We start from the raw sequence: 45,891 nt of genomic DNA, 5'->3' as shown, positions 1-45,891 counted from the left end.
CCGGCCCCAGAACCGCCGGCGGAGCGCCCGACGGGAGGCTCCCGAGCCAGGCCGCCGAGCGCTCGAGGTCGAGAAGGAACGGCGGATCACCTACCGCTTTCAGGACCGCCTCCATCAACAGGAAGGCACTCCCGAGGACGACGGCGGCGCCGGTGAGCACGGCCGGAACGGCACGCGAGGAGTGCAGTTCCCGCCGCAGGATACGCGGCAGCACAGCAGATACCCGATCGTTCACCTGACCCGCCGTTCACGCGCGACGGAAAGACCCGTGACCCGCAGGTCCACCCTGCTGAGCCGGGCGCCGGTCAGTTGCTGGATCCGCTCGAGGATCAGTGCCTGCGCAGATTGGGCCCTGTGAGCCAACGAGCCGCCGAAAGCTTCAACGAGCGAGGGATCGGCCGCCACGGAGGCCAGTGGCGGGATGGAAAGCGGCAGCCCCAGGTGGAGGGCCAGCAGACCTGCTTCATCGGAGAAGGAAGCACGGACGTCCGCGGCAGGTACCCTCAGGGTTTCAGCGGCCACGGCCCGTGCCGTGCTGGTCAGCGCCTGGGTGGTGATGCGGGTGTGACCGGCACTCATGAGGATGAGCGGCGGCCGGCAAGGGCATCACGGACACTCCGCAGATCAAGCTTGCCGTCCAGCACCCGCCCGCCGATCGCTCCACTCGCCATCAGCAGTGCGGTCAGGAGGAAACCCCAAAAACCGAAGGAGAGGGCGGCGAAGGCGAGCACTGCCCCCACTGCCATTCCAGCCTGTGTCGGTGTCATGGACGTGTCCTTACTCGATGGGCGTGCGTACGGAAGCGCCGGTGGAGCGGCCCTTGTCCGGGCTGCGGGTTTCATTGAGGCCGGGAATGTGGACATCGGCGATTTCCACGTTGACCTCGATCACTTCAAGACCGACCAACTCCACGACGGCCTCGTACACGGCGGTGCGTACCGAATCGGCCAGCCGGTTCAGCGGGTAGCCGTAGTCCGCAACCAGGCTGATGTCCACTGCTACCTGGGTCTGGCCGACTTCAACGCGAACGCCCTGGATCAGATCGCTGCCACCGACTGCGTCCCGGATGGCTCCAAGTGCCCGGCCCGTTCCGGTGCCGAGCGCATAGACCCCCGGCACAGCCCGCGCCGCGATTGCTGCGATCTTGACGGCAGCCGGGTCGCCGATGACCGTCCGTCCGGTCACTCCACCCTCCGACGGTCGGACCAGGTTCGCACCGCTGCGTTCGTCCATTCACCGCACCCCTTTCTCGTGTCCCCAGCGTAAGCCCCGAAACATCGACTTACCGACATTCGGGAACGGAAGTTCACAGGAGGATCGAACGGAGGATCAGGGGCTGGACGAAAGCGCTAACCGGACGGCCGCCCCGCGCAGTGGGCGCCCAGCCAGTCCTCCACGGGTTCCATTGTTTTCCGGAAACCCGGCTCGTCGAACTCCCCCGAGCCCCGGGGCGGAGCCTCCACTGCCGCTGCGAGCGCCGTGAAACTCCCGTGCAGCTCCCCTGGAACCTTGTCCCGCAGCCCGAGGATCTGGCCGCGCAACGCTTCGAGGGCGGAGGGATCGGAGTGTGAGCGGAGGCTCATGGGCGCGAGCAGGAGGGAGGACACCCCTCCGGCCACGACCACACACGAGTCGGCGGGATCGGGGACCGGCACTCCGCCCCCACTTGAAGGACCCCCACCGTCTCCCTGGTCACCCGCCGCCTCCGGTGTCACAACGCCGGTGCTACCACTGTTCCCGGGCTCCGGAGAGTTCCGGGCGGAAGGAGGCGGCGGCATGTCGATCGCCGGGGCGGAATCGCCGGCCGTGCTACCGCTGCATGCTGTGGCAAGCAGCACCACGGCTGCGGCGCAGACAGCAGTGACAGGCAGTCTCAAAGCAGGCCTTTCCCTAGTGTGCTCCCGGGGTTCCAACGCACGGGCCGTGCAGTACTCTCCCGACGCCGTTCTTCGGCGGGCAGAACCGGGGCGGGAGAGGACTGCACCGAACACTCGTCATTAAACAAAGAAACCCCGCGCTCCCTAAGGAAATCAGCGGGGTGTTCAGTGGTGGCTCCGACCGGCGTCGATCCGGTGACCTTTCGATTTTCAGTCGAACGCTCTACCAACTGAGCTACAGAGCCTTGCGGCCATCTTGACGATGACCGCCTCCAGCCGGGCTTATTCGCACGTCGAACAATACTACCTAAGCCGCCTGAGCGACCCTGACGGGACTTGAACCCGCGACCTCCGCCGTGACAGGGCGGCGCGCTAACCAACTGCGCTACAGGGCCTAGATTTTCTTGCACTTGCGTTTTGCAAGATCTTTATCCTACCAGCATCTCTGCGGCGGATTGACCGCGGAAACGGCCTGTCCTGCGTACCCCCAACGGGATTCGAACCCGTGCCGCCGCCGTGAAAGGGCGGTGTCCTAGGCCGCTAGACGATGGGGGCCTGGATCACACCGGGGTTCGAGCCATCCCCGGAAAGTACTGGATTTCCGGGGAATTCTTCCCTGCTGTGGACCTCTAAAACTATAGGGCCTCGATCTCGAATACACAAAATAGTTGCTCGAAACGGCGGGCGCCACCCGGCGCACTAGAATCCGAGGATGCCGATAGACATCAGCCTGGCGGAGTTCGAGGCCGCCGTCGATGACGCCATCGACGAGATTCCCGACGATCTCGCCCGGGCCATGAACAACGTGGCGATTTTCGTGGTGGAGGAGTACGAGCCGGAACCCGGCGAGGAGGCGGGCACCGAACTGCTGGGACTGTATGAAGGTACTCCGCTGACGGAACGGGACTCCTGGTGGGATGCAGGCTCCGTTCCCGACCGGATCAGTATTTTCCGGCAGCCCCTCCAGCGGGCGTGCTCAACGCGGGAGGAACTGGTGGAGGAGATCCTGGTGACCGTGATCCACGAGGTGGCGCACCACTTCGGGATCGACGACGACCGCCTCCATGAACTGGGGTGGAGCTGAGACGAGCCCCGGATCCCGCCCTCCTATTCGACAGCGGGGATCATCGGCCCGAAGGATTCCCTGTTGTGCAGGCGGGGATCGTCGCGGTCGGGAACCACCATGATCGGGCCCTTGGCATGATGCAGCACCGCCTGGCTGGTCGACCCCATGAGCATTCCCGTGAAGCCACCTCGCCCCCGTGTGCCGAGGACCAGCAGTTCGGCGGTCGCCGACGCCTTGATCAGAACCTCGGCAGGCGGTCCGTCCCGCAACTCCACACTGATCGGCAACTCCGGGAAGTGGCTCTGGAGCCAGTTCCTGCCGGCGTTGAGCTGGACGGCGATGTCGGAGTGCAGCGCTTCACGGTCGAGCGGCGCAGGCACCCAGGCCAGCGACCCGTTGAACGGGGCCAGCGCGCAGATCACGCGAAGCGCTAACCCACGCGACTGCGCCTCCTCGGCGGCGGCAAGCGACGCCGTGCGCGCATGCTCGGAACCGTCGACTCCGACCACGACGACGGGTTCCACCTCTTCCGTCGAGGGCGGCGTCCCGCCCTTGCGGTGTTTCTCGGCAAGCTCCGGCTGTCCGAGGCGGGGTGCGCTGCAGAGCGGCACGATGACCGTGGGACATTTCGCGTGGGCCGGCAGCGCACTGCTGACTGATCCCAGGAGCCGGCCGACGAAGCCTCCGCGCCCCCGCGAACCGACCACCACCAGCTCCGCATCCTCGGAGAGGTCCAGCAGAACCCCCGCCGCATCCCCCGTCTCGATCCGCGGAACCACCTCGACGCGCGAACCCTCGAGGTAGGTCAGCGACTCGTCGAGCACGCTGCGTGCGCCTTCGCGGATAACGGCGTCGTCGACCGTCGCGTACCCGGCGTCCATGCTGGACGCCGCAAAAATCGGAATGGTGTACGCGGTGACCACATAAAGCGGCGCGCTGCGCCGTTCGGCCTCGCGCGCAGCCCACAACAGCGCGCAAACGCTCTGGTCGGAACCGTCAACCCCTATCACGACGCCGTTCCGCACCGCCGGTTCCGGATTTCCTACGTGCGAACTGCCCACGGCAGACCTCCTCTGGTTCCACTCCCTGACCGGGTCGCGGTCACGGGTGTTCTAGTTGTAGCCTACTCATGATCCGCGGTCTATCCACGGTACAGAAAGTTATATAGGCTTCGAGCAATTGTCGTGGGGAGGGCCACCCGAAGGGGCGGCTCTCCCAGCACGCAGTGCTCCTGGTTGACCCGTTCGCAGCCAGGAGTCCGTACGGCCCGGAAGAGGCGCCGGGCCGTACGGACCTATCCTTCTTCCGGAGGTATCAACAGTGACTTCTTTGCCGCTTGAATCGGCGCGCGCAGCGTCCAGTGCGTGCGAGCGTGCGGAACTCACCACCACCGTGGTGATCGGCGCAGGGCTATCCGGCCTCGCGGTAGCCAGCGAACTGAGCCGCCGGGGGATCGACGCCATCGTGGTCGAGAGTCTCGAGTGCCTCGACTCCGGCGCCTGCCGGACGGTGATGACGGATTCCGTCTCGCTCTCGGAACGCTCCGAACTCATGCGCCTGCTTCGCGGCTACGCCTCAAGCCACGGGCTCGACGTCCGGCACTCCACGATCGCGGAACACCTGAGCATCATCGGCCATTCGAAGCTCCTTCCGGACCCGGTGCCCGTCTCCAAGAAGTGGGCGGTACAGACGGCCAACGGCGTGCTGCTCGCCGACCACGTGGTGCTCACCAAATATCCCCAGAACCAGCTGAGGCGTTTCCTTCGATCCATGGGCATCGCCATCGGCAGTGACTTCCGGGACGCGCTCCGGGCGATCGGGCTGCATCTGGTCGGGGTGGGGGAACTGCTGACCCCCACGACGCGCGAGATCGTCCGGCAGGCGAAACTCGTCAGCGACACCATCGTGGCGCAGGGCTCCCTGGCACTGACGCAGTTTCCGGCGCCGCTTCCCGCCGTCGCACCCCTGCCGGCCTGAACGCGCCGGCTTTCTTCAGCGCAGGCACGAATTCAGCTGCGCAGGCGCTTCCGCGCAGTGATACCCAGCCCGACGGCGAGTGCCACCAGCACCGCAATCATGACGAGGATGCTCCAGGGGAAATCGCTGACCCCTGCGGCCTCGGTGTCGGGCGCCTGCGCCTCCGGCGTCTCGATAGGCCCGGCAGTGGTCGCGGCGTCGGGCACCGATGCTGCTCCTGACGCTGCGGTAAAGCTGAAGGTTCCCTCGATGGGGTGCGAATCCGAGGACACGACGCGCCAGTTGACCGTGTAGTCGCCCGCCGGCGCGCCCGAACGCACGGCCTGCTGCGCCGAAGCGTCCACAATCTGCGGTGCGCCTTCCGCCCAGTCCGTGCCGGCGGCGTCGAGCACCTGCACTTCCGCGCCCAGTCCCGACGGCACCTGGGAGAAGAGCAGCTCCACCGTGGCGGGCATGGCATCCACCTCGCCGCCCGCGGGCGGGTTGCTGCTCGAAAGCTCGTCGTGGGCCGAAGCGGGTGCGGCGGCCGTCAGCAGGAGCATCAGGGCCGCGACCAGCGCAGCGAGGACGAGGGCGGCATGCCGCAGGGCGGTTGGAGTACTGGAGCGCGCAACGGGCGCAGGGAACTGGGCAGGCATGGCCCCAGACTATCGCCCTCGGCTGGGACGGGGCCGGGTAACAGGCCGGCGACCGCGCCGCGATAGGCTTTCACGCAAGCGCCCCACTTTCGAAGGACCACCATGCTCAAACAAGGCTCCGTGCTGGACCGCTACTTCGAAATCACCCAGCGGGGGTCAACCTCTTCACGGGAAATCCGCGGAGGCGTGGCCACGTTCTTCGCCATGAGCTACATCGTGGTGCTCAACCCGCTGATCCTTGCGGGAGCGGATTCCTCCGGGGCGGAGCTCGGGTTCGAGCGGGTCGCCGCGGTCACGGCCCTTGTGGCGGGCATCCTGACGATTGCCATGGGAGCGTGGGCCAAGTACCCGTTCGCCCTGGCCACCGGCCTCGGGGTGAACGCGTTCGTGGCCATCACCGTCGCCACGAACCCCGGGCTCACCTGGCCCGACATCATGGGCCTGGTGATGCTCGCGGGCCTGACCATGCTGGTGCTGGTGCTGACCGGATTCCGGACCGCGGTCTTCAATGCCGTCCCTGAGAGCCTGAAGACGGCGATCGTCGTGGGCATCGGGCTCTTCATCGCCCTGATCGGCCTCGTCAACGCCGGATTCGTGCGCCGCATCCCTGACGTCGCTCAAACCACCGTCCCGGTGGGCCTCGGCTTCGAAGGCGTCCTGATCGGGTGGCCCACCCTCGTCTTCGTCGTCGGCCTGATCCTCACCATCGCACTCGTGGTGCGGCGCGTCCGCGGCGCCATCCTCATCGGCGTCCTCGTGGCGACCGTTCTCGCCGTCGTCATCGAGGCACTGGCGGACGTGGGTCCCAGCTTCGTCCCCGGGGGAGATCCGAACCCCCAGGGGTGGTCACTCGTGGTGCCGGAGCTGCCCACCGGGTCGTGGGTGGGCCTGCCCGACCTCAGCCTGGTCGGCGACGTGAGCCTTTTCGGCGCCTTCGGTGCCCTGGGCGCCACCGCCGCCATGCTGCTGACCTTCACCATCCTGCTCAGCATCTTCTTCGACGCGATGGGCACGATGGTGGGCCTTGCCAACGAGGCGAAGCTCGTGGACGAGAAGGGCAACATACCGGGCGTGGACCGCGTGCTGATCGTCGACGCGCTGGGAGCCGTCGCCGGTGGTGCGGGTTCCGTGTCGTCCAACCAGATCTATGTGGAATCGGGCGCGGGGATCGGCGAAGGCGCGCGCACCGGCCTTGCGAACGTGGTGACCGGCGTCCTGTTCCTGCTCGCGATGTTCTTCACGCCGCTGATCAGCCTGGTGCCGTTCGAAGCGGTGGCACCCGCGCTCGTCGTCGTCGGGTTCATGATGGTGGCACAGGTGGGACGCATCGATTTCGACGACTGGGGGATCGCCATCCCGGCCTTCCTGACATTCACGCTGATGCCGTTCACCTACTCGATCGCCAACGGCCTGGGGGCCGGCTTCATCGGCTTCGTGCTGATCCGCGCCATCCAGGGGCGTGGCCGTGAGGTGCACCCGCTGATGTGGGTGGTCGCGGGCGCGTTCGTGGTGTTCTTCGGCATCGGTCCGATCGAGCAGCTGCTCGGACTCTAGCCGGCAGGCTTACCTCGCGGACCAGCCGCCGTCCATGACGTAGGAGGATCCGGTGACCATGCCCGCGTCGTCGTCGGCCAGCCAGGCCACGAGGGAAGCCACTTCGGACGGCTCGACGAGCCGCTTGATGGCCGACTCGGTGAGCATGATCTTCGACAGCACCTCGTCCTCGGTGATGCCGTGCAGCCGGGCCTGATCGGCGAGCTGGTTCTCGACGAGCGGAGTGCGGACGTAGCCCGGGTTCACGCAGTTGCTGGTGACACGGTGGGCGCCGCCCTCCAGGGCCGTGACCTTCGACAGGCCCTCGAGCCCGTGCTTGGCTGCGACGTAGGCCGACTTGTAGGGCGACGCGCGGAGTCCGTGGACGGACGAGACGTTGATGATCCGGCCGAAGTCCTTCGAGTACATCGACGGCAGGCAGGCGCGGATCAGGAGGAACGGCGCCTCGAGCATGAGTGTGAGGATGCGGCGAAAGGCCTCGGGATCGAACTCCTCGATGGGGCTGATGGTCTGGATTCCGGCATTGTTGATGAGGATGTCGGCGTCGAGGCTCAGCGTCTCGAGCCCCCGGGTGTCCAGCAGGTCCACGGCCCACGCTTCGCCGTTCACCTCGCCCGCCAGCGCTTCCGCACCGGCCGCGTCACGATCGGCCACCACCACGACGGCGCCGCGGGCCGCGAGCGCGCGCACACAGGCGGCACCGATGCCGCTGGCACCCCCGGTCACGATCGCGCGCCGACCCTCGAGGGACGTTCCTTGCTGGGGTGGATCGGGCAGGATGCTCATGGGTCTCCTCGGTCGGCGTTGACTCCTCGAATATTCGCGCACCATCCGGCGGCCGGCAATGGCCAAATCAGCAGGATCGGTCTGCGATACTGCAGACGTGCCACTCCCCGATCCGCAGGACCTCCTGATCCTGCTCGCCGTCTCGAAGTCCGGACGGTTCACTTCCGCGGCCGATTCGCTCGGCCTCAACCACACCACGGTGTCCCGGCGGATCGCCGCTCTGGAGAAGTCGCTGGGCGGGCACGTGCTGCTGAGATCGACGGGCGGGTGGGAGCTGACCGACCTCGGCCGGCGGGCCGTGCGTGCCGCCGAAGGCGTCGCGGATGCTGTGGCGCAATTGGCGGACGACGACGGCGGCGCACTGACCGGCGTCGTGCGCATGAGTGCGACGGACGGGTTCAGCGCCTATATCGCGGCTCCGGCCTTCGCTCGCCTGCGTGCGGTCAACCCTGGCCTGAGCATCGAGATTGTTGCGGCGACCCGCCGGGCTTCGCAGACCCGGAGCGGGCTCGATCTCGAGGTGGTGGTGGGCGAGCCGCAGGTGCACCGCGCCGAAGCCGTTCGCCTGGGCGCCTATGTACTGGGGCTCTACGGTGCGACGTCCTACCTCGAGGAGCACGGGCGGCCGGCCTCGGTCGACGGCGTGCTGGCGCATTCGCTGGTGTACTTCATCGACTCGATGCTGCAGGTGGACAGTCTCGACGCTCCGCGGCGGCTCCTGCCGTCGATGCGTGACTCGCTCAGCTCCACGAACGTCTTCGTGCATGTGGAGGCAACGCGGGCCGGCGCCGGATTGGGGCTCCTCCCCTGCTTCATGGCTGACCGGCATGCGGACCTGGTGCGGCTGCTGCCGGGAGACATCGCGGAGAAGCTGGACTACTGGCTCGTGGCGCGGCCGGATTCGCTGCGCCAGCCTGCGGTGGCCGTCGTCGTGCGTGCTCTTCGGCAGGCGACGGCGGAGTACGAGCCGGAGCTGCTGGGTCGGGGCTGAAACCGGTCACCCGGTTCCTGCGTCGACGAATTGCGGCGCACATCGATGGAAACCGCGCCCGGACGGATGACTGACACTGCGCGGCACGGGGTGCATTCTTTGCCTGAAGGGATAGATGACGGGAGAGCAGCTCATGACGACGCCGACCGGGCGGGTTCTACTGTATGCACTGACCCTTGTGCTTGCGGGCGCGTGTGTGTCGTGTACGGGCAGCGCCGATCCGAACCTGCCGGGTACGGGTACCGCCAGCAGGACAGCGCAGCTGCCGCCTGCGGAACCCGCCGAAGCTCCTGAGGGGCAGTGGATTGCTGCGTGGGGTGCGGCTCCGGAAGGGTCTGCCGTAGCGAAAGCGAACTCCAGCGTGCGGAACATCGCCCGGGTTTCCGTCACCGGCAGCCAGGTGCGTATCCGCGTGGCAAATCCACGCGACAGTTCGACGCCGCTGGTCATCGGTTCCGCCAGTGTGGCACTGCCGGAGGAAACCACGGGTGCTGACGTGGTGCCCGGCACGGTGAAGGAGCTCACTTTTGGTGGGCAGCCCGGTATCACTGTTCCGGCCGGAACGGATGCCGCCTACAGTGACCCGATCGAGTTTCCTGCGGAGGCGGACCGGAACGTGGCCGTGACGCTGCATCTCCCGTCCGGGACGAATCCGGACGTCGGCGGAGCACAATGGAACACCTCATATGCGACACCCGCAGGGGCCGGGAACCAGACGCTCGAGGAAACAGGTGAGGCGTTCACCCACACCCTGGACGCGACGTACGCGCTGACTGCTGTCGATGTGCTCAGCACGGAGGCCGATGGCGCGATTGTAGGTCTTGGCAGTTCCACTCTTCATGGCGCGAATTCGACGCGCGACCACCACGATCGGGTCCTTGACCTGTACATCACCCGCAACCAGGACGAGGTGCCGGCGGGCACCCGTAAGGGGATCGTCGGAGCCGGTATGAGTGGCGACACCCTCCACGCAGCAGTGGACCGGTTCGACCGGGACGTTCTGTCCCAGAGCGGTGTTTCCGGCGTGGTCGTGTGGGTGACCAATGACCTGGCGACGCGGACGGCGGATCAGGTCATCGACGACTACGAGATCGTCATTGCCCGCAGCCATGCCGCGGGCATCCGGGTGTACTGCCCGACCTGGCCGCCGCGTGCACAGTCCTTGGGTGCCTGGCGGGAACGCGTGAAACTGAACGAGTGGATTCGAACCAGTCGACGGTGCGACGACACCGTCGACTGGGACCGCACCCTGCGGAACGACGCGCTGCCCCCCACCTACAAGCTCGGATACTTCTCCGACGGTATCCACCCCAACCGGGCAGGTCACGCAGCGATGAGCGAGGCAACACCGCTGCGCTGGTTCGCCACCCACCAGTAGGTGCGAGGGGTGCGTACTCCGTTGCCAGTGATCGGGGTCAGTCCTTCAATACCTGCGCGCCGGCCGCGAACTTCCGCACCTGCGCGTCCTGCCACAGGTGCGCCGGCACGCCGCCGCCGAGCAGTTCCCGCGCCAGGGACGGGCTGTCACCCAGCGGGGCGTCGCTTCCCGCGATGATGACATTGCCGTGCCTGCGGCCCTTCAGCATCGCCGGGTCCGCAATGATGACCAGCTGCTGGAACAGCGAGCCGATCGTCGCCGCCTCACGCCGAGCCATCCTGAGATCGGGACGGTCACCGCAATTGACCACATACACGCCGTCGGGTGCCAGGACGTCCTTGGCCTCCCGCGTGAATTCCACCGTGGTGAGCGCCTGCGGCGTGATGCTTCCCGCGAAGACGTCACGGATCACCAGGTCGCGGCTCGCTGCGTGAAGTGACTGCGTCACCTCACGCGCCTCCCCCACCCGGATGCGCACCAGGGGCGCCCGGGGGAGATCGAACCATTCGCGCACCAGTTCGGCGAGCCGGCCGTCGAGTTCCACCACCACCTGGCGCGCGTGGGGATGTGCAGCGGCGAGATAGCGGGCCAGGGTGCAGGCTCCCCCACCGAGGTGAAGGACCCGCAGCTTTGCCTGCGCATCCCACCGGGCGTCGACCAGTGAGGCGATCCAGCTCATGTACTCGAAGTCGAGACGCAGCGGATCGGTGAGGTCGATGTGCGAGCTCGGCACCCCGTTGATGCGCAGCACCCACCCGTTGGAGTTGTAGGGATCGGGCTCCAGCTCGCAGGTTCCGGTGTCGATCGGGAACTCTCCGTACACGGGCTGAGGCGCAGCAGCGCGGGCCATCAGGTGTCCATCCGGCTCACGCGGGAAACAGCGACGACGGGCCGGGACGGTAACGGGGGCATGCTGCAATGCTACTGGCGGTGCATCCGATACATCGGTCGGAGGTGCCAGGTGGGGCCGCACAGCATCGTCGTGCCGTCCGGTTCGAACCCGTTGCGCAGGTAGAAGCGCTCGGCCCGCGGGTTGCCCTCGAGAATCCAGAGGTACGCGGGCTCTTCCCGGATCGCGGTGGTGAGCAGGCGCTGCCCCAGACCGGACCCGTGCGTCCGGTTCAGCGTATAGATATGGTGCAGCTCGAAGTCCGGCCGGTCGGCATCCCGGCCCGGTCCCGACGTCGCAATGGCTACCGGAACGCCGTCGTCGTCGAACGCGAGCCAGCTCCGCGCTCCGTCCGGTGTGCGTGCGGCGGCCTCCAGCATTCCGCGGCGCCGCTCGATCATAGCGGGCAGTTCGGCGTCGTAGTACTGGTGGAACTCCCGTGGCATGATGCGCGCATAGCTCTCATGCAGGGCGGCGACGTGGGTGCGGGCGTAGGCCTCGGCGTCGTGGACGGTCGCCGCCCGGATGAGGTGCTGCTGCATGAGGTGCTGCTGCGTCAGGAGTGGCCCTCGTACTGTTCCTGCTCCGCAATGGCTGCTTCCATGCGCTCGAGCTTTCCGGTCAGCTCCCCTGAATACCCGGGCCGGATGTCGGCCTTCAGCACCAGTGAAACGCGGCTGCCGTAGCGACCCGCCGCCTCCGTGGCGTGCTTCACCACCGCCATCACCTCGTCCCACTCGCCCTCGATGGTGGTGAACATGGAATCCGTGGAGTTGGGAAGGCCCGATTCCCGCACGACGGCGACGGCTGCGGCCACGGCGTCGTGCACCGAGCCGTCGGGGTTCCCGCGGGACAGGTCGGAGGATCCGGACGGGGCGATCGAGAAGGCTACGAGCATGTGCCCAGTCTGGCATGCGGCGTGCGTTCCGGGCTACGGGTGAGCTACGGCCGCCCGATGCCCTGGTAGTTCCAGCCGGCGCTCCGCCAGTGGCCGGCATCCAGCACGTTGCGCCCGTCGAGGATGTTCCTGCTTCGAACGAGGGCTCCTGCTGCAGCGGGCGACAACGCGCGGTATGCGTCCCACTCGGTGAGCAGCAGCAGGGCGTCGGCCTTGTCCATCGCAGCGTCGAGGCCGGGTTCGTAGGTCAGCTCAGGGAAGCGGCGACGGGCATTCCCGAGTGCTTCGGGGTCTGTCACTGTCACCTCCGCGCCCTGCAGCTGCAGCTGTGCGGCGATGCTCAGTGCCGGCGAGTCCCGGACGTCGTCGCTGTCGGGTTTGAAGGCCGCGCCCAGTACGGTGATGCGCTTGCCCAGCAGGGAGCCGCCCACCAGCGTGCGCGTGAGCTCCACCACCCGGATACGGCGGCGCACGTTGATGTCGTCGACTTCGCGGAGGAAGGTCAGCGCCTGATCCGCACCCAGTTCCCCGGCGCGGGCCATAAAAGCGCGGATGTCCTTCGGCAGGCAGCCTCCACCGAAGCCGATGCCGGCGTTCAGGAACTTCCGTCCGATGCGCTCGTCCATCCCGATGGCGTCGGCAAGCAGTGTGACGTCCGCGCCTGCGGCGTCGCACACCACGGCCATGGCGTTGATGAAGGAGATCTTCGTGGCGAGGAACGAGTTGGCTGCGGCCTTCACCAGCTCCGCCGTCGCATAGTCCGCGGTGAGGCGCCGGGTGCCTTCCGCCAGTGATGCCGCGTAGACCCCATCGAGGACAGCCGTGGCTCTTGCCCCACTGTCGCCCGGCGGCACGCCGTACACGAAACGGTCGGGATGAAGCGTGTCCTTGACCGCAAAGCCTTCGCGGAGGAATTCGGGATTCCACGCGAGCACCGCGTCCGGGTGCTGCTCGTGCAGAAGGTCCGCCAGTCTCGCGGCGGTACCGACGGGTACCGTTGATTTGCCGACGATCACGTTCCCCGGCTCCACGGAGTCCAGCAGTCCGTTGAACGCGGCGTCGACGTGGCTCAGGTCGGCGGCGTACTCGCCCTTCCGCTGCGGAGTGCCCACGCACAGGAAGTGGACCTGGCTTCCCTTGATATCGGCCATGGTGGAGCTGAACTTCAGCCGCCCCGCCAGGAGGACCTCCTCCAGCAATTCGGGCAGCCCGGGCTCGAAGAAGGGTGCACGGCCCTCCTGCAGCTCAGCGATTCTGGATTTGTCGACATCGACGCCCACCACGTCATGGCCGAGTTTCGCCATGCAGGCTGCATGGACCGCGCCGAGGTAGCCGCAGCCGATCACGGAGATGCGCATCGGGGTCGGTCCTGGGGTTGGGATAGCTTCCATGTTCGATTCTAGGAATTCCACAATGAGACCCCTGCGAGAGCCGGATGAGAACTATCTCATGAGAGCTCTCTCATCAACGGTTCACTCTCGTCTCATCCGGGCCTGACTGAATGGGAAACCAGAGATACCAGGGCAGGAGATCAGGTCAATGAAGGCGCACCAGAGCACACCCCGTGAAAAAGAAATCCGGGTAGTCCTCTACTCCCATGATTCACAGGGATTGGGGCATACCCGGCGTAACCTCGCGATTGCGCATGCGCTGGCGGCAACGCTTCCGGAGCTCTCCGGCCGCACTGTTACCGGACTGCTGGTCACCGGAGAATCGCATGCACCGCGCTTCGACATCCCCGAAGGCTGGGACTGGGTGGTGCTGCCGGGCGTTCGCAAGGGGGCTGACGGCTACATCCCCCGCCACCTGTCGATCGGCCAGAAAAAACTCGTCCGCCTGCGGTCCTCCCTGATCGATGCCGTGCTCGCCGGGTTCAAGCCGCACCTCGTGATCGTGGACCGTCATGCATTCGGCATCGACGGCGAGCTCAAGCAGGCGCTGGCCGGGCTCCGCGCAGCGCGGCCCGCCTGCCGGGTAGTGCTCGGCCTGCGCGAGGTTCTCGACAGCCCGAGCGTCGCAAAGCGGGAATGGAAGAACCTTGGCAACCTCGACAGTCTCGCCAGCGCCTTCGATGCGCTCTGGGTCTACGGAGACCCCGGCTTCCACGATCCGGTGCGGACCGGCGAGATACCTCTGCAGCTCAGCCCGCTGGTGCGTTATTCGGGGTATCTCTCCGCCGGCCGGGTGTCGCGACGACGCACCAGCGGCGCACGGAAGCCCTACCTGCTCACCCTGGCCGGCGGCGGATCGGACGGTCTCGACGTCCTGCTCACTGCGGCCCGGGCCACGCTGCCCGAGACGTATGAGCACCTCATCATCACCGGCCCGCAGATGCCGAAGGAACATCGCGTCCGGATAGAACAGGCGGCGGGCCCCCGCACCCGGGTGCTCGGGGCCGTGCGGGACGCGCTGGCGGAGATCAAGGAAGCCTCGGCCATCGTCTCCATGGGAGGGTACAACTCGGTGTGCGAGATTCTGAGCACCAGCACTCCCGCCCTGATCGTGCCGCGTATTAGCCCGAGGCGTGAGCAGTTGATCCGTGCCGAGTCGCTGGCCCGCCACGACCTCGTGGATGTGTGTCAGCCTGCGGAATTCACCCCGGCAGAGCTGAGCAGGTGGTTCAGCTCCGTGGCAGGCTCCGACGTCGACCGATCGGCAGTTGATCTTGCCGGTCTTGAAGCGGTGGGCGGACTGGCGGCGGATCTGCTGCAGGTTCGCATGTCCGGGGTAAACCGCCCCCTCGAGGATTGGACCTCATGTGAAGCCGTCTAGCCCCTCCCGCATCGCATACGTACTGAAGATCTACCCGCGCTTTTCCGAGACCTTCATCGTGACCGAGATCCTCGCTCGTGAGGCGTCCGGGGAGGAGCTCGAGATCTTCTCGCTCAGGGCCCCCGTGGATCCGCGCTTCCACCCCGAGCTGGCACGGGTCCAGGCCCCGGTGACGTATGTGACGAAACCCGCGAAACTCAGCGAGGGGTGGGTGATGATGGCGGAAGCCTCCAGCGTGATCCCGGACTTCGGACAACGCTTCGCCGCCCTCCTACCCAGCCTGGTCGGGATGGATCCCGTCGATGTTCATCAGGGAATCGAGCTCGCGACACTCTTCAGCAGCCGCGGCATCACCCACGCGCACGCCCACTTCGGCTCGGTCGCCGCGCGCACGGCCCGTATTGCGTCGGCACTGACCGGCATCCCCTTCTCCTTCACAGCGCATGCCAAGGACATCTTCCACGACGAGGTGGACCAGCCCACCCTGATCGGTCTGATCGAGCAGGCGCACCATGTGGTCACGGTCAGTGATTTCAACCTCGCTTTCCTCAGCGGCCTGGCTCCGGACCGGGCACCGTCCATCCACCGCGTCTACAACGGGCTGGAACTCGCCCGCTTTGCCTACTCCACCCCTTCCGCACCTCGGGAGCCGTTCCGTGTCGTCGCCGTGGGCAGACTTGTCGAGAAGAAGGGCTTTTCCCTCCTCCTCGACGCCGCAGCGGAACTGACCGGCGGCGGGATGGGCCTCGACATCCGGATTGCCGGCGGCGGCCAACTGCAGGAGGAGCTCGAGCAGAAAATCCACCACCTCGGGCTTTCGGACTGCGTCACCCTGCTGGGGCCGCGGACACAACAGGAGGTGGTCGAACTACTCCGGTGGGCGGACGTCTTCGTGGCTCCGTGCATAGTCGGCGAGGACGGCAACATGGACGGACTGCCTACCGTGCTGCTCGAGGCCATGGCCACCGGCGTACCCTGCATCGCGAGCGATGTCACGGGAATACCTGAGGTGATGACGGACGCCGCAGGACGCAGAACCGGCCTGCTGGTCCGCTCCGGCGGAACCGCTGATCTGGTTCGGGCGCTTCGCTTCTCGGCGTCGGACTCCTTCGACCGGGAGGGAACCGCGAGCGCTGCACGCGCACTGATCGAGCGGTGCTTCGATGCGGAAGTGCAGTCGAACCGGTTGCGGCAGCTGACGGCGGGGCACGGCCGGCCCCGCGTCGTGCCGTCCGGCCCTGCCGGGACTTCCGGGCCCGCCGGGACTGCCGAACGGCGCGATGATCTGCCGGTGGGAGCATCATGATCCGGATGGCGTACTTCTGCATCGACCCCGGGGTGCCGGTGTTCGGAACCAAGGGAGCCTCGGTGCACGTGCAGGAGATGATCCGGAGCTGGCGTGCGCTTGGCGCTGAGGTCACGCTGTACTGCACGCGCACCGGCGACGACGTCCCGTCCGACCTCGCCGACGTTCCGGTAGTGGTGCACCGCATCCCGAAGGGCAATGGTCCCCAGCGCGAAAGCTTCCAGGCGGACGCCGCCGCCGACCTGGCACAGCAGGCCATCGCGGCGGGGACAACAGTGGTGTATGAACGGTACTCACTCTTCAGCGATTCCCTGGCCCGCGTCACGGCGGCCCTCGGCATACCCGGCTTCCTCGAGGTCAACGCGCCGCTGATCGACGAACAGCGGATGCACCGGACGCTGCACGATGAACCTGCGGCCCAGGATGCCCTGCGCCGCCAGGTTGCCGGGGCAACCCGGGTCGTGTGCGTCTCGTCACCCGTAGCCCGCTGGATTCGAGACCGCGTTCCCCACGAGGACCAGGGAAAGGTGCGGGTGGTGCCCAACGGCGTCAACGTGGAACGCATCCGCCCCGCTCCCGAAGCAGGGGGGCCGCCGGTGGTGGTGTTCGTCGGAACCCTCAAGCCCTGGCACGGCGTGGACGTCCTCATCGAAGCCAAAGCCGTGTCCGCAGGTGGATGGGCACTGAAAATCGTGGGAGACGGACCCGAAGGGCCCGCGCTTCGCCGATTGGCTGCGGACCGGGACGTCGCGGTTGAGTTCACCGGGGCATTGCCCCCCGAGGGTATTCCTGCGGCTCTGGCAGGGTGTGCCCTCGCGGCTGCTCCCTATCCGGCGTCGGGAAGCGCGGAGGACCAGTACTTCTCGCCGCTGAAAATCTACGAGTACTGTGCGGCCGGCCTGCCGGTGATCGCCTCCAGGGTGGGTCAGGTCCCGTCCATCCTCGACCACGGAGTCACCGGGATCCTCGTCGAGCCGTCCCAGCCGGCCGGCCTGGCCGCTGCGATCGACGGCCTGGCCGGTGCGCCGGTGGCCCGCGCGGCGATGTCGGGCGCCACCCGCCGCATGGCCACCGCGGGCTACAGCTGGGACGGTGTACTGCAGCGCATCATCGCAGGAATTTCGCTGGAAGGGACACCATGAAGACCAAGGGCGTGCAGCAGCAACCGCTTCGTCGGACGCTCGGCATTCTTCGACCCCATCTGGGGCGCCATCGGATCCTCATGGGCGGTGGCGTCCTCGCGCTCCTTTTCGAGGTGGCTTTCCGGGTGCTCGAGCCCTGGCCCGTGAAATTCGTGGTGGACGCCATCACGCGGAGCCTCGGAGCCGAACTCGCGGGCACCGGACCGCTGGCCACACCCTCCCTCCTGCTGGCCTGCGGCGGTGCACTGGTGCTGATCACCGGGCTCCGCGCGCTCTGCAACTTCCTCGCCACGGTGGCCTTCGCCCTGACCGGTTCACGGGTGGCGACCGAACTGCGGGGTCGGGTGTTCAGCCACGTCCAGTCGCTGTCGGCCCGGTACCATTCCTCCGCGCGCACCGGCGACACGGTGCAGAGACTGGTGGGCGACGTCGGGCGGCTCCAGGAAGTGGGGGTCAGCGCGGGCCTGCCCCTGCTCGCCAACTGCATCACCCTGCTCGCGATGGCCGGCGTCATGTTCTGGCTGGACCCGCTGCTGGCACTCGTGGTCGTCCTCGCCTGCGCCTCGTTCCTCCTGCTGTCCCGACTCAGCACGGGCAAGATCACCGTGGCGGCACGGCGTACCCGCAAAGGCGAAGGGGCACTCGCCAACACGGCGCAGGAAAGCCTCGGTGCCATTCGGGTGGTGCAGACGTACGGCCTCGAGGCGACGCTCGCCGACCGGTTCGGCGCCAGCAACGAGAAGACCCTTCGGGACGGAGTGCAGTCGCGGCGGCTTGCCGCGGCGTTGGAGCGGCGCACCGACGTGATCGTCGGGTTCGCGACCGCCGTCGTCCTGGCCGGCGGCGGCTGGCGCGTGGTTCAGGGTGCCATGACCCCCGGGGACCTCGTGCTCTTCCTGATGTACCTGAAAACCTCCATGAAGCCGCTGCGGGACCTTGCGAAGTACACCGGCCGGATTGCCAGGGCCACCGCGTCGGGAGAGCGGGTCGCTGACCTCCTCGACGAGCAGGTCGATATTCGGGACGCCGACGGCGCCATGCCTCTCGGCAAGGTGTGGGGCGACGTGGAGCTCCGGAACGTGACCGCGGGCTACGCCGATGCCGCTCCCGTGCTGAAGGATGTCTCGCTGAGCTTCCTCGGTGGTCGCAGGACCGCCGTGGTGGGACCGTCCGGATCGGGAAAATCCACACTCGTGTCACTTATGGTCCGGATGATGGATCCCCTCTCCGGCTCGGTCCAGCTCGACGGCAGGGATCTCCGCTCGGTCACGTTGGCCTCCCTGCGCGCCAATGTGAGCCTCGTCCTCCAGGATTCCGTCCTCTTCACCGGAACCATCCGGGAGAACATCCGGTACGGACGGGTCGATGCCACCGACTTCGAGGTGGAATCCGCCGCCCAGCTCGCCCACGTCCACGAATTCGTCTCGGCGTTCGCGGACGGGTATGACACCGTGGTCGGCGAGCGCGGCGGAACGCTCTCCGGCGGAGAGCGCCAGCGCATCGCCATCGCGAGGGCGTTGCTGCGCGACGCTCCCGTCGTCATCCTCGACGAGATGACCACGGGGCTCGACCAGGAGTCACGGGCGGAGGTCCTCGCCGGCCTTGCCACCCTGACGCGCGGCCGCACCACCATCACCATCACGCACGAGCCGTCCGTGGCCCTCGATTCCGACCGCATCGTCTGGCTGCAGGACGGGCGCGTACTTCTCGAGGGAACCCCCGACGAACTGAGAAAGGACCCGATGTTCGCAGCCTGGGCGCGCGAGGAGACCACCGAGGACGTCCGTCTCGCCGGCTTTCCCGGAGGAGGGCCCGAATGAGAACCCTGGGAACCAGCCGACTGGCCGCGGTCGACCCCGCCCTGCCCGCGCTCGGCGTGATGTTCGATCCGGGCCTGCTCAGTACACTGGCCGGTCGCCCGGTACGGGTGGACCGCCTCCGCCACAAGCCTGGAGTGTCGGTGGTGGCGCGACTGCGGGAGGACGACGGCGGTATCCGCTGGCTCACCGCGTACCCCCCGGGGAAAGGCGTCAAGGCCGAGAAAACCCAACGCCGTGCGGCGGAGTCCGGCGTCGTGCTCGAGACCTTCCAGCGTGCCGGAATACCCGGCGATGTCCTGCTGTCAGGACCGATTGAGCTGGATCCGCGCTTGTACAAGACCCTGCTGCCCTTCCGGGAGCTTGGAGGAGCAGGTCTCCTTGAGGACGGCCTGGTCCTCAACTACAATCCGCATCGGCGGGTGGTCTTCACTATCGGGCAGGGAACGGACCGCATGGTCTGCAAGGCAGGTTCAGCACACCGGGCGCATGCGGCGCTGCTCGAACGGCTTGCCGACGACGGAGTGCCCGTGCTCGGCCAGGTGAAGCCGGCAGGACTCCCGCACTCCGCGCACCTGCGGTACTTCCCCTGGTTCGGCAGCGGCGACCTCAGTACGCAGGCACCCGACGCGGACCACCGGCTTTCCATCAGCGCGCCCGCCCTCGCGGCGGGACGGGCTCTGGCACTGCTGCACGCACAGCCCCCCGCCTCCGCGAGCCAGGGCCGGCATGCTCCGGCCGCAGCGCTGGCGCACCTGGTGGCGCGGAACTCCACCCTTGTTCCGCCGCTGGCGGGACGGCTCGGGAACCTGCACGCCGCCCTCGAACCCCTTCTGCGCAGGCCCGGGCACGCCGCGCTGATCCACGGCGACTTCTCGGCCGACCAGGTGCTCGTCGACGGTTCCACCATCCGGCTGACCGACCTCGACCGATGCACCTACGGGGCGGCAGCGTCCGACCTGGGAAGCTTCGCGGCCGCCGAGCTTCTCCGGATGCCTCCCACCAGCCGGGTCCCCGATGTCCTCACGCTCCCGCTGACAGCGGCGATGCTCACCGGTTACAGCACAGGCCTCCGCGACGTCAGCCGCGACGAGGTTCTTCCCTGGGTGGTCTTTCACCTCCTCAGCCGCCTGGGTGAACCCTTCCGCACGTGTTCGCCGAGCTGGTCCGAGGACATCGAGGCCCGGCTCGACCTCATGGAGGACCTGCTGTGGTAAAGCCCATTCCCGGCACGGTGACGGATCCCGCCGGGCGGTCGGCCACGGTCCACCGCGCGTGGCCCGGCAGGGATGGTGTGCTGACCTTCGAGGCCAGGGAGAACGACGGCGGCCTGGTCCGGGCGGGTTTCATCGATGCCCGCGACACCGTCACCCTCGTCCCCTACGGGCAGGACCCGGTCCTCGCAGGACTGGGAACGGCTGCAGAAGCCGGGGACCTGCTGGTCCACCGCTACGGGAAGCGCGCGGTGGTCAGGGTCAGCGACGGGTACCGAAAAGTCCTTCCGCCGGGCAAGGCGGCATCGGTGGCTTCGGCCTACGGGCGCCTGCGCGGCCTGGCAGCAGCCGCGGGCGTCGAAACGCCCGACGTCGTCGCCACCGGACCGAGGAGCCTCACCCTTTCCCCCGTGCGTGGAGAGAGTTTCTCCACCCTGGGCGTGGAGTTCCCCGGGAAATCCGGGCGGGAACGGTGGGAGCAGGCCTGGGAGCTCTGGACCCGACAGTGGCCAGTCCTTGCAGTGCCGCCGGCCGGGCCTGCGCTCACGGTGCATTCCTCCGCGGACGAGTGCGCCACCGTGTGGCAGTGGGTCAGCCACTGTGCCTCCTTCGGCCAACTCCGGGTGGAGCCCGCGGAGTTGAAGCGCGCGGCGCTGCACGTGGAGGGTCTCCTGCTCTCGGGAACACCCCAGCCCCCGGTCCTCGCCCACCGGGACCTGCATGACCAGCAGGTCTTCCACAGCGCTGAGCACGGAACGATCGGCCTGATCGACGGGGACACGCTGGCCATCGCCGAACCGGCACTCGACCTCGCCAACCTCCTGGTGCACCTCGAGTTCCGGCGCTGGCAGGGCTTGCTCTCCGCCGCGGCGGAGGACACCGCGGCGAAAGCCATTCTGGACACGGCGTCGGTGATGGAGGTACCCGAGGACAGGCTTCGCGCCTATGCCGCCTCGACGCGGCTCCGGCTGGCCTGCGTCTACTCCTTCCGGCCGCCGTACCGCGAGTTGGCGGAGGAATGGGCGAAGCACATGGTCGGCACCTGACCGATGCCCTACCCCCCGCGGTTACGCTTACGCCTATGACGCCAGCGAAGGAAGCCTCCCCCCGGTGGGCCTCCAGCATGAGGGTGCGGATCATCGCCGTCGTCGTGGTTCTGCTCCTGTTGTCCTCGATCGGATCCGTCCTGTTGCTCCGTGTGGTCCTGTTCGAACGCCTCGATGAGGAGATCGGTGTGAGCCTCGACCGGGAGGCGGAGGAGTTCCAGCTGCTCGCCGGCGGTGTTGATCCCCGGACCGGTGAGCCGTTCGGGGACAATATTGCAGCAATCTTCGACGTCTACTTTTCGCGTGAGATTGCAGACGAGGGTGAAACCCTCCTCGCCTTCATTGACGGAAATCTGTATGAATCCCGTCGGGCCGCGCGGGTACCGGACACGGAAGAGTTCGAGCAGACCATCGGGTACTGGCTGTCGCTGAACAGTCCAACCTCTGGTTCGATCGACTCGGCAGCTGGAAACACCCAGTATTTTGCTGTCCCCATCCAGGGTGAACCCGACGACGGCATGTTCGTCGTCGCCAACTTCCCCGCGAACGAACGGGGAGAAATCACCGACGCCGTGCAGACCCAGGTCCTGGTCCAACTGGGCACCACCGCCCTCGCCTCACTGCTTGGGCTCGCACTCGCCGGGCGGGTGCTTCGGCCACTGCGGAATCTCGCACAGACAGCGCGCACCATCTCCGAAACGGACCTGAGCCGGCGGATCGAGGTTGAAGGAAAGGACGAAGCGTCGCAGATCGCCGGAGCCTTCAATGACATGCTGGCGCGCCTCGAGCAGTCCTTCACCACCCAGCGGCAGTTCCTGGACGACACGAGTCACGAGCTACGGACTCCCCTGACGATCATCCGCGGGCACCTTGAGCTCCTTGAGCTCGACGAAACCCCCGAGGAGCGCGCACAAACCGTCGCGGTGGTGACGGATGAGGTGGACAGGATGAACCGCATCGTTGCCGACCTGTTCCTGCTGGCGCGCGCCGAGCGGCCGGACTTCCTCCGGCTCGAACCCGTGGAGCTGCAGGATCTGATCTGCGCGGTCCACCGGAAGATGTGCGCCCTGGCGCCGCGGGACTGGCAGGTCACGCCACCGCCACCGGCGGTGATCCCCGCCGACCGCAACCGGCTCACGCAGGCCCTGCTGCAGCTGGCGGACAACGCCGTGAAATTCACCGAGCCGGGCGCTGCGGTACAGCTGGGAGCCACCACCACCGGCAACGAGGTCCGGCTGTGGGTTGCGAACTCGGGGCCACCAGTGCCGTCCGAGGATGCAGGAAAGATCTTCGCCCGCTTTCGGCGCGGCTCCACCAGACCCGCGCCGAATCCCGGAGGAGCAGGGCTGGGGCTATCCATTGTTGCGGCCATCGCCGAGGCGCACGGGGGACGAGCCGAACTGGTTCCCCGGCCCGGCTGGGGTGTGTCCTTCGAAATCGTGATTCCGAAGGAGGCGCGGGAGACATCGCACCAGGCCGTACCCCGCCCTACTCCCGCTGACGCAAGCACCTGAGGTTGCCATTCAGGCGGGTTACCAGCCACCTCTGCTTCATCAACGGGGGGTGGTGCTTCCACCCGCAGGGGTGAGCCACCCGCTCCGCAGCGCCAGTTCCAGCTCGAACCGGCTTTGCGGGTCCTTCAAACCATCGCCGAAAAGCTCCCGCAACTGCGCCACCCGGTAGCCCACCGTCTGCGCATGGATCCCCAGCTCGGCCGCAACGAGATTCCGCTGCCCCCAGTGCCTCAACCAGGACAGGAGTGTCTCCGCCAGCTTGTCGCGCTGTGTCGGCGGCAGGTCGGCCAGCGGGGCCAGCCGCCGCTGCGCCAGTTCACTGGTCGCGGTGGGTTCGGCACCCAGGATGACCTGGGTCAGATGCTCGTCCGCCCAGATGGGCGGGTCCTCGGGGCCTTCCCGCGGAGGCAGCATCGACGCCGCGAGGATGGCCAGGCGCAACGAGTCGGACACCTGCTCCAGTCCGCCCACCGGCCCCACCGACGCCCTTCGGCCCCGCAGGGTCCTGGCCAGTTCCGTCCGCGCCGTCGACGTCGGCCGCGCCGGAACGAGAGCCACGGCATCGGTCTCGCGTTCGATCACCAGCGATCCCGGGCCGAGCCGCATCCGGAGGCCCTCCGCGCGCTCGAGGGGCAGGTTCACCACGGCAAGCCGGGCCGGCAACGCCCAGTCGGCCATGGACGCCGCCTGCCGGAGGACCGTTTCGTCGGACTGGCCCATCAGCAGCAGTTCGAGCAGTTCGGCCCGACGCCGGTCCACGGCACCTGCACGCTCCGACTGTTCGAAGGCGTAGGCTTCTGCACTGACCGCGGAGAGTTCATCGATGTACGCGAGGATCGACTCTCCGAGGTTGACCACCACGCCGAGCCCGAGATTGTTCTCCGCCGATACTTTCGACATTTCACGGAAGGTGACGCGGGCACCGGTGCGATAGGCGCTCAACAGGGCATCCATGCTGCGGCCCTGCCGGAACTCGCCCCTGCCGAGACCCGCCACCAATTGCCGGCTTTCCTCCGAGAGGGCCGGCAGCCGCGTTCCGGGCAGTTGGAGGAACCGGTCCAGGGCCACGGCGACGCCTCCGCGCAGACCGCTGCCGAACCGCCCCTCCATGGGCCGGGCGTAGGCCGGCACCAGCTGCGGCACGGCCTCGATGATGGCCTCGACGATTCCGCTCACCTGCGGCCTGAGCATGTCGCTGACCTCACGCGGGAGTCCGAGCCAGGGCGGGTCGAGGGCAGGTGCCGGGGGACGGTCGATGGGCATCTTATACACCAGGCCTTTTGTTTCCGCGAGCTAGTTAGCCCAGCCTAATCGTATGCCCGGATAGAAGAATCGAGCTCCGAACCGTTCTAAGCTTGAGTATATGATCCGGCTCCCCAGACTGGCACGCGCCGCGTCCGCTCTCATCACCCCGCTCACACCGGAAGACTTCCTCGCGCTGTTCAACCCGGTCTTCTCGGCCCGCCAGCTGCGGGGAATCGTGACGAGCGTGGTGCGCGAAACCGAGAATTCGGCCACCATCTATTTCCGTCCGGGTTCCGGCTGGCATGCCCACCGCGCGGGCCAGTGGGCCCGTATCGGCGTCGAGCTCGACGGCGTCCGGCACTGGAGGTCCTACTCGCTGAGTGCGGCGGCAGGCCAGGACCCGGCCATCACCGTAACCGATGCCGGTGCCGTCTCGAACGTCCTGGTGCGGAACACCCGCCCCGGTGATGTCCTTTTCCTTGCGCCGCCCCAGGGTGACTTCGTCCTCCCCGAACATCCCCGGTCGCTGCTCATGCTGACGGCCGGCAGCGGCATCACCCCCGTGATGTCGATGATCCGCACCCTCGTGCCGCGTCGCCCGGATGCCGACGTCGTGCTCGTCCACTCGGACCGCACCCCGGACGTGAGCCTGTTCCGCGAGGAACTCAATGAGCTCGCCGACCAGTTCCCGAACCTGCGCGTCACCCACTGGTTCACCGAGGAGCGCGGCCGCTTGGAGTTCACGGCAGCCACCCTCGACACGCTGTGCCCCGACTGGCGGTCCCGCGCCGCTTACGCCTGCGGGCCCGAGGGCTTCCTCGATGACGCCGAAGTGTTCTGGGCAGCCGAATCAGGCGTCCCCCGTACCGATCCGGAACCTGGCCGAGCGGATCCCGGGAGCCTGACCATCGAACGCTTCAGCACCAGCCTCGCCGGTGGAGCAGGGCACGACGGCGGCCTGGTCACCTTCGAGGCCTCCGATCTGGAGGTCGAGGCGGACGGGGAAACCCCGCTGCTCGACGTCGGCGAGGACGCCGGTATCCTCATGCCCAGCGGGTGCCGCATGGGCATCTGCCACAGCTGCCTGCTGCCGCTGCGGGCCGGGCAGGTCCGCGACCTCCGGACCGGGGAAGTGCACGGCGATCCGGGGCAGCTGATCCAGACCTGTGTTTCGGCCGCCGCCGGGCCAGTCAATCTCGACCACTAGACCGAAGTACCTGTAACGACCGACTTGTCACCCGATTCCTAAGGAGCACTCTCCATGACGACCACCCTCACCCGGCCAGGAGCCCTGGCAGCCTCCGGCCATCCCCTGGTCCGTCCGCAGGCCGCACGCCACCTCACTGACGAGCAGATCGCCGAGCTCGGCGTTGAACTCGACGCCATCCGTGATGACATCCTCGCCAAGCGGGGAGCGACCGACGCCGCTTACATCCGCCGCGTCATCAAAGTGCAGCGCGGCCTCGAGTTCGCAGGCCGCGGCGCCCTCCTGTTCGGGCGCAACAAGGCGGCCTGGATTGCCGGCACCACGATGCTGAGCTTCGCCAAGATCCTCGAGAACATGGAGATCGGGCACAACGTGCTGCATGGCCAGTGGGACTGGATGCGGGACCCGGACATCCACTCCACCACGTGGGAGTGGGATTTCGTGACACCCGCGAGGTCCTGGCAGCACACCCACAACGACCTCCACCACCGCTGGACCAACGTGGTGGGCAAGGACCGCGACGTCGGATACAACCTCCTGCGGATGGACGCGGACCAGCCCTGGAAGCCCTTCAACCTGGGCAACCCGCTGTACAACGCTATGCTGGCGCCCGTCTTCGAGTGGGGAATCGCCCTCTACGACCTCGAGCTCCCGGAATACAACGAAGGCCTGAAGTCCAAGGCCGACCTGAAGCGCGACCTCAAAGCGGTGGGCATCAAGGCTGTCAAGCAGTTCACCAAGGACTACGCGGCAACCCCTGCCGTCGCCATGCTGACGGGCTCCGGCAAGCAGGCCCTCTACGGCACCCTTGTCGCCAACGCGGTCCGCAACGTCTGGGCTCACGCGGTGATCTTCTGCGGGCACTTCCCCGACGGTACCGACACCTTCACCGAGGAAAATGTCGAGGGCGAAACACGCGGCGACTGGTACGTACGGCAGATGATCGGATCGGCGAACATCTCCGGATCGAAGCTGATGCACCTGATGACCGGCAACCTCTCGCACCAGGTCGAGCACCACTGCTTCCCCGACCTGCCCTCCAACCGCTATGCCGAAGTGGCGGTCCGGGTCCGCGAGATCTGCCTCCGCTACGGGCTGCCCTACACCACCGGACCGCTGCCCAAGCAGGTTGCCTCCACCTGGGCCAAGGTGTTCAAGCTTGCGCTTCCCGGCAAGGGCCATTTCCGGAAGGGAAAGCCCGCAAGCGCCTAGCCCCGCGTCCCTTCTGATGGCCAGCGGCGAACGAGCCTGTCAGGATGGGGAAATGACCCGCGGAATTTATGTGAGCGCCATGACCCCTGGCTCCGGCAAATCCCTGATTTCCCTGGGACTTGCCGACATGCTGCACCGGCACGCCGACCGCGTGGGCTTCTTCCGGCCCATCGTGGAGGGTGACGACCCGGCGGCGGACCCCATGGTGCGGCTCATGCAGCGCAATTTCAAGCTCCCTCCGGAGCGTTCGCGCGGCGGCCTGACGAGGGCCGACGCGCGGGCGCTCCTCGTCGCCGGCGAGCGCGCGGAGATCGATGCGCGGTGCGTGGCCATTTACGGGGAAATCGCCGCAGAGTGCGACGTCGTCATCGTGGAGGGTACCGACCTCAGTGGAAACGACGCCGCCGTCGAGTTCGACCTCAACGCGCGCCTCGCCAACAACCTCGGAGCGATGGTGCTGGCGGTGGTCAGCGCAAAGGGAATGTCGGTCGCCGAAGCTGCGGACACGGTCGACGTCGCACGGCGCGAACTCGATGCGGCAAAGGTCTCACTGCTGGCCATGATGGTGAACCGGGCAGCGGACGACGCCGTCGCGACGATCGCCTCGCAGGTGCGGCCGGGACGCTCCGGGCGGCCGGTCTACGTGATCCCCGAACTGTCCGAACTCTCGCAGCCCACCATCTCGGAAGTCTCAGCCGAGCTGGGTGCCCGTCAGATCGCCGGGAGTTCCAATCTCGAGCGCGACGTCAGCTCGATCCGTGTCGCCGCCATGAATGTCGGAAATTTCCTTCACCTCCTCACCGACGGTGCCCTCGTCATCGTTCCCGGCGACCGCGCCGACGTCCACGTGGCCACCCTGGCGTCGTCCTTCTCCCCGGATTTCCCGGTGCCGTCGGGCCTGATCCTCACCGGCGGCCTCGCGCCGGACCCGAACATCCTTGCCCTCCTCGCACAGGCTCCGTTCCCGGTATTCGCGCTCGACGACGACACCTACACCGCCGCCCGCCGCGTCAGCGAGGTGCGCGGGGAGATTGCGAGCGGTCTGCGCCGCAAGGCCGCCGCCGCGCTGGGCGCCTGGTCGCGGCAGGTCGACGAGACGGAACTGCTCGAGCGCCTCGAACTTCCGAGGGCCGTCCGCATGACGCCCCTGCGGTTCCTTCATGAACTGATTCAGCGCGCGCGGTCGCAGCGCCGCCGTATCGTGCTCCCCGAGGGTACCGACATCCGCGTCCTCAAGGCTGCCGAGATCCTCCACCGGCGCGACGTCTGCGACCTGACGATCCTCGGGCAGGAATCCCGTATCCGGGAACTCGCTTCGGGCCAGGGCATCGACCTCACCGGTCTGACCCTGATCGATCCCGAGACTTCGGACCTGCGGGAGGAGTTCGCGGCCGAGTATGTCCGCCTGCGGGCGCACAAGAACGTATCGATCGAACAGGCCCGTGAACGCATGCTCGAGGGAGCATACTTCGGAACCATGATGGTCCAGCTCGGCACGGTGGACGGCATGGTCTCGGGCGCCGCGCACACCACGGCGAACACCATCCGGCCCGCCCTCGAGTTCGTGAAGACCCGGGACGGCGTCACCATCGTCTCCTCGGTGTTCCTCATGCTCCTGTCCGACCGCGTGCTGGTGTACGGCGACTGCGCCGTCAATCCTGATCCGAACGAGGAACAGCTGGCCGACATCGCCATCGCCTCGGCCGAAACGGCAGAACAGTTCGGGGTGGAGCCTCGCGTCGCCATGCTCTCCTACTCAACGGGCGAGTCAGGGCAGGGCGGGGCGGTCGACGAGGTGCGCCGGGCCACGGAGCTTGTCCGGCAGCGGCGGCCCGGACTCGCCGTCGAGGGTCCCATCCAGTACGACGCCGCCGTGGATGCTTCGGTGGCGGCTTCCAAGCTGCCCGGTTCCTCGGTCGCAGGCCACGCGACGGTCTTCGTTTTTCCCGACCTCAATACCGGCAACAACACCTACAAGGCGGTCCAGCAGTCGGCAGGCGCGGTCGCCGTCGGCCCGGTGCTGCAGGGCCTGCGCAAGCCGGTTAACGACCTGTCCCGCGGATGCACGGTCGAGGACATCGTCAACACCGTGGCCATCACCGCGGTCCAGGCACAGCAGGAAAGGCTCCCGTGATCGTCCTCGTCATCAACTCCGGCTCATCGTCACTGAAGTACCAGGTCCGGGACGGCGGGAACGTCCTCGCCGAGGGCCTGATCGAGCGGATCGGCGAGGCCGGGGTGCCCGATCACACGGCAGCCCTGGACCTCGTGGACCAGCAGGTGAACGACGCCCTCGACGGACGCACGATCGACGCCGTCGGGCACCGGGTCGTCCACGGCGGAGAGCGCTTCAGCGAACCCGTGCTGATCGACAACGAGATCACCCGCGCCATCGAGCGGCTGAATCCGCTGGCTCCCCTGCACAATCCGGCAGCCGTGCAGGGGATCCGCGCGATCACCGGGAAGTGGCCGGATATGAGCCAGGTGGCAGTATTCGATACTGCGTTCCATCGCACCCTGCCCGAGCGGGCCTGGCGGTATGCGGTTCCCGACGAGCTCTACCGCAGGCACGGTATCCGCCGCTACGGCTTCCACGGCACGAGCCACGAGTACGTGTCCCGCGGTGCCGCAGCCCTGCTCGGTGTCGAACCGGGGGATTTTCACGGTGTGATCGCCCACCTCGGCAACGGAGCTTCGGTAACCGCCGTCCGGAACGGGAAGAGCATCGACACGTCGATGGGATTCACCCCGCTCGAGGGTCTGGTGATGGGCACGCGGTCGGGGGATATCGATCCGTCGATCCTGCTGTTCCTGATGCGTGAGGGGTACTCGGCCGCGGACCTCGACACCCTGCTCAACCGGGAATCCGGGCTTCGGGGACTGGCGGGGACCAATGACATGCGCTCCATCGACGAAGCCGCCGGCGCCGGAGACCAGCGCGCGCAGCTCGCCCTCGATGTTGCAGCGTACCGCCTCGCCAAGTACATCGGCGCCTATCACGTAGCGGTAGGCGGTGCGCAGGCACTCGTCTTCACCGCCGGGATCGGCGAGAACTCGCCCGGCTTCCGCGCCGCGACAGTGGGACATCTGGGCGCGTTGAAGGTGATGCTCGACGACGGCAGGAACGCACCCCGCAGCAGGGAGCCCCGCGTCGTCAGCGCAGCAACATCGGCTATTCCCGTGCTGGTGGTGCCCACGAACGAGGAAGCGGCGATCGCCGAGGCAACCGTCGCCGTCGTCGCCGCTGGATAGCGGCGCTTTCTCGGGCAGACTTGGCGTATGACCATCGCCAGATCAGTCGTCCTGTTCGTCTTCGCGGCCGTTGCCGAGATCGGCGGCGCCTGGCTGGTCTGGCAGGCCGTGCGTGAGGGCCGTCCCTGGTGGTGGGCGGGCCTGGGCGTGATGGCGCTCGGGGTCTACGGCTTCATCGCCACCCTGCAGCCCGACGCGTCGTTCGGCCGCATCCTCGCCGCCTACGGAGGCGTCTTCGTGGCCGGCTCCCTCGCCTGGGGAATGGTCTTCGACGGATTCCGGCCGGATCGGTGGGACATCGCCGGCTCCGCGATCTGTGTGGTCGGGGTCGCCGTCATCATGTTCGCGCCGCGGCTCCCTCCTTCCTGAGGGAGACCGGCAGCGGGTTACGCGGCTCCGAGCAGCCGGGCCAGCGCTGCAGCGACCGCGCCCGCAGCGACCACCACGAGGAACGGCGCCCGAAACCAGAGTGCAACCGCCGCGGCCGCCAGCGCGGCAAGGCGGGCATCAGCCACCACTCCGGTTCCCGAGGCCACAGTATTCACAGCGGTGAGTGCTGCGAGCAGGCCGATCGTCACCGACCCGGCAACCCGGAGCATGCGCGGATTATCCAGCAGCCTCGTGGGCACCAGGTAGCCCGCAAGCTTCGTGGCCATGGATACGAGGCATGCCGCGAGGATCCAGCCCCAGAGACTCATGGGAGTTTCTCCGCGCCTGGTGATCTCGCAGCGTCGGCGGGATAGGGGTCGACGTCGGGTTCCAGCCCCTCCGACACGGGCCCGAGGCCGGAGAGGCCCAGGGCGGCGGCCACCACTGCGGCGATCAGGATCGGCACTCCGGGCGGAACGAAGGGAACGGCAAGCACTGTGACGACGGCGCACAGCACCGCGATGGTGGCGGGTTCCTTCGCACGGATCCTCGGCCAGAGGAGCCCGAGGAATGCGGCGGCCGCGGCGCCGTCGAGCCCCCACTGCGCCGGGTCGCCGATCGCTGCTCCAAGCAGCGCGCCGAGCACGGTGAACACATTCCACAGCACGAATACTCCGAGGCCGGCCGCCCAGAAGCCCCGCCGCTGCTCGGCCGGGTCCGTCTGGCCCGTTGCCGTGGCCACCGATTCGTCGATCGTGACCTGGGCGGCCGCGAGCCTGCGCCAGCCCCTCGGCCGAAGCAGCAGGTTGAGCTGCATGCCGTAGACGCCGTTGCGGATGCCCAGCAGCGCCGAGGCCGACAGGGCGGACAGTCCGCTGCCGCCTCCCGCAAGCACACCGATGAACGCGAACTGCGAGCCGCCGCTGAACAACAGCAGGCTCAGCGCCATCGTCTGCCACAGATCAAGGCCTGCCGAAACGGACAGCGCACCGAAGGATATTCCATAGAGGCCCGTGGCCACCGCGATGGACAGCCCCACCTTCACAGCAGGCGATTCGGAAAGCTTCACTGCCCTAGGTTATGCCGGGCGGGGCGAAACTTCCCATTTGTGCCGAATCGGGGAATAGTAGAAAGAACAGCCTACTTACTAATCGCGAGGAGAGTAACGATGAAGGCAGTGACATGGCAGGGACGGCGAAACATCAGCGTGGACAATGTGCCCGATCCGCAGCTCCAGGAACCGACCGACGCGATCGTGCGCATCACCTCGACCGCCATCTGCGGCTCCGACCTCCACCTCTATGAGGTGCTCAGTCCCTACATGGACCGCGGCGACATCCTCGGTCACGAGCCCATGGGCATCGTGGAGGAGGTTGGCAGCGAGGTCACCAACATCAGGCCGGGCGACCGCGTGGTGATTCCCTTCAACATCTCCTGCGGCGCCTGCTTCATGTGCTCCCGCGGCCTGCAGTCGCAGTGTGAGACCACCCAGGTCCGTGAGCAGTCGACGGGCGCAAGCCTGTTCGGCTTCTCGGAGCTCTACGGCTCGGTTCCCGGCGGCCAGGCCGAATTCCTGCGCGTTCCGCACGCCGATTACGGCCCGGTCAAGGTGGGGCACGACCTCCCGGACGAGCGTTACCTCTACCTCTCCGACATCCTTCCCACGGCCTGGCAGGGCGTCAAGTACGCTGACGTGCCCGACGGCGGGACCCTCGCCGTGTACGGCCTCGGCCCCGTGGGCCAGTTCGCCTCGCGGATCGGCAAGCACCTCGGGTACCGCGTGATCGGCATCGAGCCGGTACCGGAGCGCCGCGCCATGGCCAAACGCCACGGCGTGGAAACCGTCGATTTCACCAAGGACCTCGGCGAGGAGCTGCGCAGCATGACCGGAGGGCGCGGACCGGATTCGATCGTCGACGCGGTCGGGCTGGAGGCACACAATTCACCGGTGGGCGCATTCGCACAGAACGCCGTCGGACTCCTGCCGGACGCACTGGCCCAGAAGGCGATGGACGTCGCCGGAGTGGACCGCCTCTCGGCACTGCACTCGGCCGTGGACGCCGTCCGCAGGGGCGGGACCATCTCGCTGAGCGGGGTCTACGGGGGAACGGCGAGTCCCATGCCGCTCAAGACCATGTTCGACAAGCAGATCCAGTTCCGCATGGGCCAGTGCAACGTGCGCCGCTGGACCGACGAACTGCTCCCACTCGTCGAGGAGCCCTCCGACCCCCTCGGCGTCACGGACCTGGTCACCCATGAGGTGTCGATCGATGAGGCGCCCGTGGCCTATCGAACCTTCCAGAAGAAGCAGGACGGCTGCATCAAGGTGATTCTCAAGCCGTAACGGGAAGCGACGCCCTGGTGTGTGCCTCCTGGAGGGCGTCGGCGGCACGCACCAGCGCCAGGTGGGAGAAGGCCTGGGGGAAGTTCCCCGCCATGCGGCTCCGGCCGGCGTCGTACTCCTCGGACAGCAGGCCGAGTTCGTTGCTGTAGCCGACCAGCTGATCCATCAGCGCTGCCGCTTCGTCGTCCCTGCCGCTGTGCGCGTACTGCTCCACGAGCCAGAACGAACAGGCGAGGAACGGGTGCTCTCCCGGCGTCAGACCGTCGGCAACCGCTTCGGTGCGGTAGCGCGCCAACAGTCCGTCGGAGTTGAGCAGGTCCTTCTCGAGCGCCGCCACGGTACCCAGCATTCGCGGGTCGTCGTAGTCCACGAACCCGACCTGCGGCAGCTGCAGCAGCGAGGCATCCATCTCGGTGTCGCCGTAGGTCTGGGTGAAGGAGTTTCTTTCAGCGTTGAAGCCGCGCTCAAGGATCTCGGCGCGCAGCCCGTCGCGCAGCGCCTCCCAGTGCGCGGCAGGGCCGTTGAGGCCGTGGTCCCGGACCGCGCGGACCCCGCAGTCGAAGGCGGCCCACATCATGACCCTTGAGTGGGTGAAGTGCATTTTCTCCCCGCGCATCTCCCAGATGCCGTGGTCGCGGTCGTTGAGGTGGTTCTCGGCGAAGGTCAGCAGGGACTTCTGCAGCGGCCAGGAGAAGTGGTCCTCCTGCTCGCCGTGGCAGCGCAGCTTCTCCAACGCCACCATGACCTCACCCACGACGTCGGCCTGATACTGCGTCACTGCGCCGTTGCCGATCCGGACCGGGGTCGAACCGGCATAGCCCGGCAGGTGGTCGAGGACCTTTTCCGGGAGATTCCGCTCGCCCGCCACTCCGTACATGATCTGGAGGTCCTCAGGATCCCCCGCGACGGCCCGTAGCAGCCAGTTGCGCCACTCAAGCGCCTCCTCCTGGAACCCGTGGGTCATCATCGCTTCCAACGTCAGGGCGGCATCGCGCAGCCAGCAGAACCGGTAGTCCCAATTGCGTGTGCCGCCGAACTCCTCGGGAAGCGACGTGGTGGGAGCCGCCACGATGCCGCCCGTGTCCTCATGCGTCAGTGCGCGCAGGACCAGCAGCGACCGCAGGACGGCGGGGCCATGCCTGGCGCCGTCGTCGTAACTCGCCGCCCAGGACTTCCAGTAGGTGATGGTTTCGTCGAGCGCCTCCTCGATGTGGAGAGCGCTGGGCGACGGCCGGTGCGACGGGTACCAGACCAGCTCGAGATCGACCGCCTGGCCGGCGTTGACGGTGAAGGCTCCCACATGGCTGTGCCCGGCCGCAGTCAGGCGTGGGCTTCGAAGCATGAGCGCGTCGGGGCCCGCAATGGCGAGCAGCATCTGGCCGTCGTCATCGGTCTCCTGGCTGACCCACGGCAGGATCGTCCCGTAGCCGAAGCGGATCTCCAGCTCCTGTCCCATGACCACCGTGCCGCGAATGCCCTGGATGCGTCGGACGATCGAGGCACGCCGGTCGCCGGTGGGCATGAAGTCGGTCACGAGGACCTCCCCGGAGTCGGTACGCCAGTGGGTCTGCAGCACGAAGGTCGAATCGATGTAGCTGCGCCCCACTACTTCGGCACTGCCCGACGGCGCCACCAGCCACCGGCCGTGGTCCTCCGTTCCGAGCATGGCCGCAAAGACCGACGGCGAATCGAAGCGCGGAAAACAGAGCCAGTCGATGCTTCCACCACGGGAGACCAGGGCTCCGGTGTGCAGGTCGGACAGGAGCGCGTAGTCCTCGATGGGGGATTGCATGGCTCAACTCAATCACACCCGGGTGCGGCCGCGCAGGACAACCTCCTTGCGGGGTGCTACTCCGCGGGCTCGTGGCGCAGCTGCTTCATCAGCGCGGGGTAGTCGGTGCTGAATTCCTGCACGCCGAGGGAGGTGACGAGATCGTACTGCTCGCGGGTGTTCACTGTCCAGACCCGCACCCGCTGGCCCTCCTCGACCCAGCGCCGCACGCGGTCCGGGTGGTTCTCCACGTAGCGGATGCCCGGTCCGGCGAGGCCTACGACGTGGCCGTCGATAAGCTTTCCGCCTTCCCGCATCGCACGGCTCATCAGGTTGATCACCGCTCCCTCGGCAAGCGAGCCGATGCTGAGGGCATCACGCACCTCGCCGGGCTCGATGTCCGCGACCAACTGGCACAGTGCGTGGGGGGGAGCGGCCTCGGCCAACTGCCGCATGGAGTCCGGGTTGAAGCTCATGAAGCTGACGTCGATGGCACCCAGCCTCGAGCTTTCGGGATCCCACCCCTCATCCATCAGGAAGGCGATCAGTTCCTCTTCGAGGCGCAGGCCGAAGGGACCCGGATGTTTCAGTTCGATCGCCAGGGCAAGGGGCCTCCCGGCGAGGCGGAGCAGGTCGACCAGTTCCTTGAGGGTCAGCAGTTGATTCGCAGGTCCGCCGAAGGCGGAAGGAATCCGGGCTCCCTTCCAGGAGGAGAAGTCGAGGCCACGAAGTTCGCGCAGCGTGGAGTCGGCAACAGCTCCCGAGCCGTTCGACGTCCGGTCCAGCGTGGAGTCGTGGATGCAGACAAGCTGCTCGTCCTGCGTCAGGTGGACATCGCACTCCACGCCGTCGACGCCGTCGGCCAGTGCCTGGAGGTAGGCGGCCCGGGTGTGCTCAGCGAACATCCCACTCGCTCCCCGGTGGGCGAAAATCACTTGACGCACGCGCTGCATCCTTCCTCTGCACTGCTCCGACGTTCCGCTCCCACGCTACGCGACTGATGCGGCAGCCTCAGCCACGGGGGCTCCATGCTCCCGTGGCTAGACTGGCATGTGTGAATGGAGAGACGATCGGCACTGAAGACCAGCGCGCCGCAGGGCTGCGGCGCATGAAAGCCTTCGCGACGGGCATGCTGGGGATCATGGCGGTCATCTTCCTGGTGGCTTTCGCGCTGCAGGAACAGTATCCCTGGCTCCAGTACGTCCGCGCGGCAGCGGAGGGCGGGATGGTGGGCGCGCTCGCCGACTGGTTCGCAGTGACCGCACTCTTCAAGCATCCAATGGGCCTGAAGATCCCGCACACCGCGATCATCCCGCGGAAGAAGGACCAGATCGGCCTTTCGCTCGGACAGTTCGTCGAGGAGAACTTCCTCTCCGAGTCGGTGGTCCGGGACAAGCTCGAGACAGCGCGGATCGCCCAGAAGGCAGGTGCCTGGCTGGAGCGGCCGGAGAGTGCCGACCGCGTCGCCGCGGAGGGCGCCGCACTGATCCGCGGCATGTTCACGGTGCTCGACGACGACGCCGTGCAGGGCGTGATCGAAGCGATGGTGCGCAGGCATGTGCTGGCCCCTCCCTGGGGACCACCCGTCGGACGCCTGGCGGAGCGCATCTTCCACGAGGGCCACCACCACCGCCTCGTCGACCTCCTCGTGGACCGCGCAGCCGACTGGGTGGATGCGAACTACTCCGTGGTCACGCGTGTTGTGGCCCAACGCTCTCCCACCTGGGTGCCCCGGCTGGTGGACGGCGTAGTCGGAGACCGCGTGTACGCCGAGGTTTCCAAGTTCATCCGCGCAGTGCAGGACGACCCCCGCCATGAAGTCCGCATCGCCCTCGACAAATATCTGAAGGACCTCGCCGGCGATCTGCAGCGCAACCCCGATACCATCGCGAAGGCCGAGGAGATCAAGGCCCAGCTTCTTGACGATCCCCGGGTGCGGGACCTGACGGCTCGGACCTGGGCCACCATCAAGACGGCGTTGCTGGAGGCTGTCAACGACCCGGACAGCGAACTCACCACGAACTTCAAGACCGCGGTGCGGGACTTCGGTTCGCGGTTGTCGCGGGATCCCGAGCTCGCAGGCAAGGTGAACCGCTGGATCTCGGACGGCGCCGCCTACGCCGTGCGCACCTACCGCAGTGAGATTGCAGGCGTCATCTCCGAGACCGTAGGGCGGTGGGACGCCAAGGAAACCTCACGCAAGATCGAACTGCAGATCGGCAAGGACCTGCAGTTCATCCGCATCAACGGCACCGTGGTGGGTGCGCTTGCCGGGCTGACGATCTTTTCGGTGGCGCACGCCATCTTCGGCTAGTTCCGGCTAACTCCGGCTAGTTCGCCCCGCGGACTGCATCGAGGCTGTTCGCCAGTTCTCCAGGGATGGTCCGCGGAAGCGGGCCGAATGCCAGCCGTGTCGCCTTGATGACCGACGTGCCCATCATGTGGTTCCCTGCGCCGCCGACCGCGGCACCCACTCCGAACGGGAGTGCCCTGCCGAGCAGCATGCCTCCCTGCTTCGCCAGGATGCGGCGCAGAAACTGCCGCCGCAGGGTCCCCGCCAGGCCGCGGACCATGGACGTCGGGGCAGCTTTGCCCACCAGGTTCCCCCAGTGCTGGGTCGCTCCCCCGGCCGATGCTCCCAAGGTGGAGGTGATGAGGGCCGTACCCTCCTCTCCCATGAGGATCGCCATGACCATGGCCCGGGAGCGCTCGGGGTCATCGGTAGGCACTCCGTGAAGCTCGGCAATTGATTCCGCGAACAGGGCCGTCGCTTCGAGGAACCCGACCGTGGCTGCGGCTGACAGTCCGAGCGAAGCGATTGTCCCTACGGCCGGCACTGCGGCGGTCGCGCCCACCGCGGCTCCGGTGAGGGTGGTGGCGCGGAGGTAGTCCCGCTCCAGCACGGTGGCAAGCTCGGCCGGCGCGGCCTGTGGCCTGCCCCGGCGAACCCGGCGCAGGTTGGCCAGGACAAGCGGCCGCTGGACATCGAGGGCGCGTTCGATCGCCCGGGTGATCTGGGGCTTGGGGTTGCCGTCCGCATCGAACAGTGCATTGTTGGCGGCCTTCGCCGCCGGGTTGGGCCGGTTCCGGCTGAACGGGTTCGTTGGCATGGCGTCCTCTCCTTGCCGGCAGGGCCGGCACACATGGTTTCCAGTCTAGGTACGCCGGCTCCCGGCAGGCCCCCCCTGGTGGTGAACCAGGACCGGACTGTTTAAAACAGGAAAGGCGCCCCCGGATGTCCGGCGGCGCCTTTCCGCGCTGCTCCCCCGCGCAGTTCCCGTGCTGATCCCCCAAATACGGTTCAGCCGTGCCACGCAGGAGCGGTTGATTACTAGACCCGCGAGCCGCGCTTGGTGACGGCGCCGTAGATCACGAGGACGATGAGTGCACCCAGAACGGCAAACAGGATGGAGGGCAGCGAGAACGTCCCAGCGGTGTCGACACTGAAGACCGCATTGGCGATGAAGCCGCCGAGCAGCGCGCCGACGACGCCGAGGATCATGGTGATCAGCCAGCCGCCGCCCTGCTTGCCCGGCAGGATCAGCTTCGCGATGGCGCCGGCGATAAGGCCGAGAATGAGGAATGCGAGAAAATGCAACATGTAGTGCTCCTTGAGTGATGTTTGCCGGCCAACGGGGGCCGGCGGTTTGCGGACAATACCGATGCACTGACGTGCAACTTGTTTTCACCCTACTTCATCAGCATGCTTAGGGTTCAATCCTAGCACTCCTCCTTTGCGGACAATCAAGGCCTTTCTAGGTTGGTGCACACTCCGCCAGCCGGTCCCGGGAGAGTCAACCCTCCATGCCAGCGCGGCGATCCCGTCGGCGGGCTGAACAGCCACTGCCGCCGACCACGCCGCCCGACTCCGGTCCTGAATATCACCGGCCGTGGGATTGATATCGCCAATTGCATTGCATCAGATCCTTCCCGATGAAATGCAATCGATACAGGATATTGATATCGATCATTGCACTTCGTGCAATATGCACTTTGTTTACTTTCGATATTCCCACGCGGCGTGGCCGCAGTCCTGCTTGCCGGACCGCAGCGGACGGGTGCGGTCTGCAGGACCGCCGCCCCTGCTCCGGGTCGCCGCCGTGGATCTGCGTTTGTGATTGAATCTCGCTCAATAGTCTTGACTTGAACAGATAGGCGGGTCTAATCTCACATTATCGAAGATTTCCCCCAGCATCGGAGCTACGGATGTTCGCCGAAGAACGATACCGACAGATCAGCAATCTGGTGTCCGCCGATGGCCGGGTCACTGTCGCGGGGCTTTCTTCGCGCTTCGCCATCACCAAGGAGACCGTGCGGCGCGACCTCGCCCTGCTCGAACGGGATGGAGTGCTCCGCCGGGTCCACGGCGGCGCAATCGCTGAAAGTTCCGCGACGACGAATGAGCCGAGCCTGACCAGTCGCGAAGCCGCGCACACATCGCAGAAACTGCGGATCGCCCAGGCTGCCCTGGAGATGGTTCCCGCCACCGGAGCCATCGTGCTTGACGCCGGCACCACCACAGGGGCACTCGCCGGGCTCCTCGCTGCGGCCGATCTGCCCGGCCTGACCGTGATCACCCACGCCGTTCCCGTTGCTAACCGCGCAGTCGGTTCGTCCCTGCAGGTGGAACTGGTGGGCGGACGGGTGCGGGCGCCCACCAGCGCTGCCGTCGGAAGCGGGACCGTGGCCCGCTTCGGCAGGCTCCGTGCCGACGTCGCATTCGTGGGCGCCAACGGTGTCTCGGGTGATTTCGGCCTCAGCACTCCCGATGCCGATGAAGCCGCGGTGAAGACGGCAATCGTCCGCTCAGCTCGACGCGTGGTTCTGCTGGCCGACAGTTCGAAGTTCAACGAAGAGACCCTCGTCAGTTTCGCTTCCCTGGAGGATATCGATGCACTCGTCACTGATCTCATGCCGGACGCCGCTCTCGCAGCAGCGTTCGCCGATGCTGATGTCGAGGTGGTGATCGCGTGATTCTCACCCTCACCGCCAATCCGAGCATCGACCGAACGGTGGAACTCGCCCTGCCCCTTGCGCGGGGTGCCGTGCAGCGCGCGTCGGGGGCCGCGCAGGAAGCTGGAGGGAAGGGCGTCAACGTCAGCCGTGCACTGACCGTCTCCGCAGTACCCTCCCTTGCCCTCCTGCCCGGTGATGACGGCGACCCGGTCCTTGCCGGGCTGCGGGATGCAGGGGTGCCGTACCGGAACCTGATCATCGGCATGCCGCTTCGCATCAACACCGCGCTCACCGAACCGGACGGCACGACCACGAAGATCAACGAACCCGGTCCCACGCTCGACCCGGACCAGGTCGAGGCGCTCCTCGCGCTGGTAGTCAGCGAATCCGAGGGCGCGCAGTGGCTCGTCCTTGCCGGATCGCTCCCCCCCGGAGTCCCCCCCGATTTCTACACCACTGTCGTCGCTGCCGTTCGGGATAGGTATGGTGCCGCGGCGCCGTTGATCGCGGTCGACTCCTCGGGCCTTCCCCTGGCGGAAGCCGCCGGAGGACAAAGCCCACCGGATCTCCTCAAACCGAATGCCGAAGAGCTCGCGGAGCTTTCCGGTGTCGGGAATGGCGATGCCCTGGAGAAAGATCCCGGGCTGGCCGCCCGGGCGTGCGGCGTCCTGGTCAGCGCCGGTGTCGGCGCCGTCCTGGCCACCCTCGGTTCGCGCGGTGCGCTGCTTGTCACCTCCCGGGGTGCCTGGCACGCTTCCCACCCACCGGTGGTGGCACGCTCAACCGTAGGTGCGGGCGATTCGGCGCTTGCCGGATACCTGCTGGCCCATGGCGCAGGCGAACTTCCCGAGAACTGCCTGCGCCAGGCAGTGGCCCACGGCTCCGCCGCGGCATCACTGCCGGGCTCCGCGGTGCCCTCCCTGGCACAAACCACGCCGGCCGCAGTAACAGTCACGAAACTATCCGCTGTTTTTCCGGTCACCGACCGAAGCGCAACTGCACCCCCCGCAACACCCTTTGCACAGGAGGAAGTCTAATGTCCGATCTCATCACTCCGGAGCTTGTCACTCTGGATTCGAACCTTGGAACAGAACGGGCATCGGTGATCCGCTACCTGGCGGAACAGGTCGCCGGGCAGGGCCGCTCCAGCGAAGTGGACGGCCTGTATGCCGATGCCATGGCCCGGGAGGAAAAAACCGCCACCGGGGTTCCCGGCGGCATCGCCATTCCCCATTGCCGGTCCAAAGCCGTGCTCGTACCGACGCTCGCCATGGCACGCCTGTCCCCCAGCGTCGACTTCGGTGCCAAGGACGGGCCCGCGGACCTCGTGTTCTTCATCGCGGCTCCCGACGGCGCCGACCAGGAGCACCTGAAGCTGCTGTCCAAGCTTGCGCGGTCACTCATCCGGAAAGACTTCACCGCCTCGCTTCGGGCGGCCGAGACCAACGAGGACGTGGTGCGGCTCGTCGAGGGGGCGCTGGGAACCGGCGCCGCCGCCCAGAGCGCACCGAAGCAGGACGCCGCTACCAGCGGCGGCCCGGCGCAGGGCGCGACCGTTGCCGGTGCTTCCGCCGTCGGGCGCGGCAGCCCGGACCCACAGAGCGGGCCGCATGCGCAAGGAGGTCCGGATACGCACAGCGGGACGAAGGGCGAGGTCCGCCGCCTCGTCGCAGTGACGGCATGCCCCACGGGCATCGCCCACACCTATATGGCTGCGGACTCCCTCGTAGCCGCCGCAAAAGAACGCGGCATCGATCTCCAGGTCGAGACCCAGGGCTCCTCGGGCGCAACCCCGATGGATCCCTCGGTCATCGCCGCCGCTGATGCGGTGATTTTCGCCGTCGACGTCGACGTCCGCGACAAGGCGCGCTTCGCCGGCCTCCCGGTCATCAGCTCGCCCGTCAAGCGCGGAATCGACGAGCCCGGTGTCATGGTCGACGAAGCAGTGGCGGCAGCGAGGAACCCGAATGCCCGGCGCGTTGCCGGAACAGCAGGCGGTGAGCAGGCCGACGACGACGGCGGCAAGGACAGCATCGGCAGCACGCTGAAGCGGGCCCTCCTCACCGGTGTCAGCTATATGATCCCGTTCGTGGCCGGCGGCGGGCTCCTGATCGCGCTCGGCTTCCTGCTCGGCGGCTACCTCATCACCGAGACGGCGGACGTTGTCGTCCTGGAGAACAGCCTGCTGAACCTGCCCGAAGGGGGCCTGGCCCAGTACCTCGGCGCCGTGGCGTTCAAGATCGGCCAACTCTCGCTCGCCTTCCTGGTGCCGGCGCTCGCAGGCTACATCGCCTACGCCCTCGCCGACCGCCCGGGCATCGCCCCCGGCTTCGTGGCCGGTGCGGTGGCGGGCTTCATGGGCGCCGGCTTCCTCGGCGGTATCGTCGGCGGCCTGCTCGCAGGGTACGTGGCCCTGATGATCGGCCGCATTGCCGTTCCCCGCTGGCTGCGCAGCCTCATGCCCGTGGTCATCATTCCGCTCGTTGCATCAATCGTCGCCTCGGGCCTCATGTTCCTCGTGCTCGGCGGACCGATTGCCGCCCTGACCGTCGGTCTGAACGACTGGCTGTCAGGCCTCACCGGAACCGCGGCCCTCGGTCTCGGCGTGATCCTCGGCCTCATGATGGCCATCGACCTCGGGGGCCCCGTGAACAAGGTGGCCTACTCCTTCGCGGTCGCCGGCCTCGGTGCGGGCGCCATCGACAACCAGGCCCCCTGGCAGATCATGCCGGCCGTCATGGCCGCCGGGATGGTGCCGCCCCTGGCGATGGCCCTTGCCACAGTTATCGACCGCAACCGGTTCTCGGTAGCGGAAAGGGAGAACGGCAAGGCGGCCTGGCTACTGGGCGCGGCATTCATTTCGGAGGGCGCAATTCCCTTCGCAGCCGCGGATCCCCTGCGCGTGATCCCCTCCTCGATGGTCGGCGCAGCAGTCACCGGCGCGATGATCATGGGAACCGGAGTCACCTCCCAGGCACCCCACGGCGGAATCTTCGTCTTCTTCGCCATCGGCAACGTGGTTATGTTTATGGTGTCGATTCTCGTGGGCACGATCATCTCCGCACTTCTCGTCGTCGCACTCAAGCGTCACGCAGCACGGCGGAAGGATGCGGTCCCCGCTGAAACGGTAGCGGCATAGGCGCCACCAGTAGTAGGTCCATCAACCAGAAGGAACACACCATGGCAGAACGCAAAGCAGCAGTGGCAAGCCGCGTAGGCCTGCACGCCCGCCCCGCTTCGATCTTCGCCGAGGCGGCGGGGGAGATTCCCCTGGAAGTCACCATCGCGCTGGAGGGCGAGCCCGCGGAGGAGGCGATGGACGCGTCGAGCATCCTGTCGCTCATGAGCCTCGGCGCATCGCACGGCGACGTCGTGGTCCTCCGAGCTGAGGGCGACGGCGCCGAGGACGCGCTGGAGACACTGGCGAGAATCATCGAAACGGATCACGACGCCGAGTAGCCGGCGGCGCGTCCCTCGAAAAAAGCAGGTGCGTCCACCCGTTCTAATGGACGCACCTGCTGGTTTTAATAACGATCCGCTGACCCCCCACGGTCAGCGGCAGTTACATATTCATAATTTTGACACACGATGATGAAAACGTGAATAGCACCAGGACACAGTTCGGTCACTATTGACAGGCCAGGGCACGTCAGGCCACCAGGATCGCTCCGGCGGCTACTGCGCGAGCAGGTTCGAGCGGCCGCCGCTGTGCGCAGCGCGCCGCCTGCTGAGCCAGATCAGGCAGAGACCCAGCACCACGCAGAGGATGGCGCTGAAGGGCAGGATGATGTTCCACGCGGCCAGTTCCACCCCCAGAAGCCGGAGCGCCGCGAACAGGGTGACAGTGCCGAAACCCAGTGCAAGGAAGGCCCCGGCCAGCCGGTGAAGAAAACGGGCGCCGCTGTTGACCACAGAGGCAAGGGACGGGCCGACGAGGCAGGCGGCCACGTATCCCGGATAGAGCCGCCCCACTTCGCTGTAGTGCTGCACCGCTTCCTGGTCCTCGAAGGCGCCAAGGCCCGTGGAACTGTAGGACAGGTCACTCTGGACGAAGAAGTACACCGTGGCTCCCACCGTGGCAACGAGGACGGCGATCCCCAGTGGTCCGAGGATGAATTTCCGTGCCCGCGGGGCGTCGAACGCGGCCACCATCCTCAGGCCCAGGAGGACGAAAACCGCGTAAAGGGCCATGCGGATCACCAGATTGGCCAGATTGACGCCGCCCAGTAGCTGATCCACCGCAAGGTAGATGGGCCGAAGGGAAAGGCCCACGGCAACGGACAACAGTACGAGGGCGGTGAAGACACCCCTGCCGCGTCCCCGGTGTATATCGGGAAGGCGGGTTGCTGCTCCGAGCAGGCACGCCGCCAGCGCCACCCACTGAAGTGCCACAACGCTCATCCGAGGTTCTCCCATATCGCTTGATCGTGACCGTCCTCGAGCTCAGCCTTCCGCAGCTGCTTCCCGAGAATTTCCAGGCGGTCCCGGGCGAGCTGCACCAGCTCGATATCGGTCAGGGCCCAGAGGGCTCGTCCCCTTCCGCGGTCCGGCCAGCCGCCTTCCTCCGGGGTCAGCAGACCCGTCACCACCAGCCCGCTCGTGAGCGACACCCCCGCAATCCTGGCGGCCTCCACGGCGAGCTCGGGGCTCAGCCTGCCCGCGGTCAGCTGCGCCGAGAGGTTCTGCCGCGCGACCCCGGTGCGGGCAGCGAGGCTTTGCCGCAGGTCCCCCGGGTCGATCGCCTCGACCCACGCCCGCAGTGAATTCCGGTGTGGAAAGGGTGCCAGCTCCAGCTCCACGGTGTCGCCGGCGCGCTCCCTGTCCTCACTTCGCGCAACCAGCAGCCGCAGGATGTCGATATGGGACACCTGGCTCACCAGCTCGGCGTCTGTCGGAGGACGCAGGCTCGACCCGAGGTCCCGATAACCCTCGAACTCGGCCAGCGCCTGCACGGGGTCTTCCGAGTACCCCCGGGCGATGGCAATAACGGTACCCACTGAGACTTTCCCCCGGACCAGCTGCTGGGCAAGGGTGGAGCGCTTGATGCCGGCCGTGCGGCAGACGTCGGAAACGGTGTCGTTCGGAGCGATCCGGGATCGCCACAGCTGGAACGCTTTGGCTGTGACGGCCATCATCACCTTCCGATTGGACGTATCGTGCTCCCATGGAAGTATACTGAAATCACTGGCTCCCCATTCTGCGATTCCCCCATACGCAGAACGCGGAGCCAGTTTCACTTTAACGGCGGCCCGAGGGGCAGTCGGCGGGCGTACTACGAGCTCCTCAGCTTCACGTCGACGTGAACGAGCCGGTGGTCGCTCGAGGGAAACGGAAAAATGCCGGTGAGGTGGGATCCCGGAGTGCCGGCTTTCGGCCAGTAGGTCCCCGACCCCAGCACCGAAAGTGTTCTCGACGGGAGGACATAGTCGGCACGGAGGTTCCCTACGCCGCGGTCGTCGAAATCGGCGGTGTCGTGCTGCGGATCGCCCCGGTGCCCGGCGTTCGCTGCGCCCTGGAGAACCGAGGCCTCTGTGGCGCCGTCAGCCGATGGTCGGGGGTCCTGCACCTGTCTGCTCTCCAGCAGCTGGTCGATCGAGCCGCGCAGCGAGTCGCCGTCCCGGGGGTCGCTGTTGAGGTCGCCCAGAATGACGAACCGGTCGCTGTGCCCGAGCCCGCCCACGCCGCCGTCGTCATCGTAGATGTACCGGGCCGTTTCGCCGCCCTGGATGTAGTCCGCCCACAGGCGGATCTCATCGAAGTTCCGTTTGCCGTTGCGGTCCTCACTGCCGTCGAAAACGGGAGAAGTCGGATGGCTCGTCAACACGTGCACCGTCCTGTTGCCCACAGTGACCGGGATGTCCCAGTGTGACTTGCTGGAGAGCCGCACCGTGTCCAACTCATCCTCGGAGAACCAGCCGACGCCCTGGGCCACCGGGTCGACGGGCAGCCGGGCGCCAGGCATGTCGCGCCACAGGAAGTTCTGGAAGGTGCGCACTGCCGCTTTGTCGATGGGGTACTTCGAATAGACCACCATCCCGGACTGGCCCTGGAAATCACCGTGGCCGTAGGCGTCGTCCGGCCCTCCGACGGTTCCGTCGTTGTTCAGGTCGGAGCCGCTCGGCACCCCGGTATTGGACGGCGCGGTATAGAAGTAGGGGTAGTCCGCGGGAGCCTGCCCCTGTTGGCTCACGCCCAGGTAGTTGGTGCGGAACAGCCCGGCCGCTTCCTGCCCGGCGTCGTAGTCGAATTCGTTGATCAGCAGGACGTCGGGCTGGTTGGTCTGGATCACCTGAGCCACCGCCCTGGCCTGGGCATCGTCGGGAGCACCCAGGTCTCCGACGAGGTCCCCGGCATTCGGTCGGGTGAGGCCGGCGTTGTAGGTGGCGACGCGGATCTGCTGCCGGTCCGCGCCCTGATCCTCGGGTGCGATCACCAGGGAGGATGATGCGGGTGCGGCCTGCGCGGGTGCGGGTGCGGATGCGCCGGCGACAAGGGCTGCGGCAGCGACTGCCGCGATGATCCGCCTCCCCCACTCCCCCAACCTGACCGCCCTCAAAGTAGTTTCCTGCAGAAACTTAAACCCTACCGAGGATCGGGGTGATGAAACGGCCGGGGAAATAACGATTCGAACTCGAACGGCAGGTCCGACATGACGCATCAAAAGGCAGAC

General features: G+C 67.1%; 44 protein-coding genes, 3 tRNA genes and 1 pseudogene. 23 read left to right on the top strand and 25 right to left on the bottom strand.

Annotation, left to right across the window (positions count from 1 at the left end; all coding sequences use genetic code 11):
* From Y704_RS24440 to Y704_RS0107835, 8 genes and pseudogenes are all read right to left on the bottom strand, one after another.
* Window positions 1-214, bottom strand: a pseudogene (locus Y704_RS24440) (hypothetical protein); the annotation flags it as partial.
* Between the two features lie 17 nt (window positions 215-231).
* A complete protein-coding gene (locus Y704_RS0107865; RefSeq protein WP_035771969.1) occupies window positions 232-579 on the bottom strand; it encodes a hypothetical protein in 348 nt (115 codons plus the stop codon).
* Window positions 576-767 (bottom strand): DUF2273 domain-containing protein, encoded by a 192-nt coding sequence (locus Y704_RS0107860; RefSeq protein ID WP_026549714.1) that lies wholly within the window; start codon window positions 765-767, stop codon window positions 576-578. Before Y704_RS0107860 ends, Y704_RS0107865 begins: the two co-directional genes overlap by 4 nt.
* 10 nt (window positions 768-777) lie before the next feature.
* Window positions 778-1,233: an Asp23/Gls24 family envelope stress response protein gene (locus Y704_RS0107855; protein WP_026549713.1), complete on the bottom strand. Its 456-nt coding sequence runs from the start codon at window positions 1,231-1,233 to the stop codon at window positions 778-780.
* A gap of 116 nt (window positions 1,234-1,349) precedes the next feature.
* Window positions 1,350-1,877, bottom strand: a complete 528-nt coding sequence (locus tag Y704_RS0107850) for a hypothetical protein (RefSeq protein ID WP_216698963.1) — start codon at window positions 1,875-1,877, stop codon at window positions 1,350-1,352.
* A 169-nt stretch (window positions 1,878-2,046) separates the two neighbouring features.
* Window positions 2,047-2,122, bottom strand: a tRNA-Phe gene (locus Y704_RS0107845).
* A gap of 76 nt (window positions 2,123-2,198) precedes the next feature.
* Window positions 2,199-2,272: transfer RNA gene (locus Y704_RS0107840), tRNA-Asp, on the bottom strand.
* 87 nt (window positions 2,273-2,359) lie between these two features.
* Window positions 2,360-2,432: transfer RNA gene (locus Y704_RS0107835), tRNA-Glu, on the bottom strand.
* A gap of 157 nt (window positions 2,433-2,589) precedes the next feature.
* On the opposite strand from Y704_RS0107835, the gene Y704_RS0107830 reads away from it, so the two are divergent.
* Window positions 2,590-2,961, top strand: coding sequence for a metallopeptidase family protein (locus tag Y704_RS0107830; RefSeq protein WP_026549711.1), 372 nt, complete (start codon window positions 2,590-2,592; stop codon window positions 2,959-2,961).
* Between the two features lie 23 nt (window positions 2,962-2,984).
* Here the strand turns inward: Y704_RS0107830 and Y704_RS19765 are convergent, their stop codons facing one another.
* A complete protein-coding gene (locus Y704_RS19765; RefSeq protein ID WP_035771968.1) occupies window positions 2,985-4,004 on the bottom strand; it encodes a universal stress protein in 1,020 nt (339 codons plus the stop codon).
* A gap of 259 nt (window positions 4,005-4,263) precedes the next feature.
* On the opposite strand from Y704_RS19765, the gene Y704_RS19760 reads away from it, so the two are divergent.
* A complete protein-coding gene (locus tag Y704_RS19760) occupies window positions 4,264-4,920 on the top strand; it encodes an FAD-dependent monooxygenase (RefSeq protein WP_253904257.1) in 657 nt (218 codons plus the stop codon).
* 32 nt (window positions 4,921-4,952) lie between these two features.
* Here the strand turns inward: Y704_RS19760 and Y704_RS0107815 are convergent, their stop codons facing one another.
* Window positions 4,953-5,558, bottom strand: a complete 606-nt coding sequence (locus Y704_RS0107815) for a copper resistance CopC family protein (protein ID WP_081747477.1) — start codon at window positions 5,556-5,558, stop codon at window positions 4,953-4,955.
* Between the two features lie 102 nt (window positions 5,559-5,660).
* Between Y704_RS0107815 and Y704_RS0107810 the strand changes: the two genes are divergently transcribed.
* On the top strand, window positions 5,661-7,112 hold the full coding sequence (locus Y704_RS0107810) for an NCS2 family permease (protein WP_026549709.1): 1,452 nt from the start codon (window positions 5,661-5,663) through the stop codon (window positions 7,110-7,112).
* A 9-nt stretch (window positions 7,113-7,121) separates the two neighbouring features.
* Here the strand turns inward: Y704_RS0107810 and Y704_RS0107805 are convergent, their stop codons facing one another.
* The gene (locus Y704_RS0107805) at window positions 7,122-7,898 is read right to left on the bottom strand and encodes a 3-hydroxybutyrate dehydrogenase (RefSeq protein ID WP_051476813.1); all 777 of its coding nucleotides are present in this window, start codon (window positions 7,896-7,898) and stop codon (window positions 7,122-7,124) included.
* Window positions 7,899-7,956: 58 nt separating this feature from the next.
* Here Y704_RS0107805 and Y704_RS0107800 point away from each other — a divergent pair, with 58 nt between their 5' ends.
* Both Y704_RS0107800 and Y704_RS0107795 read left to right on the top strand, forming a co-directional pair.
* On the top strand, window positions 7,957-8,889 hold the full coding sequence (locus tag Y704_RS0107800; RefSeq protein WP_051476812.1) for a LysR family transcriptional regulator: 933 nt from the start codon (window positions 7,957-7,959) through the stop codon (window positions 8,887-8,889).
* A gap of 115 nt (window positions 8,890-9,004) precedes the next feature.
* Entirely contained in the window at window positions 9,005-10,267 is a 1,263-nt protein-coding gene (locus Y704_RS0107795; RefSeq protein ID WP_026549706.1) for a GDSL-type esterase/lipase family protein, read from the top strand.
* 37 nt (window positions 10,268-10,304) lie between these two features.
* Here Y704_RS0107795 and Y704_RS0107790 read toward each other — a convergent pair whose 3' ends face one another.
* The 4 genes from Y704_RS0107790 to Y704_RS0107775 all read right to left on the bottom strand — a co-directional run bounded on the left by Y704_RS0107790 (window position 10,305) and on the right by Y704_RS0107775 (window position 13,412).
* Window positions 10,305-11,117: a spermidine synthase gene (locus Y704_RS0107790; protein WP_035771966.1), complete on the bottom strand. Its 813-nt coding sequence runs from the start codon at window positions 11,115-11,117 to the stop codon at window positions 10,305-10,307.
* 71 nt (window positions 11,118-11,188) lie between these two features.
* Entirely contained in the window at window positions 11,189-11,698 is a 510-nt protein-coding gene (locus Y704_RS19755; RefSeq protein ID WP_035771965.1) for a GNAT family N-acetyltransferase, read from the bottom strand.
* 14 nt (window positions 11,699-11,712) lie between these two features.
* Entirely contained in the window at window positions 11,713-12,054 is a 342-nt protein-coding gene (locus tag Y704_RS0107780; protein ID WP_026549704.1) for a thiamine-binding protein, read from the bottom strand.
* A gap of 44 nt (window positions 12,055-12,098) precedes the next feature.
* Window positions 12,099-13,412 carry a UDP-glucose dehydrogenase family protein gene (locus Y704_RS0107775; protein ID WP_026549703.1) on the bottom strand — a complete coding sequence of 438 codons (1,314 nt, stop codon included), beginning with the start codon at window positions 13,410-13,412 and terminating at the stop codon, window positions 12,099-12,101.
* 181 nt (window positions 13,413-13,593) lie between these two features.
* Here Y704_RS0107775 and Y704_RS19750 point away from each other — a divergent pair, with 181 nt between their 5' ends.
* The 7 genes from Y704_RS19750 to Y704_RS19740 are packed head-to-tail and all read left to right on the top strand — an operon-like array spanning window position 13,594 to window position 22,865.
* Window positions 13,594-14,826: a glycosyltransferase family protein gene (locus Y704_RS19750; RefSeq protein WP_051476811.1), complete on the top strand. Its 1,233-nt coding sequence runs from the start codon at window positions 13,594-13,596 to the stop codon at window positions 14,824-14,826.
* On the top strand, window positions 14,813-16,132 hold the full coding sequence (locus Y704_RS19745) for a glycosyltransferase family 4 protein (protein WP_081747476.1): 1,320 nt from the start codon (window positions 14,813-14,815) through the stop codon (window positions 16,130-16,132). Before Y704_RS19750 ends, Y704_RS19745 begins: the two co-directional genes overlap by 14 nt.
* The gene (locus tag Y704_RS0107760) at window positions 16,129-17,274 is read left to right on the top strand and encodes a glycosyltransferase family 4 protein (RefSeq protein WP_216698962.1); all 1,146 of its coding nucleotides are present in this window, start codon (window positions 16,129-16,131) and stop codon (window positions 17,272-17,274) included. The genes Y704_RS19745 and Y704_RS0107760 overlap by 4 nt, the downstream gene beginning before the upstream one ends.
* Window positions 17,271-19,094 carry an ABC transporter ATP-binding protein gene (locus tag Y704_RS0107755; RefSeq protein ID WP_026549701.1) on the top strand — a complete coding sequence of 608 codons (1,824 nt, stop codon included), beginning with the start codon at window positions 17,271-17,273 and terminating at the stop codon, window positions 19,092-19,094. Before Y704_RS0107760 ends, Y704_RS0107755 begins: the two co-directional genes overlap by 4 nt.
* The gene (locus tag Y704_RS0107750; RefSeq protein ID WP_026549700.1) at window positions 19,091-20,308 is read left to right on the top strand and encodes a phosphotransferase; all 1,218 of its coding nucleotides are present in this window, start codon (window positions 19,091-19,093) and stop codon (window positions 20,306-20,308) included. Before Y704_RS0107755 ends, Y704_RS0107750 begins: the two co-directional genes overlap by 4 nt.
* The gene (locus Y704_RS0107745; protein ID WP_026549699.1) at window positions 20,302-21,351 is read left to right on the top strand and encodes a phosphotransferase; all 1,050 of its coding nucleotides are present in this window, start codon (window positions 20,302-20,304) and stop codon (window positions 21,349-21,351) included. The genes Y704_RS0107750 and Y704_RS0107745 overlap by 7 nt, the downstream gene beginning before the upstream one ends.
* Before the next feature lie 35 nt (window positions 21,352-21,386).
* Window positions 21,387-22,865, top strand: coding sequence for a sensor histidine kinase (locus tag Y704_RS19740; RefSeq protein WP_155850269.1), 1,479 nt, complete (start codon window positions 21,387-21,389; stop codon window positions 22,863-22,865).
* A gap of 39 nt (window positions 22,866-22,904) precedes the next feature.
* On the opposite strand, the gene Y704_RS19735 is transcribed toward Y704_RS19740, so the two are convergent.
* Window positions 22,905-24,128 (bottom strand): PucR family transcriptional regulator, encoded by a 1,224-nt coding sequence (locus Y704_RS19735; RefSeq protein ID WP_051476809.1) that lies wholly within the window; start codon window positions 24,126-24,128, stop codon window positions 22,905-22,907.
* 100 nt (window positions 24,129-24,228) lie between these two features.
* Here Y704_RS19735 and Y704_RS0107730 point away from each other — a divergent pair, with 100 nt between their 5' ends.
* The 5 genes from Y704_RS0107730 to Y704_RS0107710 are packed head-to-tail and all read left to right on the top strand — an operon-like array spanning window position 24,229 to window position 30,150.
* The gene (locus Y704_RS0107730; RefSeq protein ID WP_026549698.1) at window positions 24,229-25,317 is read left to right on the top strand and encodes a ferredoxin reductase; all 1,089 of its coding nucleotides are present in this window, start codon (window positions 24,229-24,231) and stop codon (window positions 25,315-25,317) included.
* 54 nt (window positions 25,318-25,371) lie between these two features.
* On the top strand, window positions 25,372-26,529 hold the full coding sequence (locus Y704_RS0107725) for a fatty acid desaturase family protein (protein ID WP_026549697.1): 1,158 nt from the start codon (window positions 25,372-25,374) through the stop codon (window positions 26,527-26,529).
* A gap of 52 nt (window positions 26,530-26,581) precedes the next feature.
* Entirely contained in the window at window positions 26,582-28,663 is a 2,082-nt protein-coding gene (gene pta, locus Y704_RS0107720; protein ID WP_026549696.1) for a phosphate acetyltransferase, read from the top strand.
* On the top strand, window positions 28,660-29,781 hold the full coding sequence (locus tag Y704_RS0107715) for an acetate kinase (RefSeq protein ID WP_026549695.1): 1,122 nt from the start codon (window positions 28,660-28,662) through the stop codon (window positions 29,779-29,781). Before pta ends, Y704_RS0107715 begins: the two co-directional genes overlap by 4 nt.
* Window positions 29,782-29,808: 27 nt before the next feature.
* Window positions 29,809-30,150, top strand: coding sequence for a YnfA family protein (locus tag Y704_RS0107710; protein ID WP_026549694.1), 342 nt, complete (start codon window positions 29,809-29,811; stop codon window positions 30,148-30,150).
* Window positions 30,151-30,167: 17 nt separating this feature from the next.
* Here the strand turns inward: Y704_RS0107710 and Y704_RS0107705 are convergent, their stop codons facing one another.
* Together Y704_RS0107705 and Y704_RS19730 are read right to left on the bottom strand one after the other, a co-directional pair.
* On the bottom strand, window positions 30,168-30,479 hold the full coding sequence (locus Y704_RS0107705; protein ID WP_026549693.1) for an AzlD domain-containing protein: 312 nt from the start codon (window positions 30,477-30,479) through the stop codon (window positions 30,168-30,170).
* Window positions 30,476-31,219 carry an AzlC family ABC transporter permease gene (locus Y704_RS19730; protein ID WP_051476808.1) on the bottom strand — a complete coding sequence of 248 codons (744 nt, stop codon included), beginning with the start codon at window positions 31,217-31,219 and terminating at the stop codon, window positions 30,476-30,478. Before Y704_RS19730 ends, Y704_RS0107705 begins: the two co-directional genes overlap by 4 nt.
* A gap of 99 nt (window positions 31,220-31,318) precedes the next feature.
* On the opposite strand from Y704_RS19730, the gene Y704_RS0107695 reads away from it, so the two are divergent.
* On the top strand, window positions 31,319-32,494 hold the full coding sequence (locus Y704_RS0107695; RefSeq protein ID WP_026549692.1) for a zinc-dependent alcohol dehydrogenase: 1,176 nt from the start codon (window positions 31,319-31,321) through the stop codon (window positions 32,492-32,494).
* Here the strand turns inward: Y704_RS0107695 and Y704_RS0107690 are convergent.
* Both Y704_RS0107690 and Y704_RS0107685 read right to left on the bottom strand, forming a co-directional pair.
* Complete coding sequence (locus Y704_RS0107690) at window positions 32,484-34,286, bottom strand: glycoside hydrolase family 15 protein (RefSeq protein WP_026549691.1); 1,803 nt, start codon at window positions 34,284-34,286, stop codon at window positions 32,484-32,486. The two genes, Y704_RS0107695 and Y704_RS0107690, sit on opposite strands and share 11 nt — an antisense overlap.
* 56 nt (window positions 34,287-34,342) lie before the next feature.
* Window positions 34,343-35,218: a glycerophosphodiester phosphodiesterase gene (locus tag Y704_RS0107685; protein WP_026549690.1), complete on the bottom strand. Its 876-nt coding sequence runs from the start codon at window positions 35,216-35,218 to the stop codon at window positions 34,343-34,345.
* Window positions 35,219-35,373: 155 nt separating this feature from the next.
* Here Y704_RS0107685 and Y704_RS0107680 point away from each other — a divergent pair, with 155 nt between their 5' ends.
* Window positions 35,374-36,579: a DUF445 domain-containing protein gene (locus Y704_RS0107680; RefSeq protein ID WP_081747484.1), complete on the top strand. Its 1,206-nt coding sequence runs from the start codon at window positions 35,374-35,376 to the stop codon at window positions 36,577-36,579.
* A 16-nt stretch (window positions 36,580-36,595) separates the two neighbouring features.
* On the opposite strand, the gene Y704_RS0107675 is transcribed toward Y704_RS0107680, so the two are convergent.
* Window positions 36,596-37,375 (bottom strand): hypothetical protein, encoded by a 780-nt coding sequence (locus tag Y704_RS0107675; RefSeq protein WP_026549688.1) that lies wholly within the window; start codon window positions 37,373-37,375, stop codon window positions 36,596-36,598.
* 221 nt (window positions 37,376-37,596) lie between these two features.
* A complete protein-coding gene (locus tag Y704_RS0107670) occupies window positions 37,597-37,863 on the bottom strand; it encodes a GlsB/YeaQ/YmgE family stress response membrane protein (RefSeq protein WP_026549687.1) in 267 nt (88 codons plus the stop codon).
* Between the two features lie 608 nt (window positions 37,864-38,471).
* On the opposite strand from Y704_RS0107670, the gene Y704_RS0107665 reads away from it, so the two are divergent.
* Genes Y704_RS0107665 through Y704_RS0107650 form a run of 4 tightly spaced genes read left to right on the top strand, consistent with a single transcriptional unit; the run spans window position 38,472 to window position 42,680 of the window.
* Window positions 38,472-39,239, top strand: coding sequence for a DeoR/GlpR family DNA-binding transcription regulator (locus Y704_RS0107665; protein WP_026549686.1), 768 nt, complete (start codon window positions 38,472-38,474; stop codon window positions 39,237-39,239).
* Window positions 39,236-40,258 carry a 1-phosphofructokinase family hexose kinase gene (locus tag Y704_RS19725; RefSeq protein WP_081747473.1) on the top strand — a complete coding sequence of 341 codons (1,023 nt, stop codon included), beginning with the start codon at window positions 39,236-39,238 and terminating at the stop codon, window positions 40,256-40,258. Before Y704_RS0107665 ends, Y704_RS19725 begins: the two co-directional genes overlap by 4 nt.
* Complete coding sequence (locus tag Y704_RS0107655) at window positions 40,258-42,360, top strand: PTS fructose transporter subunit IIABC (protein ID WP_026549685.1); 2,103 nt, start codon at window positions 40,258-40,260, stop codon at window positions 42,358-42,360. The genes Y704_RS19725 and Y704_RS0107655 overlap by 1 nt, the downstream gene beginning before the upstream one ends.
* A 41-nt stretch (window positions 42,361-42,401) precedes the next feature.
* Window positions 42,402-42,680 carry an HPr family phosphocarrier protein gene (locus Y704_RS0107650; protein ID WP_026549684.1) on the top strand — a complete coding sequence of 93 codons (279 nt, stop codon included), beginning with the start codon at window positions 42,402-42,404 and terminating at the stop codon, window positions 42,678-42,680.
* 216 nt (window positions 42,681-42,896) lie between these two features.
* Here the strand turns inward: Y704_RS0107650 and Y704_RS0107645 are convergent, their stop codons facing one another.
* The 3 genes from Y704_RS0107645 to Y704_RS0107635 form a co-directional block, all read right to left on the bottom strand.
* Complete coding sequence (locus Y704_RS0107645) at window positions 42,897-43,622, bottom strand: hypothetical protein (RefSeq protein ID WP_026549683.1); 726 nt, start codon at window positions 43,620-43,622, stop codon at window positions 42,897-42,899.
* Window positions 43,619-44,353 (bottom strand): hypothetical protein, encoded by a 735-nt coding sequence (locus tag Y704_RS0107640; RefSeq protein WP_026549682.1) that lies wholly within the window; start codon window positions 44,351-44,353, stop codon window positions 43,619-43,621. The genes Y704_RS0107645 and Y704_RS0107640 overlap by 4 nt, the downstream gene beginning before the upstream one ends.
* Window positions 44,354-44,493: 140 nt before the next feature.
* Window positions 44,494-45,777: an endonuclease/exonuclease/phosphatase family protein gene (locus Y704_RS0107635; protein WP_162149387.1), complete on the bottom strand. Its 1,284-nt coding sequence runs from the start codon at window positions 45,775-45,777 to the stop codon at window positions 44,494-44,496.
* Window positions 45,778-45,891 lie beyond the last annotated feature (114 nt).

It is taken from the genome of Arthrobacter sp. Br18 (assembly GCF_000520555.1).
Taxonomy (GTDB): domain Bacteria; phylum Actinomycetota; class Actinomycetes; order Actinomycetales; family Micrococcaceae; genus Arthrobacter_D.
The sequence above is the reverse complement of the archived record's forward strand: the minus strand, read 5'-3'. Positions and strand labels throughout refer to the sequence as shown.

Bases quoted from the DNA above. Each gene is read 5' to 3' on its own strand.
- Y704_RS0107775 (WP_026549703.1), bottom strand. From the start codon at position 13,412: ATGCGCATCTCCGTGATCGGCTGCGGCTACCTCGGCGCGGTCCATGCA.
- Y704_RS0107810 (WP_026549709.1), top strand. From the start codon at position 5,661: ATGCTCAAACAAGGCTCCGTGCTGGACCGCTACTTCGAAATCACCCAG.
- Y704_RS0107645 (WP_026549683.1), bottom strand. From the start codon at position 43,622: ATGAGCGTTGTGGCACTTCAGTGGGTGGCGCTGGCGGCGTGCCTGCTC.
- Y704_RS0107760 (WP_216698962.1), top strand. From the start codon at position 16,129: ATGATCCGGATGGCGTACTTCTGCATCGACCCCGGGGTGCCGGTGTTC.
- Y704_RS0107685 (WP_026549690.1), bottom strand. From the start codon at position 35,218: ATGCAGCGCGTGCGTCAAGTGATTTTCGCCCACCGGGGAGCGAGTGGG.
- Y704_RS0107800 (WP_051476812.1), top strand. From the start codon at position 7,957: ATGGCCAAATCAGCAGGATCGGTCTGCGATACTGCAGACGTGCCACTC.
- Y704_RS0107680 (WP_081747484.1), top strand. From the start codon at position 35,374: ATGAAAGCCTTCGCGACGGGCATGCTGGGGATCATGGCGGTCATCTTC.
- Y704_RS0107860 (WP_026549714.1), bottom strand. From the start codon at position 767: ATGACACCGACACAGGCTGGAATGGCAGTGGGGGCAGTGCTCGCCTTC.
- Y704_RS0107815 (WP_081747477.1), bottom strand. From the start codon at position 5,558: ATGCCTGCCCAGTTCCCTGCGCCCGTTGCGCGCTCCAGTACTCCAACC.
- Y704_RS19755 (WP_035771965.1), bottom strand. From the start codon at position 11,698: ATGCAGCAGCACCTCATCCGGGCGGCGACCGTCCACGACGCCGAGGCC.
- Y704_RS0107710 (WP_026549694.1), top strand. From the start codon at position 29,809: ATGACCATCGCCAGATCAGTCGTCCTGTTCGTCTTCGCGGCCGTTGCC.
- Y704_RS0107695 (WP_026549692.1), top strand. From the start codon at position 31,319: ATGAAGGCAGTGACATGGCAGGGACGGCGAAACATCAGCGTGGACAAT.
- Y704_RS0107665 (WP_026549686.1), top strand. From the start codon at position 38,472: ATGTTCGCCGAAGAACGATACCGACAGATCAGCAATCTGGTGTCCGCC.
- Y704_RS0107750 (WP_026549700.1), top strand. From the start codon at position 19,091: ATGAGAACCCTGGGAACCAGCCGACTGGCCGCGGTCGACCCCGCCCTG.
- Y704_RS0107640 (WP_026549682.1), bottom strand. From the start codon at position 44,353: ATGGCCGTCACAGCCAAAGCGTTCCAGCTGTGGCGATCCCGGATCGCT.
- Y704_RS0107650 (WP_026549684.1), top strand. From the start codon at position 42,402: ATGGCAGAACGCAAAGCAGCAGTGGCAAGCCGCGTAGGCCTGCACGCC.
- Y704_RS0107790 (WP_035771966.1), bottom strand. From the start codon at position 11,117: ATGGCCCGCGCTGCTGCGCCTCAGCCCGTGTACGGAGAGTTCCCGATC.
- Y704_RS0107830 (WP_026549711.1), top strand. From the start codon at position 2,590: ATGCCGATAGACATCAGCCTGGCGGAGTTCGAGGCCGCCGTCGATGAC.
- Y704_RS0107655 (WP_026549685.1), top strand. From the start codon at position 40,258: ATGTCCGATCTCATCACTCCGGAGCTTGTCACTCTGGATTCGAACCTT.
- Y704_RS19735 (WP_051476809.1), bottom strand. From the start codon at position 24,128: ATGCCCATCGACCGTCCCCCGGCACCTGCCCTCGACCCGCCCTGGCTC.
- Y704_RS0107690 (WP_026549691.1), bottom strand. From the start codon at position 34,286: ATGCAATCCCCCATCGAGGACTACGCGCTCCTGTCCGACCTGCACACC.
- Y704_RS0107795 (WP_026549706.1), top strand. From the start codon at position 9,005: ATGACGGGAGAGCAGCTCATGACGACGCCGACCGGGCGGGTTCTACTG.
- Y704_RS0107805 (WP_051476813.1), bottom strand. From the start codon at position 7,898: ATGAGCATCCTGCCCGATCCACCCCAGCAAGGAACGTCCCTCGAGGGT.
- Y704_RS0107730 (WP_026549698.1), top strand. From the start codon at position 24,229: ATGATCCGGCTCCCCAGACTGGCACGCGCCGCGTCCGCTCTCATCACC.
- Y704_RS0107755 (WP_026549701.1), top strand. From the start codon at position 17,271: ATGAAGACCAAGGGCGTGCAGCAGCAACCGCTTCGTCGGACGCTCGGC.
- pta (WP_026549696.1), top strand. From the start codon at position 26,582: ATGACCCGCGGAATTTATGTGAGCGCCATGACCCCTGGCTCCGGCAAA.
- Y704_RS0107780 (WP_026549704.1), bottom strand. From the start codon at position 12,054: ATGCTCGTAGCCTTCTCGATCGCCCCGTCCGGATCCTCCGACCTGTCC.
- Y704_RS19750 (WP_051476811.1), top strand. From the start codon at position 13,594: ATGAAGGCGCACCAGAGCACACCCCGTGAAAAAGAAATCCGGGTAGTC.
- Y704_RS19740 (WP_155850269.1), top strand. From the start codon at position 21,387: ATGACGCCAGCGAAGGAAGCCTCCCCCCGGTGGGCCTCCAGCATGAGG.
- Y704_RS0107675 (WP_026549688.1), bottom strand. From the start codon at position 37,375: ATGCCAACGAACCCGTTCAGCCGGAACCGGCCCAACCCGGCGGCGAAG.
- Y704_RS0107865 (WP_035771969.1), bottom strand. From the start codon at position 579: ATGAGTGCCGGTCACACCCGCATCACCACCCAGGCGCTGACCAGCACG.
- Y704_RS0107855 (WP_026549713.1), bottom strand. From the start codon at position 1,233: ATGGACGAACGCAGCGGTGCGAACCTGGTCCGACCGTCGGAGGGTGGA.
- Y704_RS0107725 (WP_026549697.1), top strand. From the start codon at position 25,372: ATGACGACCACCCTCACCCGGCCAGGAGCCCTGGCAGCCTCCGGCCAT.
- Y704_RS0107705 (WP_026549693.1), bottom strand. From the start codon at position 30,479: ATGAGTCTCTGGGGCTGGATCCTCGCGGCATGCCTCGTATCCATGGCC.